The following is a 55648-nucleotide window of genomic DNA, read 5'->3' as shown; positions in this document are numbered from 1 at the left end:
AACGACTTCGAAGCCGGCTGCTTCGAACAGCGCGCGATGGTTTTCCCAGCTCGGATCGCTGATCGCGACCTTCACGTTCGGGTTCACGGTGCGCAGGAAATCGGCGCCGATCTTCAGCGCGCCCGTGCCGCCCAGTGCCTGGGCCGTGACCACGCGACCTGCCGCGATCAGCGGCGAGTCGTTGCCGAGCAGCAGTTTCTGCACGGCCGCATCGTAGGCAGCGATGCCGTCGATCGGCAGGTAGCCGCGGGGCAGGCCGGCCTCGACACGCACCTTCTCTGCTTCGCGAACCGCGCGCAGCAGCGGAATCTTGCCTTCTTCGTTCGTGTACACACCGACGCCGAGATTGACCTTGGTCGGACGCGTATCGGCGTTGAAGGCTTCGTTCAGGCCCAGGATCGGGTCGCGGGGAGCAAGCTGGACAGCGGAGAAGAGCGACATGATGATTCGGCAGTAGTGAAAAGAGGGTCAGGCTTTCAACGAGCGGGGCGGGCGCGGCGGACCGCGTGCGGGCAGGCACGACGCCGGAAAGCGCAGCAGCCTGACATTGTAGCGAATTCGTGCAGGCGGGGGCGACGAATCGGCGGCGAAATTCGGCGGCAAATCGAGATGCCGTGCGGCCACCGCTCGTCAGGAGCCGACAGCAGTTCGCGAGGCCGCGAAGCGCTAGAATGCTTTCTTTGCCCTCGCTCCGGCCGCATTCCATGTCCGAACATAAAGCCGAAACCGGCGACGCGCTCGACGAATCGAAATTCGTGACCTTCGAAGGGTCGCCGTTCCAGCTGTATCAACCGTATCCGCCCGCAGGCGATCAGCCGACCGCGATAGAGACGCTCGTCGAAGGGGTCGAGGATGGTCTCTCGTTCCAGACGCTCCTCGGTGTGACGGGCTCGGGCAAGACCTTCACGATGGCGAACACGATCGCGCGGCTCGGCCGCCCGGCGATCGTGTTCGCGCCGAACAAGACGCTTGCCGCGCAGCTCTATTCGGAATTTCGCGAGTTCTTCCCGCGCAATGCGGTCGAATATTTCGTGTCGTACTACGACTATTACCAGCCTGAAGCGTACGTGCCGCAGCGCGACCTGTTCATCGAAAAGGACTCGTCGATCAACGAGCACATCGAGCAGATGCGGCTGTCGGCGACGAAGAGCCTGATGGAGCGCCGCGACGTCGTGATCGTCGCGACGGTGTCGGCGATCTACGGTATCGGCAACCCGTCCGAATACCACCAGATGATCCTGACGCTGCGCGCCGGAGACAAGCTCGGCCAGCGTGACGTGATCGCGCGGCTGATCGCGATGCAGTACACGCGCAACGAGCAGGATTTCCAACGCGGCACGTTCCGCGTGCGCGGCGACACGATCGACATCTTCCCGGCCGAACACGCGGAGCTGGCCGTGCGCGTCGAACTGTTCGACGACGAGGTGGAGACGCTGCAGCTGTTCGACCCGCTGACGGGGCGCGTGCGGCAGAAGATCCCGCGCTTCACCGTGTATCCGTCGTCGCACTACGTGACGCCGCGTGACACCGTGATGCGCGCGGTCGAGACGATCAAGGACGAATTGCGCGAACGCCTCGAGTTCTTCCACCGCGACGGCAAGCTCGTCGAGGCGCAGCGCCTCGAGCAGCGTACGCGCTTCGACCTCGAGATGCTGCAGGAGCTCGGCTTCTGCAAGGGCATCGAGAACTACTCGCGGCATTTCTCGGGCGCGGCGCCTGGCGATCCGCCGCCGACCCTCGTCGACTACCTGCCGCCCGATGCGCTGATGCTGCTCGACGAATCGCACGTACTGATCGGCCAGTTGAACGGCATGTACAACGGCGATCGCGCGCGCAAGGAAAACCTCGTCAACTACGGGTTCCGGTTGCCGTCGGCGCTGGACAACCGGCCGCTCAAGTTTCCGGAGTTCGAACGCAAGATGCGCCAGGTCGTGTTCGTGTCGGCCACGCCGGCAGACTACGAGAAGCGCGTGACCGGGCAGATCGCCGAACAGGTCGTGCGGCCGACGGGCCTCGTCGATCCGGAAATCGAAGTGCGGCCGGCGAGCTCGCAGGTCGACGACGTGCTGGCCGAGATCAACGCGCGCGTGAAGGCCGAGGAGCGCGTGCTGATCACCGTGCTGACGAAGCGCATGGCCGAGCAGCTCACCGAGTTTCTCGCCGATCACGGGGTCAAGGTGCGTTACCTGCACAGCGACATCGACACGGTCGAGCGCGTCGAGATCATCCGCGACCTGCGGCTCGGCACGTTCGACGTGCTGGTCGGGATCAACCTGCTGCGGGAAGGGCTCGACATTCCCGAGGTGTCGCTCGTCGCGATCCTCGACGCGGACAAGGAAGGCTTCCTGCGCGCGGAGCGCTCGCTGATCCAGACGATCGGCCGCGCGGCGCGGAACGTGAACGGCAAGGCGATCCTCTACGCGGACAACATGACCGAGTCGATGAAGCGTGCGATCGGCGAGACCGAGCGGCGCCGTGCGAAGCAGATCGCGCACAACGAGAAGATGGGCATCACGCCGCGCGGTGTCGTGAAGCGCATCAAGGACATCATCGACGGCGTCTACAACGCGGACGAGGCACGCGCCGAGCTGAAAGAAGCGCAGCAGCGCGCGAAATTCGAGGACATGTCGGAAAAGCAGCTCGCCAAGGAAATCAAGCGCCTCGAGAAGCAGATGGCCGACTACGCGAAGAACCTCGAGTTCGAGAAGGCCGCCGCGACCCGCGACCAACTTGCGCTGCTGCGTGAGCGCGTGTTCGGTGCGAACGTCGGCGATCACGTCAACGGCGGCCGGTAAATCTTTCCAAGCGTCACCTAGCCCCTGCGGTAGGGAGCCTGTAAGCCTTGTCGGATCAGGGGTTTACACGGCTCGCCGTTTGTTCCGAAACAGGTTCGGTGCTAAACTTCGCAATTATTGAGAATTGTTCGCATTAACGTTCTTCGTCGCGTTAGTGTTTCAGTGGGCCGGCCTGGCGGTCGGTTCACATGGTTCCAGATCAAATAACAAGGAGTGTCCATGTTGGGTTCTTCGTTCATCCGCACGACGGTTGCGGTAGCGGCGGCGCTTGCCGCGATGTCGGCCTCGGCTGCCGAATATCCGATCGGCAAGCAGCAGATCCAGGGCGGCATGGAAATCGGCGCGGTGTACCTGCAGCCGATCACGATGGATCCGGAAGGGATGATGCGCAAGGCGTCGGATTCCGACATCCACCTCGAGGCCGACATCCATGCGGTCAAGAACAACCCGACGGGTTTCGCGGAAGGCGACTGGATGCCGTACCTGCAGGTCACGTACAAGCTGACGAAGCAGGGCGACACGAAGTGGAAGGCGGAAGGCGACCTGATGGGCATGGTCGCGAGCGACGGCCCGCACTACGGCGACAACGTGAAGCTGAACGGCCCGGGCAAGTACCACCTGACGATGGTCGTCAAGCCGCCGATGCAGACGGGCCATATGGCGTTCGGCCGTCACATCGACAAGGAAACGGGCGTGGGCGCATGGTTCAAGCCCATTACCCTCGAGTACGACTTCCCGTTCGCCGGTATCGGCAAGAAGGGCGGTTACTGATCGGTGGCATCACGGACGGCGTGCCGTCGGCGTAGAGAACCCAGAATGAAAATTCCCCAGAAAATCGTTGCCGCAGCTGCTGCGTTGTGGCTTGCCGGCGCAGCGTACGCTGCCGATCTGCCGACGTTCAAGCTCGAGATGGCGGACGGCAAGCTGAATCCCGCCCGCATCGAAGTGCCGGCCGGCCAGCGTTTCAAGATCGAGATCAAGAACACCGGCAAGGGCGCCGCCGAATTCGAGAGCGTGCAACTGCGCAAGGAGAAGGTGCTCGCGCCGGGCGCCGATTCGTTCGTGGTCGTCGCACCGTTGTCGCCGGGCGAATACAAGTTTTTCGACGATTTCCACCAGCAGGCGCAGGGCGTAATCGTCGCGAAGTAACGCGTTTTATCTGCGCGCGGGCACACCTGCCCGGTGTACCGCGCGTCAGGAGATATCGATGGGTCAGATCTTGTTCATCGTCTGGCGGGAGAGCGTCGAAGCGCTGCTCGTCGTCGGCATTCTCTATGCATGGCTGAAAAACGGTGACGACGATGCGCGCCGCGGCCTGCCTTTCCTCTGGACCGGCGTCGGTGTCGGCCTGTTGATGGCCGTCGGCCTCGGTGCCGCACTGGTCGGTTTCACCGAAGTGCTGTCCGGCGACGCGCAGGACTACTTCCAGACCGCCATGGTGCTGATCGCATGCGTGCTGATCGTGCAGATGGTGCTTTGGATGCGCCGGCACGGCCGCACGCTGAAGCGCGACATGGAGCAATCGCTGCAGCAGAGCACGCGCGATTCGAACTGGTGGGGCGTCGCGGTGCTGGTCGCGCTCGCGATCGCGCGCGAAGGCAGCGAGACGGTGATCTTCCTGTACGGTCTCGGTTTTGGCCAATCGGGCCACGTCGACGGCAGCCAGATGCTCGCGGTCGTGATCGGCCTCGGTCTTGCATTCTTCACGTTCTATCTGCTGCAGCTCGGCGGCAAGTACTTCTCGTGGCGGCATTTTTTCCGCGTCACCGAAGTGATGCTGCTGTTCCTCGGCGCGGGCCTGTTCCAGACCGGCGTCGACAAGTTGATCGACAAGGAAATCCTGCCGCTCGGCATTTCGCAGGTGTGGGACACGTCCGCGATCCTCGATGATTCGGGCACGTTCGGCTCGCTCGTCGCGACGCTGACCGGCTATCGTGCGCACCCGGCACTGACCAACCTGGTTGCCTATGCCGTGTACTGGGCGGTGGTCTGGCTGCTGATGAAGCGCGCGAGCCGTCGTCCGGCCGTCGCGGCAGGTCACGCGGCATGAGTGTTGTCGCCGCAGGCAAGCAGGGCTGGCTCGCGCAGGCCGGCCAGTGGATGCAGCGGCACGGCACGCTGATCCGCGGCATCCAGTGGGCCGTCGTCGCCGTCTATGCGTTCCTGATCATCGTGCCGGCGGTGTTGCCGCTGCCGGATGATTCCGCACACCTGTGGAGCAACCTCACGCTGATCGCGCAGTTCACGTTCTGGGGCATCTGGTGGCCGTTCGTGCTGCTGTCGATGGTGATGCTCGGCCGCGTCTGGTGCGGCGTGCTGTGCCCGGAAGGGGCGCTCACCGAATTCGCGAGCAAGTTCGGCCGCGGCGGCCCGATTCCGCGCTGGATACGGTGGGGCGGCTGGCCGTTTGTCGCGTTCGGGCTCACGACGATCTACGGGCAGATGGTGAGCGTGTACCAGTACCCGCTCGCGGTGCTGTTCGTGCTCGGCGGCTCGACTGTCGGCGCGATCGTGATCGGCGTGCTGTACGGCCGCGAGAAGCGCGTGTGGTGCAAGTACCTGTGCCCGGTCAACGGCGTGTTCGGGCTGCTCGCGCGGCTGGCGCCGATGCGCTACAAGGTCGACGAGGATGCATGGCGCCGTTCGTACAAGAACGGCGAGCATGGCCATCGCGTGATTCCAATCAACTGCGCGCCGCTCGTGCCGTTGCGTAACATGAAGGGCGCGGCGGACTGCCACATGTGCGGCCGCTGCAGCGGGCATCGCGATGCGATCTCGCTGTCGTTGCGCTCGCCGTCCGACGAAGTCGTGAACCTCGGCGCGCAGCAGGCGAACCCGTGGGACACCGCGCTGATCCTGTACGGCCTGCTCGGCGTCGCGATCGGTGCGTTCCACTGGACCGTCAGCCCGTGGTTCGTGCAGATCAAGCAATGGCTCGCGGGCTGGCTGATCGACCATGACATCACGTGGCCGCTCGAGACCAATGCGCCGTGGTTCCTGCTCACGCACTACCCGGATCGCAACGACGTGTTCTCCTGGCTCGACGGGGGGCTGGTCGTCAGCTACATCGTCGGCACGGGGCTCGTGTACGGCACGGCGCTGCTGATGCTGCTGGCTGGCGCCACGCTGATGCTCGGTCGCTTCGATCGCGTGCGGCTGCATCATCTTGCGCAGGCGTTGATCCCGATCGCGGGGGCGGGCGTATTTCTTGGCCTGTCGGCCACGACACTGTCGCTGCTGCGTGCCGAGCATGTGCCGCTCGGCTGGGCGACCGATGTGCGCATCGCGATCCTGGTCGGCGCCAACGCATGGAGTGCGTGGCTCGCGTGGAACGTGACAGGGCGCTATGCGGCCTGGCCGCGCCGGCTTGCGGCGTTCGCATGGTTCGCCGTCGGGCTTGCCGTCATCGACAGCGCATGGTGGTTGATGTTCTGGGGTTTCTAAGCGGATCGCGTGCCGCTGCGGCGGTCAGGCATCGTGCGGTAACGAAGCTGGGCGGCGTGCTTCACGCATTGGCTGCCCAAACAAAAAAGCGACACGTCGAAGGACGTGTCGCTTTTTTTCTTCCTTGTGCGAGAACCAAAAAAGTGGCTTGGCTTGCTGCAACGGCTGCTTGAGTGTGTTTGCACGAAGGGGTCTAGATCTCGCGTGCAAGCCGTTACGCTGGCTACTGCCCAACACCTCTCAGGGAGGTGGTCCCCACAATACTCTGTCGTTACTTCGTCAGGATCAGTTTGCCCAGCCGAGTGGCGCGCAACTGATAGGTCTCTCCGTTGTGCGCGATGCTGACGTGGCTTTGGCCTTGCAGCAGCGTATCGCTGCTGACGACCCGCGTGCCTGCATCGCGGTGGCCGGCGGGCTTCGCCGGCGTGGTGACCGCTGCCGTCTTCTGACGGCTGCTGCCTGCGTTGCCGGTCGTGCGGCGCAAAGTCAGCGTGGTCGGGCGCATGGTGTCGGTCATTCGGTTGATCGGTGACTGTCGATACGATGGAATGAATTCTAAATGATAACTATTCCCATTTACAAAAACTCTTTATCGATCGAGAGGGCGAATCTGATAGCTTGAATCAAAGAGGCGGCCTGCGGGCCGCCATCGGGTTCAGTGCAGCGGATCGGGGTCCTTGCGGCCCTGCGCGTATTCGCGGATCAGGCGGACCGTGTCGATATCCGACGTACGGTATGCCTCCTTGACGATCCCGTGTGTCTGACGAGCGTCTTCGCTGTCGTCCGTGACGACCAGCGTCGTGCGGTATTCGAAACGCAGGAACAGCTCGTGGTCGTCACGTTCCTCGATCGTCATCGTCAGCGAGCCGCCGATCTCGCCGTCGGCGGCGCGGATGTCGTAGCGGACCTGCTGGTTCGGTGTGAACGTGACGTGGTCGCGCACGGTCGCGTGACCGTAGTGCAGTTCACGTTCGAGCGTCGTGTCCGTCCGTTCGTGGACGACGCAGCTGTCGAGGCCGAGCACGAACAGTTGCGGCTGTTCTGCGCGCAGCACGAGACCTTCCCAGAGCTGTTCGCGGGTGAGGGGCGGCACGGCCGGATCGTCGGAATTGATCTGGATCAGATGTTCGAAGTTCAAGGGGACGGGTTCCTTCTGGTGGCAGGCGGCCACGTGGTTCGAGAAGTCAATTGTGACGCAAAACGGGCGGTTTCGCGGCACCTGCGCGCCCGTCCATGCGTCAGGCTTCGATGCGGCCCATGCGACCGGTCTGGTAGTCGACGACCGCTTGCCGAATCTCTTCCTCGGTATTCATCACGAAAGGGCCGTAGCGGACGATCGGCTCGTTGAGCGGGACGCCGCCGATCAGCAGCAGGTCGAGCGGCATGTCGCCGGCGGCGAACGTGACCGTGTCGCCGTCGTCGCGGTACACGACCATGTGTCGTGCGTCGACAGCCTGTCTGGCGGGCCCGTAGAGGCCCGTTCCGTCGATCGGATAGGCAAACACGCGATAGCCTGCGGGGACGGTCTGCGTGACCGTTGCACCGGGCTGCAGCGTGAAATGCTGGTAGAGGATCGGCGTGCGCGTTTCGATCGTGGCGCGTACGCCGAACGCTTCGCCGGCGATCACGCGTACGCGTGCACGGCCGTCCGGCGACGTCGCGCTCGGGATACGGTCGGCAGGGATCTCCTGGTAGCGCGGCGCGATCAGCTTGTCACGGCGCGGCAGGTTGACCCACAGCTGGAAGCCGTGGGAGCGGCCGCCCGCCTTCGCGAATTCAGGATCCGGCATCTCGCTGTGCACGACGCCGGCGCCCGCCGTCATCCATTGCACGTCGCCCGGGCCGAGCGCGCCGGCATGGCCGGACGAGTCGCGATGACGGAAGCGCCCGTCGAGTACGTAGGTCACGGTCTCGAAGCCGCGATGCGGATGGTCGGGGGCGCCCTTGGCTTCGCCGGGTGCGTAGTCGACGGGGCCCATTTCGTCGAGCAGCAGGAACGGGTCGAAATCCATCAGCAGCCGGGTCGGGAACGGGCGATGAACCACGAAGCCGCCGCCTTCGGTCGTGCGAAGCGCGGGGTAAGTGCGGTCAAGCGAGCGAGCGGTTGTCATGCGGATACCCTCGAAATGATCGGAATAGCGTTATTTTTGAAACACAGCGCTATTATATTGGGCGTTTTACCGGTCGATTCGCGACGGTTCGCAATAGATTGTTCTGAAAATGGAACGATGAGATGACTATCGATGCACATAACCTGAACGACCTCATGTACTTTTCGCAGGTCGTCGAACATGGTGGGTTCTCGGCTGCGGAGCGCGTGCTGGGCATCTCGAAATCGCGCCTGTCGCGGCGCCTGACCGAACTCGAGGCGGCGCTCGGCGTGCGCCTGCTGCAGCGCTCCACACGCAAGCTCGCGCTGACCGAGGCGGGGGAGCTGTTCTACCAGCATTGCCAGGCGATGCTGGCCGAAGCACAGGCGGCAATGAACGCTGTCCAGCAGTTGCGCTCGTCGCCGCGCGGTTCGGTGCGCGTCAGCGTGCCCGTGACGCTGTCGCAGACGATGCTGTCGCGCATCCTGCCCGAATTCCTGCGTCGCTATCCCGAGGTGAAGGTGCACGTCCGCGTGACGAATCGCGTGATCGACCTGTTCGAGGATTCGATCGACGTCGCGCTGCGCGTGCGCTCGGAGCCGCCGCAGAACGCGAATATCGTCGTGCGGCCGCTGTGGCGTACCGAGCAGATGCTGGTTGGCGCGCCGAGCCTGCTGAGCCAGAATGCGCCGCCGCTGGTACCGGACGACCTGAGCGGATTCGAGACACTCGATACGCCGAGCGTCGACGGGCGGCACGTGTTCAACCTGATCGCGCCGGACGGTACGCGCCACGTGCACGAGCACGACCCGCGGCTCGTGACGGCCGACCTGATGACGATCCGTGAAGCCGTGCTCGATGGCCTCGGCATCGCGGCGCTGCCGGAGATGATGTACGGCAACGCGCTGCGTGCGGGGCAGCTGTCGCCGGTGATGCCGGGCTGGACGCTGCCGGTGCCGCAACTGTATGCGGTGTTCGTGTCGCGGCAGGGGATGCCGCCCGCGGTGCGTGCGTTCGTCGACTATCTGGTCGAGAAGCTCGATCACGGCGCCTACAAGGAACCGGGGTGCCCGGAACGAGCGAAGAAGGAAGCGGCGGCCGATGTTTCGGCGACCTGAACACGACGCGCACGGCGAGGCAAATTTGTTTTGTCATTGAAGCGTCGCCTGCAATCGCAAGTTTCAATCGCCGGAACCTTGAATGCGCGTGCACACGGGCCTATATTGAAATCCCATTTCGTGAAGGAAGTTCTGAGCGAAATCAGGTGGCCGCATATATTGTGAGCCAGATAGGGCAGAACGCGCAGTCCGTGCAGACCACGGCAGAGTCGCATTTGCGTTGCTCGAGGCGCAACCGATACCGCCAAAGAGCCCGCCGCCCGAAGGCGCCCGCGTGCGCATGAAAAAAGGCCTTCATCTGGCGATGAAGGCCTTTTACTTTGTGTGCGGCCGGCGAGGTGCGGCCGGCGAGGTGCGGCCGGCGTGTCGGATAGCGCGTGCGTTACTTCGCTTTCGCGGTCGGCTCCGTCACGAAGCCGAGCTTCGTCAGGCCGCCTGCCTGTGCATCCGACATCACTTCCGCGACGTGTTCGTACGCGACCTTGCGGTCCGCGCGCAGGTGCAACTCCGGTTGCGGCGTGCGTTTTGCCGCTTCCGCGATGCGTTCCTGCAATTGTTCGCGCGTGACCGTGTGGTCGTCCCACAGGATCGTGCCGTCACCCTGGATCGCGACGTCGACCGTCTGCGGCTTTTCGTCGACGGGCTGGCTGCTGGCGTGCGGCAGGTTGATCTTCACCGCATGCTGCATCGCCGGGATCGTCACGAGGAAAATGATCAGGAGTACGAGCATGACGTCGACGAGCGGCGTCATGTTGATCTCGCTCATCACTGCATCGTCGTCATCGTCGCTGAAACCGGTGTTCATTGCCATGGTTCACCCCGCCTCAGCTGGCGCGCGTCGCGAGACGCAGGCCGTCGCGCGTCGACGACGAGGCAAGGCTCGCGCCCGTCACAAAATACGCGTGCAGGCCGTGCGCGAAGCGACGCAGCTTGCTGACGACACCCTTGTTCGCACGGGTGAGTGCGTTGTAGCCGAGCACGGCAGGGATCGCGACGAACAGGCCGAAGGCGGTCATGATCAGCGATTCGCCGACCGGGCCCGCGACCTGGTCGATCGACGTCTGGCCGGACGCGCCGATCGCGAGCAGTGCGTGGTAGATCCCCCAGACCGTACCGAACAGGCCGACGAACGGCGCCGTGCTACCGATCGACGCGAGGATCGCGAGACCACTCTGCATGCGCGAGATGCCTTCGTCCATCGTGTCCTTGAGGCAGCGCGTGACCCAGTCCGACACGTCCATGCGGTCGTGCAGGTGCGGTTGCGTCTGATGGTGGTGATCGGCGGCTTCCTTGCCCGACAGCGCGAGTGCGAGGAACGGGTTGTCGTTCGGCGTCGATGCGGCGAGCCCGAGCTTCCGGATCCCGTCGTCGAAGTCGTCCGAATGCCAGAATGCCTGTTCGGCATTCTTCGTCAGGCGGTTCAGGCGGATCACGTTCCAGCCCTTGATGACGATCACGATCCACGACAGGATCGACATCACGAGCAGCGTGATCGCGATGGCGCGCGTGACGAAATCACCTTGCGCCCAGACGTGCGCGATACCGTAGCTTTGCATTTTCTTGTTTCCTTTGAATCTACCGAATATGACGGGTTAGTCGTCAAGCGTGAAGTTGAAGGGCAGCGTATGGGCGGCGCGGATCGCCTGGCCGTTCTCGATATACGGCGGACAGGTACTGGCGCGCGTCGCATCGAGCGCGGCTTCGTCGAGACGCGGGTAGCCGCTGCTCTTCTGCAACTGGACGCTTTCGATCTTGCCCGTCACGCCGATGATGAAGTGAACATAGGCCGTGCCCGTTTCGCCGCGACGGCGCGACATCGACGGATAGGTCGGCTTCACGAAATTGCAGGTGAGCGCCGACACGTTCTTCGGCGCGCTGACCTGCATCGTCTCGCGTGCCGGGCCGGGTGCTGCAGCCGGTGCAGCAGGCGCAGGCGCCGCGGGAGCCGGTGTCGGATCGGCCACTGCCGGCGCGGGTGTCGGCGACGGAGCCTGCGAGACCGGCTGAGGCGTCGGGACCGCTTTCTGCACTGGCTTCGGCTCGACCTTCGGCTTCACGCGCGGCGTGGGCTTGGGCGGCGTAGGCTGTTGCGCGGCCGACTGGACCGCGACCGGCTGGGCAGGGGGCGCGGGCGGAATGAGCTGCGCGGTGATCGACTGAACCTCGATCTCCTTCGGCGGCGGCGGCGCGTTGCGATGGAGCCAGGCGGCCGTCAGCATGATCGCGTGTGCGGCAAGCACACCGACCGCGACGACGATCACTCGGGGGTTCATACGTGGTGCAGCCGGCACGGCGCCGGCAGGAGCGAGATGCGAAGCCTGCATGTTAGCTTGAAAGAACGATGTCGCACCCGGGGCGCGGCGGGTGAATCGGCATCACTTGCGGAAGATCAGCAGCGAGATGCAAACGGTGGTCACAAATCCGATCAGCAATTCCATGACAGGCTCCTTGGCAGGTAAGCCGCTGGCTCGCGCAGGCGGTGGCTTGCTGACGGTCAAAACAAAAAATGCGGCCTGGGCCGCATGCGCACACTCGGCGCCGGTCAGGCGGCCTTGCGTTCGTAGAACGTGACCGGGATCGGGTGAGCATGATGCTCGACACCGCACTGGCTCGCGCAGACGCCTTGTTCGGCCATGAGGTCGCGTACGGACTCCTCGCACTTGCCGCAGCACGTGGCCACGCCAAGCTCGAACTGGAGTTCATCGAAAGAGTTCACGCCCTCTGCGAGGGACGCGCGAATCTTGCGATCGGAAACAGACTTGCACACGCAGACGATCATGATGAGTTGCGATAGCTAACGGTAATGCGAATTATTATCATTAAATTTGCGGACGTTGACAAGCCTGGGGTGCGCTTTTTTTAAGGTCATCGGACCCTTGAAACGTCGGGGCGGTGGAACGGCACGCGAAAGAGGGCGTGCCGGCCCGTGTCAGGCAGTCGCGCAGGCGCGCGCGTTGGGCGAGGAAATGGTGACGGATTCGACCGGCGCAGCGAGGCCGAGCAGCGTCGATGCGAGGAGCTGCAGTTGGCGGCCGTCGCCGGTCGAGCAGAAGCGGGGTGGGGCCGCGCGTGTGCCGGCCGGTGCGCGCAGGTTGCGTTCGTCGAGCACCCGCATGAGCTGGCGCGCGATCGCGTCGCTGGTGTCGACGAGCGTCAGGCGGTCGCCCACAAGGTCACGAATCGTTTCCGTGAAGAACGGGTAGTGCGTGCAGCCGAGGACCAGCGTATCGGCGCCGTCGTCGAGCATCGGTTGCAGGTAGCTGTCGAGCAACGCGCGCAAGGCTGGCGAATTCGTGTCACCGCGCTCGATGGCTTCGACGAGCCCGTGGCCGGGCTGGCAAATGAATCGGCGACCGGCGCCATAGCGGTCGAGCAGCGCCTGGAAGCGCGGGCTGTTCAGCGTCGACTGCGTGGCGAGGACGCCCGCGACGCCGCTCGCGGACACGGCGGCGGCCGGCTTGATGCCCGGTTCGACGCCGACGAGTGGCATCGACAGGTGTTCGCGGGTCGCGGCGATCGCGCGAGCAGTCGCCGTGTTGCAGGCGATGACGAGTGCTTTCGCCCCTTCGCGGGCCAGCCACTCGCCGATTGCCAGCGTGCGCTCGGTAATGAACGCCTCATCGCGTGGACCATACGGCGCATGGTGCGAATCGGCGACGTAGATGAACGATTCGTCGGGCAACTGCGCGCGTACGGCGCGCAGCACCGACAGGCCACCCAGCCCGGAATCGAAGATGCCGATGGGGGCGACGGTCGTGGCCGTCGCAGGAGTAGCGGAAGGTGTCGACATGAACGGGCCGGGGGCGCTAACGGGAAGCGTGAAGCGAGCTTACTCCGGTGAACCCATCATCGTTTGCTGGTAGTTCTGCAGGCCGACCTTGCCGATCAGGTCGATCTGCGTTTCCAGCCAGTCGATGTGCTCTTCGGTGTCGTCGAGGATCTTTTCGAAGATCTCGCGCGACACGTAGTCACGAACCGATTCGCAGTAGGCGATCGCTTCCTTGCAGGTGGACTGCGAGATCTGCTCGAGCTTCAGGTCGCACTTCAGGATCTCTTCGGTTTCCTCGCCGACGAGCAGCTTGTGCAGGTCCTGCAGGTTCGGCAGGCCGTCGAGCATGAAGACGCGCTCGATCAGCCAGTCGGCGTGCTTCATTTCGCCGATCGACTCGTCGTACTCGTGCTTGCCGAGCTTCTCGAGGCCCCAGTGCTTGTACATGCGCGCATGCAGGAAGTACTGGTTGATCGCCGTGAGTTCATTCTTCAACTGGGCGTTCAGATATTCGATGACTTTCTTGTCGCCTTGCATGGCTTGTTCCTTGTTCAGTGGGGCTTCAGAACCCGAAAGATAATCGCTCGAACGAGAAAAGCCAAGCCTCGAAGCCTTGCCGGGCCTGCCTTTTGCGTGTAATGAGAATCAGCCTCGAATAACCGGCCACACACAATAATGAGAATGAGAAGTAAAAAGGCCGGACTTCCGTCCGGCCTCTCGTTCGATCGCGCTTATGCGGTTGCGACCGGGATCTTGCCGATCTTCGCCTGCCACTCCTTCGGACCGGTCTGGTGCACCGACGTGCCCGACGAATCGACGGCCACCGTCACCGGCATGTCCTGCACGTCGAACTCGTAGATCGCTTCCATGCCGAGGTCTTCGAATGCGAGCACCTTCGCGCCGCGGATCGCCTTCGACACGAGGTAAGCCGCACCGCCGACGGCCATCAGGTAGGCCGCCTTGTGCTTCTTGATCGCGTCGATCGCGACCGGGCCGCGCTCGGCCTTGCCGACCATCGAGATCAGGCCCGTTTGCGCGAGCATCGTCTCGGTGAACTTGTCCATGCGCGTGGCCGTCGTCGGGCCTGCCGGGCCGACCACTTCGTCGCGGACCGGATCGACCGGGCCGACGTAGTAGATCACGCGGTTGGTGAAGTCGACCGGCAGCTTCTCGCCCTTCGCGAGCATGTCGGCGATGCGCTTGTGCGCGGCGTCGCGGCCGGTGAGCATCTTGCCCGACAGCAGCAGCGTCTGGCCCGGCGTCCAGCTCGCGACTTCTTCCGGCGTCAGCGTGTTCAGGTCGACACGCTTGCTGGTTTCGGTATTCGGTTCCCAGTTGACCTTCGGCCATGCGTCGAGCGACGGCGCTTCAAGCTTGGCCGGGCCCGAGCCGTCGAGCACGAAGTGCGCATGGCGCGTAGCCGCGCAGTTCGGGATCAGCGCGACCGGCTTCGATGCCGCGTGCGTCGGTGCGGCCATGATCTTCACGTCGAGCACGGTCGCCAGGCCGCCGAGGCCCTGTGCGCCGATGCCGAGCGCGTTGACCTTTTCGTGCAGTTCGACGCGCAGTTCCTCGACCCAGTCCTTCGGGCCGCGCGCGATGATTTCCTGGATGTCGATCGGCTCCATCAGCGATTCCTTCGCCATCAGCATCGCCTTTTCAGCCGTGCCGCCGATGCCGATCCCGAGCATGCCGGGCGGGCACCAGCCCGCGCCCATCGTCGGGACCGTCTTCAGCACCCAGTCGACGATCGAGTCGGACGGGTTCAGCATCACGAACTTCGACTTGTTCTCCGAGCCGCCGCCCTTTGCCGCGACCTGCACGTCGACCTTGTCGCCCGGCACGATCTCGTAGTGGATCACGGCCGGCGTGTTGTCCTTCGTGTTCTTGCGGGCGCCTTCCGGCGGATTGACGATCGACGCGCGCAGCACGTTGTCGGGGTGCGTGTAACCGCGGCGCACGCCTTCGTTGATCATGTCGGTGAGGCCCATCGTCGCGCCGTCCCAGCGCACGTCCATGCCGACCTTCACGAAGATCGTGACGATGCCGGTGTCCTGGCAGATCGGGCGACGGCCTTCCGCGCACATGCGGCTGTTCGTGAGGATCTGCGCGATCGCATCCTTCGCGGCCGGGCTTTCTTCCAGCTCGTACGCGCGGCCGAGAGCCTGGATGTAGTCGAGCGGATGGTAGTAGCTGATGTACTGCAGCGAATCCGCGATGCTCTGGATCAGGTCTTCCTGTTTGATGACGGTCATGGCTGAGACTCTGTGAGGACTGTGGGGAATGCGTTTATGCGTTGACGGCTGCGTCGGCCGGCTTGCGGGGCTCGTTCGCTGCAGGCGCGTGCGCGTCGCGGGCGTGCGGCTCGTGGAAATGGGCCGGGTGCGTGTGCGTCGTCAGGCGGTCGACCCACGCCATCACGAGCGCCGACACCAGGAACGACACGTGGATGATCACCTGCCACATGATCGCGTGCATCGTGTGCTGGTCGGGGTTGATGAACGTCTTCAGCAGGTGGATCGACGAAATGCTGATCAGCGCCATCGACAGCTTGACCTTCAGCACGCCTGCATTCACGTGGTCGAGCCATTCGGGCTCGTCGGGGTGGCCCTCGATGCCGAGGCGCGACACGAACGTTTCGTAACCGCCGACGATCACCATGATCAGCAGGTTCGAGATCATCACCACGTCGATCAGGCCGAGCACCGCGAGCATCACGCTGATTTCGTCGAGGCTGGTCGCATGCGACAGCAGGTGCCAGACTTCCTTCAGGAACAGGAACACGTAGACGGCCTGCGCAACGATCAGGCCGAGGTAGAGCGGGACCTGGAGCCAGCGGCTCATGAAAATCAGCGCGGGAAGCGGGCGAAGCGGGCGACGCGCGGGGCGGCCGGGCGAATGCGGGGCAGACATGATGGAAAGTCGGGCGCGGTGCGCAGGTATCGGGGGTAATCTTGAAAAGGCGCGCTATTGTAACGCGTCGGCCAGCGCGCCTGCAGCGACGCGCCGGCTCTTCCAGGGACGGATCAGGAGGCGGCAGCCGGCACGCGTTTCACGCGCAGGCTCGCAAGCACGATGCCGGTGACGACACACGCGAGCGCGATGCCGTGGGCGAGCGTCGGGCGCTCGCCGAGGAACGCGATGCCATATGCGGCGGCCGCGACCGGCAGCACCGCGCTGAACACGCCGGCAAGGCTGCCCGGCACGTGCCGGATGCCTTTCATCCACAGCCAGAACGAGAAGATGCTGGCCGACAGGCCGTACCAGACGACGAGCGCCCAGGTGCCGGCCGGCACGCTCGCGTAATCGAAATGCCACATCGCCGTCGCGCCGAGCGGCAGCATCAGGCACAGGCCGAACAGGTGCGTGTACGCGCAGATGTCGATCGGCGCGAGCGTCTGCGTGAGGCGGCGCGACAGGATCACGTAGATCGATTCGCAGCACACCGCGCCGAGGATCAGCAGGTTGCCGGTCAGCGACGACGACGCGCCGTGCCCGGCCGTGCTGCCGTTCGCGAGGTTGATCGTCACGACGCCGGCGATCGCGAGTGCAATCGACACGAGTGCACGGCCGTTCGGTTTTTCACGCAGGATCAGCCACGCGAACAGTGCGACGATCGCGGGGATCGTGCTGGTGATCACGCCGGCGGCGACTGCGCTCGTGCGCTGCACGCCGTTCAGCATCAGCAGCGTGAACATGAAGGTGCCGAAGAACGCCTGCAGGAACAGGTTCAGCCATTCTCCGCGCTTGACCGTGCGCATCTTCACCGGGCTGAACAGCGGCCACAGCACGGCGATCGCGATCACGAAGCGCAGCGTGGCGAGGATGGCGACGGGGACGAAGACGACGATCGATTTGCCGATACCGACATTGCTGCCGACGAACAGCATCGACAGCACGAGAAAGAAAGCGTAGCGATTCAAGCTGGAATCCGGAAGGCGAGTTCAGTTAGGATTGTAGGGTCGCGCTCGTTACAGCGTAAAGCTACATGCGGCGCCGCCCGGCGGGCGAAACGGCCGTGCCGCGTAAGTGACGGGTAAGTTCGAACGCTTATCGTGGACACTGTCGGGTCGCCCGGTCGCCATCGCGCGACGTGGTGCGGCGCAGCATCGCGCAGCAGCCCTCGGGCCGTGCGCGGGTGGTGGGTAGGAGACAGCGGCGCGCTTGCGCCGGCCAAGACGCGCGGCGCGCACGATCGCGCCGCCATGCAGAGGATTCATGTTCACCAAGGGGTAGTCGATGTCTGCGATTGAATCGGTTCTTCACGAAACCCGTCAGTTTGCGCCGCCCGCGGCGCTCGAACAGGCGGCGACCATTTCCGGCATGCCGGCCTATCGTGCGCTCGTCGCCGAGGCCGAGAACGATTACGAAGGCTTCTGGGCGCGTCTCGCGCGCGAGGGTCTTGCGTGGCACAAGCCGTTCACGAAAGTGCTCGACGAGTCCAACGCGCCGTTCTACAAGTGGTTCGACGACGGCGAGCTGAACGCGTCGTACAACTGCCTCGACCGCCACGTCGAAGCCGGCAACGGCGAGCGCGTCGCGGTGATCTTCGAAGCCGACGACGGCACCGTCACGCGCGTCACGTATGCGGATCTCCTCGCGCGCGTATCGCGTTTCGCGAACGCCCTGAAGAAGCGCGGGATCGGCAAGGGCGACCGCGTCGTCATCTATATCCCGATGTCGATCGAAGGCATCGTCGCGATGCAGGCCTGCGCACGCATCGGCGCGACGCACTCGGTCGTGTTCGGCGGCTTCTCCGCGAAGTCGCTGAACGAGCGGCTCGTCGACGTCGGCGCGACGGCGCTCGTCACGGCCGACGAGCAGGCGCGCGGCGGCAAGACGCTGCCGCTGAAGAGCATCGCGGATGAAGCGATCGCGCTGGGCGGCTGCGAGGCCGTGAAGAGCGTGATCGTCTATCGCCGCACCGGCGGCAAGATCGACTGGCACGCCGAGCGCGATCTGTGGATGCACGAACTGACGGCCGGCGAATCCGACCAGTGCGAGCCGGAATGGGTCGGCGCCGAGCATCCGCTGTTCATCCTGTATACGTCGGGCTCGACCGGCAAGCCGAAGGGCGTGCAGCACAGCACGGGCGGCTACCTGCTGTGGGCCGCGCAGACGATGAAGTGGACCTTCGACTGGAAGCCCAGCGACGTGTTCTGGTGTACGGCCGACATCGGCTGGGTCACGGGCCACACGTACATCACGTACGGCCCGCTCGCCTGCGGCGGCACGCAGGTCGTGTTCGAAGGCGTGCCGACCTACCCGGACGCCGGCCGCTTCTGGAAGATGATCGGCGACCACAAGGTCACCGTGTTCTACACCGCGCCGACCGCGATCCGCTCGCTGATCAAGGCGGCCGAGGCCGATGACAAGGTGCATCCGAAAAGCTACGACCTGTCGAGCCTGCGCATCATCGGCACCGTCGGCGAGCCGATCAATCCGGAAGCGTGGATGTGGTATCACAAGCACGTCGGCCAGGAGCGCTGCCCGATCGTCGACACGTGGTGGCAGACCGAGACGGGCGGCCACATGATCACGCCGTTGCCGGGCGCGACGCCGACCGTGCCCGGTTCGTGCACGCTGCCGCTGCCGGGCATCATGGCCGCGGTGGTCGATGAAACCGGCCAGGACGTGCCGAACGGGCAAGGTGGCATCCTCGTCGTCAAGCGCCCGTGGCCCGCGATGATCCGCACGATCTGGGGCGACCCGGAGCGCTTCAAGAAGAGCTACTACCCCGAGGAACTCGGCGGGCGCCTGTATCTGGCCGGCGACGGCACCGTGCGTGACAAGGACACCGGCTACTTCACGATCATGGGCCGGATCGACGACGTGCTGAACGTGTCGGGCCACCGGCTCGGCACGATGGAAATCGAATCGGCGCTGGTGTCGCACGAACTCGTGGCCGAGGCGGCCGTGGTCGGCCGTCCGGACGATACGACGGGCGAGGCGGTGGTTGCGTTCGTCGTGCTGAAGCGTTCGCGTCCGGAAGGCGAGGAAGCCGCGGCGCTGGCGAAGACGCTGCGCGACTGGGTCGGCAAGCAGATCGGGCCGATCGCGAAGCCGAAGGACATCCGCTTCGGCGACAACCTGCCGAAGACGCGCTCGGGCAAGATCATGCGGCGCCTGCTGCGTTCGCTCGCGAAGGGCGAGGCGATCACGCAGGATACGTCCACGCTCGAGAATCCGGCCATCCTCGAGCAGCTCGCCGAAGTGCGCTGAGCGTACCGGTTGCGCATCACGCGCACGAGCCCCTGCGCGGCAATCCCGATTGCCCGCGCAGGGGCTTTTTGTTACATAACGGCATGACCGTTCCGACTCGTCCCGCGCCTGCCGCGCCACCGCCCGTTCCCGAGCCGCTCGCGCGTGCCCACGCACGCTACTGGCGCTTCAACGTCGCGCTGATCGCGGTGCTGATGGCGATCGGCTTTGCGGTGTCGTTCATCGTGCCGTTCTACGGGCCCGCGCTCGCCGAGGTTCGCTTCGCCGGGTTCAGCCTGCCGTTCTACGTCGGTGCGCAGGGCGCGATTCTCGTGTACCTCGTGCTGATCGTCGTCTACATCGGGCTGATGCAACGGGCGGACCGCACGCTGCGCCGTGCGTACGACGATCATGCGGCGCGCGTCGGCCACGCGAACGGCGGGCGCTGATTCATGCTGACGCATCGACTGATTCGCGCATACGCGCTCTACACGCTGGGCTTTCTCGGCTTCGTGCTGCTGATGTGGCGGATCGAGCGTGCCGCCGGCTCCGGCGTCTGGATCGGCTACGTGTTCCTGTTCGTGCCGATCGCCGTGTATGCGGTGATCGGGCTGCTGTCGCGCACGTCCGATCTCGTCGAGTACTACGTGGCCGGGCGGCGCGTGCCGTCCGCATTCAACGGAATGGCGACGGCGGCCGACTGGCTGTCGGCCGCGTCGTTCATCGGCCTGGCCGGCTCGCTCTATTCCACCGGCTACGACGCGCTGGCGTACGTGATGGGCTGGACGGGCGGGTTCTGCCTCGTCGCGTTCCTGCTCGCGCCTTATGTGCGCAAGCTCGCGCGCTACACGATTCCCGATTTTCTCGGCACGCGCTTCTCGAGCACGGCCGTGCGCGCGTTGGCGGCCGGCGCGGCGATCCTGTGTTCGTTCGTGTACCTGGTCGCGCAGATCCAGGGGATCGGCCTGATCGCGACGCGCTTCATCGGCGTCGATTTCGCGATCGGGATTTTCTGCGGGCTCGCGGGTATTCTCGTGTGCTCGTTTCTCGGCGGGATGCGCGCGGTCACGTGGACGCAGGTCGCGCAGTACATCATCCTGATCAGCGCGATCCTGATTCCGGTGTCGTTGATCGCGATGAAGAACGGGCTCGGCCCCGTGCCGCAGTTCAGCTACGGCAAGCTGATGGAGCGCGTCGCGGCGCGCGAGGCGCAGGTGCGCGATGCGTTCGACGAGCAGCAGGTGCGCGACGCGTATCGCCGGCAAGCCGCGGATATCCAGACGCGGCTCGACCGGCTGCCGGCATCCTATGCGGACGCACACCGTCATCTCGTCGACCAGCTTGCCGACCTGCGCCGCCACAACGGGCCGCTGCGCGAGATCAGCCAGCGCGAGCGCGAACTGGCCGACTTCCCGCGCGATCCGGCGGCGGCGCGCGTCGCGTGGACGCAGGCGCGCGACGATCTGCTGGCCCGGGCCGAGCCGCCCGTGCCGATGCACGAACCATTTCCCGCCGCGAGCGATGACGAACGCAAACCGCGCGAGCGGAATTTCCTTGCGCTGCTGCTGTGCCTGTCGCTCGGCACGGCGAGCCTGCCGCATATCCTGACGCGCTACAACACGACCACGTCGGTCGCGTCGGCGCGGCGCTCGGTCGGCTGGACCTTGTTCTTCATCGCGCTGTTCTATCTCAGCGTGCCGGTGCTCGCGGTGCTGATCAAGTACGAGATCCTCGCGAATCTCGTCGGGCGGCCGTTCGCCGAATTGCCCGCGTGGGTCACGCAATGGCATCACTTCGAACCCGACCTGATCAGCGTCGTCGAAGTGATTCGCGACGGCATCGTGCACTGGTCGGAAATCCAGATGCAGCCGGACATGGTCGTGCTGGCCGCGCCGGAGATCGCCGGGCTGCCGTATGTGGTGTCGGGATTGATTGCGGCCGGTGCGCTTGCCGCGGCGCTGTCGACCGCGGACGGGTTGCTGCTGACGATCGCGAACGCGCTGTCGCACGACGTCTACTACTGCATGGTCGCGCCCGACGCATCGAGCCAGCGGCGCGTGACGATCTCGAAGGTGCTGCTGCTTGGCGTCGCGCTGTTCGCGTCGTATGTCGCGTCGCTCAATACGGGGAAGATCCTGTTTCTCGTCGGCGCCGCGTTCTCGCTCGCGGCATCGAGCTTCTTCCCTGTGCTCGTGCTCGGCGTGTTCTGGAAGCGCACGACGACGCGCGGCGCGATCGCCGGGATGGTGACGGGGTTGGCGGTGTGCGTGTACTACATCGTGTCGACTTATCCGTTCTTCACGCAGCTGACGGGGTTCGCGGGGCGCACGTGGTTCGGGATCGAGCCGATCAGTTCGGGGGTGTTCGGGGTGCCGGCGGGGTTTGCGGTGGCGATCGTCGTGAGTCTGTTCGATCGAAAGCCGGATGAATATACGCGGGCGCTGGTGGATTACATCCGGCATCCGTGACACGGGGTGGCGTTCGGCATTGCTCAAGTGCCGCGATCCGCCCGTACTGGCGCGGTGACGGGCCGGTCAGAGCGCGGAAATGCCGAGCTCGGCTCCCTTGGTCGCCTGCACCCGGCTGAAATCGCAGCTGCCATCCGTCACGCCATTGGCGTTCGGGATGGCGACGCAGACATAGGCACGCATGCCATGTGGCAACGCCACGTGTCGAAACTCGCCAACCTTGATCGTCGCGACCCGTTCGACGGCAAATTGATCGTTGATCGGCGTCACGCCCGACGGGATCGACAGGGTCACTTCCGACGTGGCTTTCCCGGCTTGCGATTTCAGCGTCTGGCTGCTGCCGATCTCCCCGTCGACCGAGAAGCGTATCGCTGCCTGTCCTTCGGACACGCGCTGGACCGTGACCGTGAGCGTCGGCTTGGCGATTCCCGCCGCGCATTTGGCGGCGACGCATTCGCGAACGGAAAGAAGCGTGCGAAATTGAGATGCGGGCTGGCCGATGGCCGACAGGTCGGTCGACGATCCGCCGTCGCGCAACGATTTCTCGAGCGGCGGGGGAGACGTTACCGCGACGGTGGTGCTGATCGACGCCGGCGAAAATGCCGTTGCGCAAGCGGACAGCATCGTCGCAGCGACAGCCATCATGGCGAACCGTGGACTGAATCGCATGGATCTGACTCGCGGAGATGAAACCTCGGATATCGTCAGAAGAATACACATCTTTAACGTGCGGTGTTCGGGAGTTGCGGTACTCCCGAAGGAACGGGCGTGGACATATGGGGTGTCGCGAGCGCAGTTTCTCCGATTGGGGCAATGCTGCACGTGTACATCATTCGATCCGATGCGGCGCCGGCATGCGATCGTTATTCAACTTCGAATGACGGATTCAGTTGGACGCTTTCGGGCCGAGAAAAGCAATGGAGCGATTGAGGACAGGGCGCGTCGAATTGCATGGCCTGCGCCTGCGCGTAGCGCATGAGTGTGGAATCCATGCGAAGCCCGTGATGGCGGGCGGGTTCGGAGCGCGTGGCCTTGGAGACGGCGAATCAACGCATCAAGAGCGCTGTCCACTGAAGTTGCGTCAACGGATTGACGGGCGCTTTGGCGTGCAGAAATGAAAAACGGGCCGAGCGGCCCGTTTTTGCTGATGTCTTGGCGGAGAGAGGGGGATTCGAACCCCCGATAGGCGATTAACCTATACACGCTTTCCAGGCGTGCGACTTAAACCACTCATCCATCTCTCCGGAAGACCGAGAGTATAGCAAACTCTGGTGGCAGCCCGCCACTCCCTCCGGTGATCGTCAAAAATCCGTCGTCATCGGTAGCCACACCGAGCGCGGATCGTCCTGCGCCAGGTATCCGCCGGCCGTCGACGGCCGGCAAGAGTGCGTGACATCGCGTACGGTCGCGCGGAGCATCGTCTTCCGGCCGAACGGTTCCGCCGCGTAGTGCGCACCGAGGTCGTAGCGGTCCCGCGCCTGGATTGACATCGTGTTCGCGACGTCCACGTATTGCGGCCCCGTGTGGATCCAGCGTGCGGTTGGCGTGAGGCCGCGCGGCATCGGCACGTCGTATTCAGCGCCGGCGTTGAGCGGGAGCCACGGCACGCCGATCGTGAACAGCGCGCGGTCGCCGAGTAGGAAGCCGATCGTGTCGGTCACCGCGACGCTGCTCAGCCAGGTCTCGGTGACCGTGCCCGGCTCGCTCATGTCGCCGCCGCCGAGCCGATCGAGCGCTTCACGCTCGACATGCACGATGGTCCGTATGAAACCTGACCGTCGCGCACCCATGTGCTCGTGAACGGCGAGCATGTGCGCCGTCTGAAACCAGACAAAACGGGCGGTTTCATTTCTCTTTCGCATTGATCGGACATGTAAGTTTTGATGTGTCCGAATCCTTCACGACCAACATGCATGGCGGCAGAAACGGCGACGGTCGGGCATTGCGCTCACCCGGCACATTACAAAATGAATGGAAATTGAAAGAATTCCTTCCCTTGACGCAAGGCGCTCGAGCCATTTATTGTCCGTCTGCCGCCCGTGAGAGAGCACGGCGGCAATCGCGGATGCGCGCCTTGCGCGCATGACAACACGCAGCAAAAAGCAGAAAAGGAAACGTGGTAGCCACATGAAGCCGCTATTCGACGACAAGAACGCCAATGCGGTCAGCGATCGTCCTTCCACCCCGTCTTCGTCTCCCGTCGTCATGCCTGCCGCCGCTGTTGCCGTGCCGGCGGCACGCCCGGCGGAGAACGTCCGCCTGATCACCGTCGACGAGATCGACCAGCTCGGCGCGACGCAGGGCACGCGAATCGCCGCCTTCTCCCAGCAGATTCTCGCGAGCGTCCGCGCGTCGGATGCCGACCGGTTCGGCGACAAGCTCAACGAACTGATCGCGACCGCGAAGGGGCTCGATCCGCGCGGCGCCGACAAGGGCGGGCTGCTCACACAGGTCACGCGGCTGTTCCGTTCGACCAAGGAGAAGCTGCTGTCGCAATACGAGTCGGTGAGCAAGCGGATGGACACGCTCGTCGTCGAGCTCGAGAACCATGCGCAGCGCCAGAAGGCCGGCATCGACGAGCTCGAGCGGATGTACAACGACAACTACGCGTTGCACCAGGAGCTCGCACAGTCGAAAGCGCACGGCGAAGCGGCGCTCGCGACGCTGCGCGCGCATCTCGCGGCCGGCCAGCAGCCGGTGGACGACGCGTTTGCCGCGCAACGCCTGCTCGACGTGAAGCGCAAGGTCGACGCGCTCGAAAGCAAGCTCGACGACCTCGATCGCGCGATGCTGATGTCGAAGCAGCTCGCGCCGCAGATCCGGATGGAGCAGGACCAGAAACGCACGCTGACGTCGAAGTTCATGACGATCAAGACCGTGCTGATCCCCGCGTGGACCAACGCGTTCGCGCTCTACCTCGAGCAGCTCAGCACGAAGCGCGCGGCAGCGCTCGCGAACGCGACGTACGACGCGGCCGACGAGGCGATCCGCGCGCAGGCCGACCTGAACCGCCAGAACGCACAGGAAGTCGCGAAGCTCGGCCAGCGCCCGGTGATCTCGACCGACACGTTCGAATACGCGCAGCAGCAGCTGTTCGGCGCATTCGACGACATCACGCAGATCGTCGCCGACGGCAAGCGCCAGCGCGAGCAGGACGCGCCGCGCCTGCGCCAGCTCGAACAGGACCTGATCACCCGATTCGCTCCGAAGCACAACTGAAAGAACCGAGAGAACACCGCATGATTACGCTTGAGAAACGCGCGGCGAAGGTCGCGATCGTCCTCGAAAAACGCCAGATCCTGAAGCCGCCCGTCGTGCGCGTCGGCGCGGCGCTCGACATCTCCGGCTCCGCGAAGCCGCTGTACCAGTCGGGCGTGATCCAGGACACGCACGACCGGATCCTCGGCATCGCACTGAAGTTCGACGACAACGGCGAAGTCGACACGTGGACCTTCACCGAAGGCTACGACCGCCTGCCGACCGCGACGCCGGACAACTACGGCTCGTACATCTCCGATCACGTGCTCAACGCGCGGATCGACAAGTGGGGCGGCACGCAGTACGCGCCGGTGATGAACGACATCGTCGACTTCTTCTTCCGCGCGCCGGAGCCGTCGCCGAAACGCGAAGAGAAGCGCGGCTTCCTGAGCCGGCTGTTCGGCGGTGCGGACGAGACGCCCGCGCCGGCCGCTTCCGCGCCGGTGAACGGCCATCTGCCCGCGTGGGTGTTGTTCGTCACCGACGGCCAGAACCCGAAGAACGATCGCAAGCGCGTGCGCCAGCTGCTGGCCGAATCGCAGCACTACCCGCTGTACTGGTCGCTCGTCGGCGTCGGCGATCCGAGCGAATTCGGCTTCCTCGCGGAAGTCGCGGACGAGATGCCGAACGTCGGCTTCCTGCATCTCGAATCGCTCGACATCAGCGACGAACAGATCTACGAACAGCTGATCACGCAGGAATTCTGCGACTGGGTGCGCGCGAAGTAAGCGCGGCCCGCACGCCTTTTATCCAGAACTCGACTACCCCCTATCATGTTGAAAGACTTCAAGATCCCGTTGTCGCTTACGGTGCTCGCGCTCGTCGCGGCCTATCTCCTCGGCGGCGTGAAGGACATGCTGATCGTCGCGGTCCTGTCCGTGCTGGAAATCTCGCTGTCGCTCGACAACGCGGTCGTCAATGCATCGGTGCTCAAGAACTGGTCGGAGAAGTGGCGCAACCGCTTCATGGTGTTCGGCCTGCCGGTCGCCGTGTTCGGCATGCGGCTCGTGTTCCCGCTGCTGATCGTTGCCGTGATCGGCCACATCGGCATGTGGGACGCGCTGAAGCTCGCGATCGAGTCGCCGGAGCAGTACGCGGCGATCCTCACGTCCGCGCATCACCAGGTCTCCGCATTCGGCGGTGCGTTCCTGCTGATGGTGTTCTTCAAGTTCATGCTCGACACCGAGAAGGACGAGCACTGGATCGGCTTCCTGGAAGGCCCGATGAGCCACCTCGGCCGCATCACGGCGCTGGAAGTGGCGCTGACGCTCGCGATCATCATCATTGCGTCGCTCTACGTGCCGGCGGTCGAGCAGGTGGGCTTCCTGCTCGCGGGTGCGTTCGGCGTCATCAGCTTCGTGATCGCGCACGGCATCGGCGACCTCATCGGTGGCGAGGAGACGGGGACGCGCGTGGTGCGCGAAGGCGTCGCGGGTTTCATGTATCTCGAGGTGCTCGATTCGTCGTTCAGCTTCGACGGTGTGATCGGCGCGTTCGCGCTGTCGAACAACATCTTCCTGATCGCGCTGGGCCTCGGCGTCGGCGCGGCCTACATCCGGGAGATGACGCTCGTGCTGCTGAAGAAGGGCACGCTCGCGCAGTACCGCTTTCTCGAGCACGGTGCCTTCTGGGCGATCGGTGCGCTCGCAACGATCATGTTCCTCGGCGTGAAGTTCGAGGTGCCCGAGGTCGTTACCGGCCTGATCGGCGCGGCGATGATCGCTGCGGCCGTGTGGTCGTCGATCGTCGTGCAACGCAAGGAAAACCGGACGGCCGTGGCGGGCGAGTGATCACGCGCGACACGCGGGTCGAACACCATCAACGAGGGGCCGCGCAGGGCGGCCCGGCATTGCCGCCGGCGCAACGGCGGTTCCAGCAGAAGAGGTTCAAATGATCAATTTGTCGAAAGGCGGTCGCGTCAACCTGTCGAAGGAAGCGCCCGGCACGCAGAAGTTCCGCATCGGTCTCGGCTGGGACGCGAACGCGACGGACACGGGTACGGACTTCGATCTCGACGTGTCGGTGTTCCTGTGCAAGTACGACGCGCAGAGCAACCCGAAGCTGATCTCGGATCAGCACTTCGTGTTCTACAACAGCGAAGTGCGCACGATGGATCGCAAGGACACCTTCATCCAGCCGGGCGACGATTTCCCGAAGCGCGGGATGCCCGCGTCGAAGTGCCTGGGTGTCGTGCACAGCGGCGACAACCGCACGGGCAGCGGCGACGGCGACGACGAGGTGATCTTCATCGACGTGACGAAGCTCGCGGCCGACGTCGAGGAAGTCTCGGTGGTCGTGACGATCGACCAGGCCGAAGCGCGTCGCCAGAATTTCGGCCAGGTGCGCAACAGCTACATCCAGATCGCCGATGAAGTGTCGGGCGCGGTGATCGCGAAGTACGCACTCGAGGAAGACTTCTCGATGGAGACGTCGGTGCAGGTCGGCAGCTTCTATCGCCGCGACGGCCACTTCATGTTCAAGGCGGTTGGCGCCGGCTACAACCGCGGCCTGGGCGACTTCGTGCGCGCGTACGGCGGCGCGGTCTGACTGGCGGCAGCCCGGCTGGCGGGATACCGCCGCGCCGGGCAGGAAGCAGCGATGACGAATCCGTCAGACGAGCCGAAGCGGCTCGAGTTCGATACGACGCCCGAGCGCACGCCCGGGCGTCTTGCGTTCGACGCGCCGCCCGCGGCCGCGGCGCCGGTTGCGCGCGGGCCCGAGCGGCCGGCGCCGCAGGCGCTCGACTTCGGGCCCACGCCCGCGTCCGATAAAACCGTGCGCGCGGCGCTGGCCGAGGCGGTCGGCCGGGCGGTGTTCGGCGAATCGAACCATCCGCAGCTCGAAGCGTGCTTCCGCGCCGCGCAGGCCAGCTTTCCGAATCTCTATCCCGACTACGCGCCGCGCATCGAGCGGCACATCCGGCAACTGGTGCCGCTCAAGCTCGCGACGGTCGCGACGATCGGTGACGGCGCGCTGGAGACGGCCGGCAATCTCGTCGAAGCCGTCGCGGCAACGACGCGCGAATTCAACGAACTCGGCGCGGCCGACATGATGGCCGGCATGCTCGCGCAGGCGACACGCAAGGCGGGCATGTTCGAGCGCTGGTTCGGCGCGGCGACGGGCCATGTCGACTACCGTGCGGCGATCGGGGCGCTCAAGCAGTCGCTCGGCTTTTTCCCGCGCCGTACCGAGGAGCTTGCCGCGAAGGTTCGCCACGCGGAAGAAAACCTCGTTGTTGTGCTCGCGGCGCTGAGCGCGGTGTCGGATGTCGTGCGCGCGCCGGACGATGCGGGTGTCGAGCGCACGCTGTTCGACCGCCGCAACATCGTCGGCCAGGCGGTGCAGCAGATCCGCATGCAACCCGCGCAATTGCGCGGGCTCGACGAGCGCGTGACCGATCTGCTGTCGCGCGCCGATCACCTGATGAACGTCGTGCTGCCGGCGGCATTGGCGGCGCGACCGCAGCGCTGAGGGAGCGGCGCGAAGGGCACGAACGCGTGCGCCGTGACGGCGCGCGCGTTCGCTGCGCAGGCCACGCTGCGTCACGTCATTTCACGTGCACCGGCGCGAGTCTGCTATCTTCCCGGGCATCTCATCGCTTTCCCGCCGATTCTCCATGACTGACCGCATCGTTGCCGCATTCGATTTCGACGGCACCATCACGACGACCGACAGCTTTCGCCATTTCGTCCGCTATGCGGTCGGCACGCCGCGCTTCGCGTGGGCCGGATTGCGCGCACTGCCGTGGATCGTCGCGATGAAGGCCGGCCTGATGTCGCGCGGCGACGCGAAGGCGAGGTTCGCGTCGTTCGCGTTCGGGCCGGTGCGCGAGGACGCGCTCGATGCGCAGGCGCGCACCTTCGTCGACAGCTATCTGCCGAGCCTCGTGCGTCCGGAGATGCTCGAGCGCATCCACGAGCATCGGGCCCGCGGGCACGAAGTCGTGCTGGTGAGCGCGTCGCCGTCGCTGTATCTGGAGAAGTGGGCGAAGACGGCCGGCTTCGACGCAGTGCTCGCGACGCGGCTCGCGTTCGAGCGCGGCACCTTCACCGGGCGGCTCGACGGCGAAAACTGCTGGGGGCCGCAGAAGGTCGTGCGGCTGCGCGGGTGGTGGGGCAACCGGCCGCCGAAACAGTTGTTCGCGTATGGCGACAGCCGAGGCGACAAGGAAATGGCCGAGCTCGCGAACTGGTCGTGGATCCGCGGGCAAGGGCCGATGCCGCCGATCGGCGGTTGAGGCGGCGCGTTACGCGTCGGCCCGAGCCTGGCGCGTATCACGCGCCGGGCGATAACCGCCCCAGCGATTCGCCCGCGCGAACGTGCCGGTATCGTTGAAGCGCACGCCGACTTCACGCAGCGCCGCATGCGCGGTGCGCGCGGTCAACTGGCGGATGTAGAACGGGTCGCGCACCACGAAGTGATGGATCGCGTGCGTGCTGCCGAAGTTGAAGCAGAACAGCTGGAACGGCAGCATCCACCACGGGTTGAGCACCTGCGTCTGCTGAATCACGTTGCGCGAATCGATGTCGCCGAAGTAATGCATGTTCGAGCTGACGAAGTTGATGCAGAAGCTGCGCACGAAGTTCGGCCCGAGCCACACCACGGCCAGGAAATCGACGACGCGCATCACGCGCTCGACGATGGCCGGCACCGTCACCGGGTAGCCGAACGCATGCAGCGCGAACAGGCCGACGTGATAGACGATGAACGCATGCCACAGCACGTAATACACGTGACCGACCGGCATGTACGACGATACTTGCTCGACGCGCAACTGCAGGCGCTCGGACGGATCCTGCACCGACTGCGCGGCCACATACTGCTTCACCTTGCGGCGCATCGCGGCCGGCCGCAGCACGACGGCGAGCATGCCGTCCGCGATCATCAGCAGGCGCTTCACGCCCCAGCGCTCGCCGTTCGTGATGCCGAATTCCTCGAGATCCGATTCTCCGCCCGATACCTTGTGGTGATGCAGGTGCATGCGTCGCCGCGTCCACGGGTTGATCGTGCCGGGCCGCGTGAGCCAGCACAGCGCCATCATCAGGTGATAGGCCCACGGCGTCTTCTTGAAGTACATCAGGTGGATCAGGTCGTGCTCGAGCTCGTGGATCAGCGACGTGACGAACGCGGCGAGCGGCAGCGCGACGTACCATGCGATCGCGCCGCGCGCATACAGCCACGCGATCGCGAGCATCGCGGCGACCGAGACGGCCATCACGGTCGCGCCGACGAGGTTCTGGTTGTCGAGCAGCGGAATGCGTGCGCGGATCGCGTCGCTCGCGGCGTTGACCTCGCGGCGGACGTACGCGACCTTGTCCGCGTCGTTGCGAAAGGCGGTTCGTGCGGGTTGGCTCATCGACCGGGATTCCTGCGGAAAGAGTGGGGCGCAATGCCGATGTGACAAGCATAGGCGTGCACCGGACCACACGCGAGGGCCGCGGGTGCCAATGGTGGTGTCATTTCGGGCCACGATGGCCGGCCGGCGCCGCTAGAGTCTCGCCCCGGTGTCATTGCGGGCCAGCGACGCTACAATCCGCCGAAACCGCTCCGGAGTCTGCCGCATGGTCCTGTCCGTCCCGGATGCCGCGCGCCAGCTGAACAAGGCGACGGTGTCGTCCGCGTATGCGCTGTTCATGCTGATGCTGGCGGAGGAGCGCGGCATCGACGGCAGCCGCGTTCTTGCCGGCTCGGGCGTCGAGCGCGAGCGGCTCGCGCAGCCCGATGCGCGCATCACGCCGCTGCAGCAGGCGGCGATCGTGTTCAACCTGCTCGACGCGACGGACGACCCGTCGATCGCGATCGAGATCGGCCTGCGCAGCAGCCTGACGAAAGCGGGACTGATCGGCTTCGGGCTGATGAGCTGCGCGACGCTCGGCGAGGCGATCTCGCTCGGCATCCGCTATCTGCCGACGCGCGTGCCGTTCTTTTCGGTGCGGCTCACGCAGCTCGACGGGACCGTCGACATCGACGTGTTCGAAGCGTTTCCGCTCGGCCGTCTGCGGCAGTTCGCGGTCGAGAACTTCCTGGTCGAGACGGCGATCCTGTTCAACTCGCTGCTGTATCCGGTGCCGGGGCGCACGCTGCAGTCGCGTGCCGAGCTCCATTTCGAATGGCCCGAACCGCCGTGGTTCGAGCGTTATCGTGGGCGGCTGCCACGCTGCCATTTCGACGCAAGCGCGAACCGCATCCGCTGCGACGCCGCGCTGCTCGACGAACCGATCGGCACCGCGAATGCGCACACCGCGCAGATGATCGTGCAGCAGTGCGAGGCCGAACTCGCGCGGCTCGGCTATGCGGAAAGCATCGTCGAGCGCGTGCGCAACCTGCTGATCTGCGGCGAGGGCGGCTATCCATCGGTCGACGACGTCGCGCGCGAACTGCATGTATCTGCGCGTACGCTCAAGCGCAAGCTCGCCGAGTACGGCGTGACTTATTCTGCACTGCTCGACGAGATCCGGCTACGCGACGCGCTGCGGCTGCTCGAGGGCACGCGGCTGCCGGTCGACGAGATCGCCGCGCGCGTCGGCTATACGGATCGCGCTAACTTCACGCGTGCATTCAAGCGCTGGACGGGCGTCGCGCCGAGCGAGCGGCGCTGAATGCGGGCAAGCGCGCGCCTGCGTGGCGGGCCTGCCGAGTCATGCTCTGCGCGCCTCGGCGTCAGATGATCGCGACCCAGTTCGCACCGCGCCCGCCCGGCACGCGCGCGTGCGGCGACAGCGCACCGTCGTTTGGCGCGATCGCATGCACCGACACGTATTCCGACTGTTCTCCGCAGGCGACGAGCCAGCGCCCCGACGGATCGATCGCGAACCCGCGCGGCTGCGTCTCGGTGGTGGTCGCGTGCGCGGGCTCGAACGTGTTGGCGGCGGTGCGGCGATAGCAGAGCAGGCGGCTCGACGTGCGTTCGCTGACATACGCGAAACGCTCGTCGGGCGTCAGATGGAGATCGGCGGCCCACACGGACGGTTCGGCGGGCGCGGGCGGCCGCGCATGACCTTGCGCGAGTTCGGCGACGGCCGGATGGCGTGCGCTCACGTGTGCATCGCCCAGCCGGCCGGTGTCGGGGTCGCGCGCGAACGTCGCGAGCGTGGCCTGGAATTCGCTGACGACGACGAGCGCGCGGCCGTCGCGCGCGAAGCGCAGGTGACGCGGGCCGAAGCCGGCCGGCACGCGCGTTTCGCCGTGTTCGAGCGCGCGCAGGCCGGCCGCGTTCTCGACGAGTTCGAAGCTGAACACGCGGTCCGAGCCGAGCGAACTGACGTACGCGAAACGGTTATCCGGCGACACGATCACCGCGTGCGCGTTCGCGATGCCGCCGGCCACCTGCAGCGGTGCGCCGTCGCCGTCGCGCACGCGCGCGGCGTCATAGAGGCTCAGCGAATTCCCGCCGTACGACGCGCCGAGCAGCCAGCGGCCGCTGCGGTCGAGCGACAGGTATGCGTGGCTCGCGTCGATCGCGGTCGTGCCGATGCGCGCGAGCGCGCCCGTGGCCGGGACGACCCGGAACGCGACGATCGTCGGCTGTTCGCCGCGCGTCGCGACGTAAAGCCGCGCGCGGTCGGCCTGCACGGCGATCGGCATTGCAACGTCGGCCGCCGGGTAGCGGGCGAGCGGCGCGAGCGTGCCGTCGGTCGTGAGGGAGAACGTGGCGAGGTCGCCGTCGGCGGCATTCGAGACGACGACGGTCAGGCGGTCAGTGTTCGGCATGGCGGAGCATCGAAGCGTTCGTGAAGGACTCGTCGGCCGGCAGGCCGCGCGGTGGATCGTTGCGCCGGTGCGTGCGCGCGAACAGCGCGGCGACCGCGGCGACGAGCGAAGCGATCGCGAGCGCATACAGTCCGCCCGTGATCGAACCCGTATGTTGCTTCAGATAGCCGAAGGCCGTCGGCGCGACGAAGCCGCCGAGGTTGCCGACCGAGTTGATCAGCGCGATTACGGCCGCGGCCACGCGTGTGTCGAGATAACCCTGCGGGATCGGCCAGAACAGCGACGACGCGGCCTTGAAGCCGAGCGCGGCGAAGCAGATCGACGCGAACGACCACACGGGATCGTGCGACGTCGACGCGAACAGCCCGCACGCGGCGAGCACGAGCGCGAACGCGAGCCAGCGCTGCGGATGCTTCCACTTCGACGACAGCACCGCGAAGCCGTACATCGCGCCGATCGCGATCATCCATGGAATCGTGTTGTAGAGGCCGACCTGGAAATCGGTGAGGCCGCCCATCTTGCGGATGATCGTCGGCAGCCAGAACGTGGCTGCGTAGATCGTCAGCTGGATCGAGAAATACAGGAAGCAGAACAGCATGATCTGCGGATCGCGCAGCAGTGCGGTGGCGCGCACGGGCACGTTCGAGCGGACGTCGCGCGCCGCGCGCTCCTCGTCGAGCGCGTGTTCGAGCGCCGCGCGTTCTTCGGCCGTGAGCCACGTTGCGTCACGAATGTGCGATTTCAGCAGCAGCCAGCTCGCGCCGCACAGCGCGACGGAGAACAGCCCCTCGATCAGGAACATCCACTGCCAGCCTTCGAGGCCGAAGCCGCGGATCGACAGCAGTGCGCCCGTGACGGGCCCGGACAGCACCGAAGCGAACGCGGAACCGCCGAGGAAGATCGCCATCGCCTTGCCGCGCTCCTGCGGCGGCAGCCATTGCGACAGGTACAGCACGACGCCGGGGAAGAAGCCGGCCTCGGCCGCGCCGAGCAGGAAGCGCAACGCGTAGAACGACGTGTCGTTCCACACGAACGCCATCGCGGCCGCGACGATGCCCCACGTCGCCATGATCCGCGCGAGCCACACGCGTGCGCCGTAGCGCTGCATCAGCAGGTTCGACGGCACTTCGAACAGCGCGTAGCCGACGAAGAACAGCCCGGCGCCGAGCCCGTACGCGGCCGCGCCGATGCCGATCGACGCCTCGAGGTGGCGATCGACGAAGCCGACGTTTACGCGGTCGATGTAGTTCGCGATGAACATGATCAGCACGAGCGGCAGCACGTGCCACTTCACTTTCGAGACGGCGGACGCGAGCGGGTCGGGTCCGGGCAAAGCGGGCGAGGGCGGGTTCAAGCGTGTCTCCGGTCGGGCGGCGGCGGACGGGGCGGTTGCTCGCGTCAGCGTCCGGGTGGCGGTCTATGTAGTATGTCGTCGTATAACATGGTACGCCTGAGCGTAGAGGAAGGCGTCGCGGGTTTACCCGGTAATTTCCCGGATATAAGGGAAATTATTGAGACTCGGCAGTTGTTTATTCATGTCTGATGACGTATGACATGAAATGAGTGTGCGTCAGTCACGGGATAGCCGACCGCTACCCGTGCGCCGGGGTACCGACCGCGCGGCCCGTCCGGCGATTGCCGTCGCGGCCGCTACGCCATCGACTCGACGCTGTCGAGCAGCGACTTCACGAGCACGGCCTGCCGCGTCGCGCCCGTTTTCGCGAAGAGGCCGCGCAGATGCGCGCGGGCCGTGTTCTTCGTGATGCCGGTCGCGGCGGCCGCCTCGTCGAGCGTCAGCCCGTCGACGCGCCGCAGCGCGATTTCGGTTTCCGTCGGCGTGCGCCGGAACAACCGGTGCAGCCTGTCACGCGACGTCTGGGGCGACGCCGCCGGATCGCGGACGAGCACCGCGACGGCCGGCCGGTGCTAGCGGTCCTCCGCGCCGCGGTAGGGCGCGAGCGGGCGCAACAGCACGTTCAACGGGATCGCGCCGCCGGGGCGCGACAGCGTGGTGGCTTCGACGCGAGCGCGCCCGCGCGGAAATGCTCGAGCGCGGCCCGCAACGCTTTCTGCAGCCGGCGCTCGTCGAGCGGGCACGACGCATGAAGCCGCTCCTGGCGCACGCACAGCCCGTCGTGCCGCCCGATCAGTCGCTCGGCGATGCGGTTGCGCTTGATCGCGCGGCCGTCCTCGTCGACGATCGAGGTTGCGGCAAAATACCCGGCGCGCGAACTCGGCGTGCACGGCAATCGCGCGAACAGCATCCACGTGGGGCGGATGTGGGGCGTGCCGACCCAGAAGTATGACCGGCAGGCGGCCGCCGGGTACGGCATGACGGAGGAGCAGATCATCGCGCCGATCGCGTCGAACCTCGCGCTCGCGAAGCTGCCGACCGACGACGATTGCGCGCGGGCCGCGCCGTTCCTTGTGTCGGACCACGCGAATGCGGGGACGGGTGCGACGCGCGACACGAATGGCGGCAATTTCATGCGTTGACGATGGAGCAATGGATCATGCAGGACAATCAACACGCGCGGCATTTCTTCGCGTTCAATGGCGATGCGGACGGCCTGTGCGCGCTTCAGCAACTGCGGCTCGCGGAGGGCGAGCACGGCACGCTCGTGACCGGCGTGAAGCGCGACATCAAACTGCTCGAGCGGATCGACGCGCGCGCGGGCGACATCGTCACCGTGCTCGACGTGTCGCACGACCAGAATCGCGACGCTTGCGCGCGGCTGCTGCGCGATGGCGTGACGGTCCGCTATTTCGACCATCACTTCGCGGGCGAGCTGCCCGACGATGCGCGCTTCGACGCGCATATCGATACGGCGGCCGACATTTGCACGAGCGCGATCGTGAACCGTTATCTCGGCGGCCGGCACGCGCGCTGGGCGATCGTCGCGGCGTTCGGCGACGAGTTGCCGGCGCTCGGCAATGTGCTCGCGCGCGAGCACGGGCTGGGCGACGCCGAGCGCGACACGCTCGCCGAACTCGGGCTCTACCTGAACTACAACGCGTACGGCGAATGCGTCGGCGATCTGCATTTCGACCCGGCCGCGCTCGCGGACGCGATGCTGCCTTGCATCGACCCGCTCGATTTCGTGCGCGAGACGGCCGTGTTCGCCGCGCTGCGCGACGGCTACCGCGACGACATGGCGCGCGCGTGCGCACTCGCGCCGTTGCGCGAAGTGCCTGGCGCGACACTGGTCCGGATGCCTGATCATCCATGGGCGCGGCGCGCGACCGGCATGCTCGCGAACGAGCGGATGCGCAACGCGCCGCATGCGGCGCTCGCGGTGCTGTCTCCGCGCGCGGACGGCGGGCTCGTCGTGAGCGTGCGCGTGCCGGACGGTCGGCCGCTCGGTGCCGACGAGTTCTGTCGCGGCTTTCCGACCGGTGGTGGGCGCAAGCGCGCGGGCGGCATCAACCATCTGCCGGAAGCCGAGTTCGACGCGTTCGCCGAGCGATTCGAGGCGGCGTTCCGGCTCGATTGACGCAGCGGCCGGCTGCGATGACGCTCACGCCGTGCAGCCATCGCGCGGCGTGCGCATCGTGGCCGGATCAATCGGTCGCGCCCGCGAGCGCGGCCGGCATGTTGTGACAGCAGCAGCGCGCCTTGACGCGCTCGGCGATGCGCCAACCCCGTGCGGTGCGCACGAACTGGTCCGCGTACCACGGCCCGAGAACCATCACCTGCGTGCCGCCGTCCGGCAGCGCGACCTCCATCGGCTTGAAGCAGATCGTGCGGCCGCGCGCGGGTATGGCCGTCGAGTCGGATCGACAGGTTGCCGACCATGTGCCGGTATTGCGGAAACGGCGGCAGCACGGTGCGCAGCCACGCCGTCCCCCCGGATAGCGGCCGGCGATGCCGCCCATCGCGCGATAGTCGATCGCGGCATCAGGTGTGAACACCGCGTCGAGCGCGTCGAACATCGACACCGCGCAGCGCAGCCGCGACAATACGCGTCTCTTTCCGCTTTCGTCATCGAGGTGCCCGTGCCCGCCAAGTCGTCCATTGCTCCCGCGATCGTCTGGTTCCGCGACGATCTGCGCGTGACCGACCAGCCCGCGCTGACGCGCGCGGTGGCGTCGGGCCGGCCGCTCGTGTGCGTATTCGTCGACGACACGGGCGCCGGCGCCGGGCGGGCGCTCGGCGGCGCGGCGCGCTGGTGGCTGCACGGGTCGCTGGCCGGGCTCGACGCGGCGCTGGTGCGTCATGGCGGACGCCTGCTGCTGTTGCGCGGCGACGCGCCGCGCGAGATCGAACGCATCGTGCACGACACGGGCGCGCAAGCCGTGTACTGGAACCGCCGCTATGCGCAGCCGCAGCGCGACGCCGACGCGGCGCTGAAGGCGTCGCTCAAGGCGCGCGGCGTCGCGGTCGAGAGCAGCAACGGCAGCCTGCTGAACGAGCCGTGGGAGGTGCTGACGGGCAGCGGCGGGCCGTACCAGGTGTTCACCGCGTACTGGCGCGCGGCGCGCCGCGACCGCACGGTCGCCGCGCCGTTGCCGGAGCCCGAGCGGATCGCGTTTCATCCGTGGCCGAAAGCCGTGCGTGACTGCGCGCTGGCGCTGGACGCGCTGGCTTTGCGTCCGCCGGTGCCGGATTGGGCCGGCGGCCTGCGTGATGCGTGGCCCGCGCCCGACGAAGCCGGGGCGCACGCCCGGCTCGACGCGTTCCTGACGACATCGCTCGCCGGTTATGCGGATGCGCGCGACCTTCCCGACCGTCCCGCGACGAGCCGGCTTTCGCCGTTCCTGCGCTTTGGCAACGTGTCGCCGCGACAGGTGTGGCACGCGGTGCAGGGCGCTGCGAGTGCAGGCGGCGCGGCGGTCGCCGCGGACGCCGACAAATTCCTGAGCGAGCTCGGCTGGCGCGAGTTCAGCTACACGCTCCTGTACCACTTCCCGGCGCTCGCGACCGACAATTTCCGCGCGCAGTTCGACGCGATGCCGTGGCGCGACGATTCCACCGCGCTGCACGCATGGCAGCGCGGGCTGACCGGCTATCCGCTCGTCGATGCGGGCCTGCGCGAACTGTGGACGACCGGCTGGATGCACAACCGCGTGCGGATGGTCGTCGCGTCGTTCCTGATCAAGCATCTGCTGATCGACTGGCGCGCGGGCGAAGCGTGGTTCTGGGACACGCTGGTCGACGCCGATCCCGCGAACAACGCGGCGAGCTGGCAGTGGGTGGCCGGTTGCGGCGCCGACGCCGCGCCGTATTTCCGCATCTTCAATCCGGTCGCGCAGGGGCAGAAGTTCGATCCCGACGGCGCGTACGTACGGCGCTGGGTGCCCGAACTCGCCGGCCTCGACAACGCATCGATCCATGCGCCGTGGGAAGCCTCGCCGCTGGAACTCGACGCGGCTGGCGTGCGGCTCGGCGTCGACTATCCGGAACCGCTCGTCGAGCATGCGGCCGCGCGTGCCCGTGCGCTCGATGCGCTGGCAGCGTTGCCGAAGCGCCGCTGACCTTCTGCTGCGGGTTGCTGCATCAATTGCAGAACGCGACGTGTTCGAGCAGCGCGTACGCGACGCCAGAACCGAAATAGGCCGCGCCGCACCACGCGACGAATGCGAGCGTGACGGCAGCCAGCGCCGCGCGGATCATGCCCATGCCGCGTTGCCCGATGCCGGACGCGCGATGCGCGCGTCGTCGATCGGCAGGTGCAGCAACGCCGCGAGCACGCCGAGCGCGATCGAGCCGATCCACAGCGGCATGTACGAGTGTGTCGCGTCGTACACGAGCGCACCCAGCCAGACGCCGAAGAAACTGCCGAGCTGGTGCCCGAAGAACACGAAGCCGAACAGCGTCGCGATGTAGCGCACGCCGAACACCTGCGAGATCACGCCGTTCGTCAGCGGCACGGTGCCGAGCCACGTGAGCCCCATGACGGCTGCGAACACATAGACGCTCGCGGGCGACAGCGGCGCGGCGACGAATACCGCCATCGTGAGCGCACGCACGAGGTACAGCACCGACAGCACGTACTTGCGCCGCAGCAGCCCGCCGAGATGGCCGCACGCATAGGTGCCGGCCACGTTGGTCAGCGCGATCAGCGCGAGCGCGACGCTCGCGTGGCGTGCCGCCAGGCCGTGGTCGAGCAGGTAGGCGGGAAGATGCGTCGCGATGAACGCGAGCTGAAAGCCGCACGCGAAGAAGCCCGCGTTCAGCAGCCAGAAGCCGCGATGCGCGAACGCCTCGCGCACGGCTTCGCCGATCGACTGGTCGGGGCCGGCGGTGGCGCCGGCAGCCTGCGCGGGCCGGTCGCGCAGCAGCACGGCGAGCGGCGCGAGCAGCACCGCGACGAGCGCCAGTGCGATGAACGCATGCCGCCAGCCGATGCCGCCGATCAGCTCCTGCGCGACGGGCACCATGCAGAACTGGCCGAGCCCGCCGATCGCGCCGGCGACGCCAAGCGCCCAGCCGCGCCGGTCGGGCGGAAACAGGCGGCTCAGCGCGCCATAGATCGACGCGAACGCCGAGCCCGACAGTGCGATGCCGATCACGAGCCCCGCGCCGATCGTGAACATGCCGGTCGATGCCGCATGGGCCATCGTGACGAGCCCGGCCGCGTAAAGCAGCATCCCGGCGACGATCACGCGCAGCGAGCCGAAGCGATCGGCGACCATCCCCGTGAACGGCTGCGCAATGCCCCAGATCAGGTTCTGCAGCGCCAGGGCGAGTCCGAACGCTTCGCGCGACCAGCCGTGGTCGAGCGACACCGGTGCGAGGAACAGGCCCTGCACGTGGCGGATGCCGAGCGCGGCGCCCATGATCAGGCCGCCAGCCAGGACGGGCAGCCAGCGGCGGCGAACTTCCTGTTCGATCGGGGTCATGCGTGTCTCCGGATGAAGGCGCGCGGCAAAACGGCCGCTCTCGATCCGATTAGACGATCGGGCCCGTCGTCGCTCAAGCGATCATTCGGTCAGGTTGGCATGCGTGCTGGGAATGCGACGCGGGGCGTGCGGGGTGCGGCGGGAGCGCTCGGAAACGGCCAGGCTTGTTTGCAAAGACCGCGCCCGCTTACGCCGACGCCATGTCGTGCGCACGCATCGCGGCATCGCATTCGGCCGCTTCGGCGAGCATCCAGTCGCGGACGTCGGCTACTTCGCGGCGCGGGGCCGGATCGTGCTGGAACAGCCAGTAGCCGTACGCATCCGACAGTGCCTGGGTGTGCGGCCCGAGCACCGCGAGCCGCCCGTCCGCGAGCATCGGCGCGACGAGCGCGAGCCGGCCGAGCGCGACGCCCTGGCCCGCGATCGCGGCCTGGATCACCTGGTCGTACTGGTTGAAGCGCAGCACGCCTTTCGGGCGCGCGTCGCCGAGCCCGGCCGCGTGCAGGTGCGCGCGCCACTGCAATTGCGGCTGCGGCGGCCCGTCGAATTCGAGCAGCACGTGATCGGCGATCGCGGCTGCGTTCGTGACGGGCCGCGCGGCGAGCGCCGGATGCGCGACCGGCACGACGATCTCGTCGAACAGGCGCAGTGCGCCGGCCGGCGCGCGGTCGCGCGGACAATAGCGGATCCCGAGGTCGATGCCCTCGGTGCGCAAATCGAGTACCTTGTCGTTCGCGGCGACGCGCAGGTCGATCTCGGGCAGGCGCGCCTGCAGCCGCCCGAGCCGCGGCAGCAGCCACAGTGCGGTGACGCCGATGCTCGCGGTGATCGTGACGGGCTGGCGCTCGCGTGCGGCGGCGAGCGACGCGACGGTGTCCTGCAGGCCGTGCAGTGCCGCATCCGCGACGCGAAACAGCCGCTCGCCTTCCGGCGTGAATGCGATCTTCCGGTAGCCGCGCTGCAGCAGCGCGACGCCGAGATGCGCTTCGAGCGCGTGCACCTGGCGGCTGACCGCCGATTGCGTGACGCAGAGGTCCTGCGCGGCGAGCGTGATGCTCATGCGGCGACCGACGGCGACGAAACCGCGGACGAGGTCGAGCGATGGGAGACGGACGAGCGGCGTTGACATGCGCGTGACTCATGCGAACGGAGCAGCAAGATTGGTTGAGAACGCGGGCCGCGTCAAGTTCAATGGAGGCGGGCGTGGGGGATGGGGCCGGTGTTGGTCGGTTGACGCCCCGGCTGGGCTGTGAAGCATGGGCGTGAGTTGGCTTGAGGCGCTGACCTGGATGGATTGCGGGGCGTGGGGGCAGGGTAAGCGCTGACTTCGATCGACCGCCGTGGGTGGAGTAAGCGCTGAAGCGCTAACCGCGATCGACCGCCGTGGGGGTGGAGTAAGCGCTGAAGCGCTAACTCCACCCAGCCACGCCATGGGACCGCAGTAAGCGCTGAAGCGCTAACTGCAGTCGACCGCCGTGGGGGTGGAGTAAGCGCTGAAGCGCTAACTCCACCCAACCACGCCATGGGACCGCAGTAAGCGCTGAAGCGCTAACCGCGATCGACCGCCGTGGGGGTGGAGTAAGCGCTGAAGCGCTAACTCCACCCAACCACGCCATGGGACCGCAGTAAGCGCTGAAGCGCTAACTGCGGTCGACAGGAGACAAGATGACAATTTCGAACGAAGGCAGCGAGATGACACAGGACACCCGCGCGGCGGACGCATTGCCACCCGAGCCGGTGACGTTGCACGCGGCCGACGGCTATGCATTGCGCGGCCATGTGTGGCGCCATCGCGGCGGCAGCGTCGCGCGGCCCGTGACGGTCATCAATTGCGCGACTTCGGTGCGTTGCGACTACTACTTTCGTTTTGCAGCCTGGCTTTTCGCACAGGGGCGCGACGTGCTCGTCTATGACTATCGCGGCATCGGCGGGTCGCGCCCGGCGCAGCTCGCGAAGCTGCGCGCGAACTGGCTCGACTGGGGGCGGCTCGATTGCGAAGCCGCGCTGCAATACGCGCGTGACGCGTTTGCGGGCCAGCCGATCGACGTCGTCGCGCACAGCATCGGCGGGTTCGCGCTCGGGCTCGCCGCATCGAACGCTCACGTGCGACATGCGGTAACGGTCGGCGCGCAGTATGCGTACTGGCGCGATTACTTGCCGGCCGAACGGCGGCGTATGTGGTGGAAGTGGCATGTCGCGATGCCGGCGCTCGCGGCCGTGTTCGGCTATGTGCCCGCGAAGCGGCTCGGCTGGATGGAGGACACGCCGCGCGGCATCGCGTTGTCGTGGGTGCGCTCGCAGGCGCGCTTCGAGGAGGGCTATACGAGCGGCCCGCTCGCCGAACCCGCCGCGAGTCGCGCCGCGTTGCCCGCCCGCTTCGCGGGACTGTCGGCACCGATGCTCGCGATCGGCCTCGACGACGACGGGTTCGGCACGGTCGAGGCGATCGAGCGGCTGGTCGGCTATTACACGGGCAGCGACGTCACGCATCTGCGGATCGCGCCGGCCGACATCGGCGCCGAAGCGATCGGCCATTTCGCGTTTTTCCACAGCCGCTTCACCGACACGCTGTGGCCGCTGGCGCTCTACTGGCTGCAACACGGCGTGCTGCCGGCGGATGCCCCGGGCAATGTGCATGCGATTCACCCGGCATCGCGCGGGCGTGGGCACGGCAGCGGTGTGCCGGGTGTTGCCGCGAACGGGTGACAGAGGGCGGCCGCCTAACGCGGGCGCGTGCCGAGAGGGCAAGCGTCAGCGCGGCGCACGGTGCCGGCAGCATTGACGCCGGCGGGTCGCAACGGCTCGCCGCACCGCGTGATCGATTAACATCGGACGTTTCGTTCCACAGGCCGCCGCATGTCGATGCCAGCCCCGCCCGATTTCGCTTCCCCGTCCGAAACGCCGCGCGCCTGGAGCGTGCACGAACTTGATGTGCCGCCTGCGGCGGCGCGCGCCGGCGTGCGGCTCGCACGTGTCGATTTCGACTGGCGCGTGCCGCTTGCATCGCCCGCGTATGCGGCACTCAGCGATGACGAGCGGGCGCGGGCCGCGCGCTTCATGCGGCATGAAGATGCGGTGCGCAGCGCCACGACCCGCGCCGCGCTGCGCGACGTGCTCGGCACGGCCCTCGGCATCGCGCCGCAGGCGGTGGCGATCGCCATCGATGCATCGGGGCGGCCGTCGCTGGACAGCGCGCATCGCGCATCGCTCGACTTCAACGTGTCGCATGCGGGCGACCATGCGTTGCTTGCGTGGGCACCCGCGGGCCGCGTCGGCGTCGATATCGAGAGCTGCAATCGCGCGGCCGACTGGCGCGCGCTGACGCGCGAAGTCTGCGCGCCGGCCGAGGCCGCCTATCTCGACAGCCTGCCGGCCGCCGCGCGCGCCGGCGAATTCATGCGCGTCTGGAGTGCGAAAGAGGCGCTGCTCAAGGCGCTCGGCACGGGCATCGTCGGCGGGCTGAGCGCGTTCGCGGTCGTGCCGCCGCGCGATGTCGCGACTCCGGCGACGACGATCGTCGACCCGGCCGCGCCTGCCGCCGGTGTCGCGGCGTTTGAGGCGGCATGGCTCGACGCGGCGCCCGGCTACGCGGCGTGCGTCGCGTGGACGCGTGCGTGAGCCGGGATCAGCGCGCGGCGCTCATTCGAGCGGCGCGTCGTTCGGCGCCGCGTCGCGCGCCTTGATCACGTCGTTCATCGCGCAGTCGAACGACAGCTCCTTCGGCGGCGCCGGCTTCGTGAACCACGTGTCGTACAGCGCGTCGATCTCGCCTTCATCAACTGCGTAAGCACGCCGTCGACGAGCGCCTTGAACGGCGGATCGTCCTTGCGCCGCATGAACCCGCAGGCTTGCGACGATTTCAGCGTGCCGACGATCTGCCAGTCGGCCGGCTCCACGGCGAGCGGGCGCACGCCCGCGGGCAGCACGTCGTCCGTCATGTACGCGGCCGCGCGGCCGGATTCGAGCGTGAGGCGTCCTTTGCGCTGATGATCCGCATGTTCATCTTCTTTTCCTCGTTCATCTTGCGCAGCAGGCGCCCGGACGTCGTGCGCTGATCGGTTACGACCGTCTTGCCGTCGAGATCGGGAAAGTCGCGGATGCCCGAGCGCATGAGCGTGAGCAAGCGCGTCGTCGCAACGAAGCCGGCAGTCGAGAACGCGACCTGCGCGTGACGTGCGGCGAGGTTCGTGGTGACACCGCATTCGAGCTCGACGGTGCCGTTCCGCACGAGCTGGATGCGGTTCTGCGACGTGACGGGGATGAAGCGCACCTGCAGGTCGGGCTTGCTGGTGCGCGCCTTAACCGCGGCGATCACGCGGTCACACAGGTCCTGCGAGAAGCGACGACCTTGCCGTTCGCGTCGGCGCAGGAGAACGGCATTGACGTTTCGCGGTGGCCGATCGAGATCAGGTTGCGCTGCCGGATCTTATCGAGCGTACCCGGGAGCGGCTCCGCGGCGAGCGACGCGCCGCATGCGAGTGTGCACGCGATGAAGAGCAGGGGGCGGCCGAACCGGGTGGCGAATCGTCACGGGAATGACATGACGGTCTGCGTGGCGAATGGCGATCCATCTGTTGAAAGATGCGAAACAAGTGAAGCAAATGTTAAGGGCCGGATCACACGGACCGATGTGGCGGGGCGCGCCGGACATCAGGGAAACTCCCAAGTCGAAATCGATGAAAAACGGGTTGTCTAGACAAGTTGGCGTGGCTACACTTCAATCCATTCCGAACTTGTCTAGACAGGATTGCTCACATGATTACGTTGACCCCCGGCCGCCTGACCCTCCCGCAACTGCGCCAGATCGCGCGCGAATCCGTGCAGCTGACGCTCGATCCGGCCAGCTTCGCGAAGATCGACGCCGGCGCGAAGGCCGTCGCCGACATCGCCGCGAAGGGCGAGCCGGCCTACGGCATCAACACGGGCTTCGGCCGTCTGGCCAGCACGCACATCCCGCACGACCAGCTCGAACTGCTGCAGAAGAACCTCGTGCTGTCGCACGCGGTCGGCGTCGGCGAGCCGATGGCGCGCTCGTCTGTGCGTCTGCTGATGGCGCTGAAGCTGTCGAGCCTCGGCCGCGGCCACTCGGGCATCCGTCGGGAAGTGATGGACGCGCTGATCAAGCTGTTCAACGCGGACGTGCTGCCGTTGATCCCGGTGAAGGGCTCGGTCGGCGCATCGGGCGACCTCGCGCCGCTCGCGCACATGTCGGCCGTGCTGCTGGGCGTCGGCGAAGTGTTCATCCGCGGCGAGCGTGCGAGCGCGCTCGACGGTCTGCGCGTCGCGGGCCTCGCGCCGCTGACGCTGCAGGCGAAGGAAGGCCTCGCGCTGCTGAACGGCACGCAGGCCTCGACCGCGCTGGCGCTCGACAACATGTTCGCGATCGAAGACCTGTACCGCACCGCGCTCGTCGCGGGGGCGCTGTCGGTCGACGCGGCTGCCGGCTCGGTGAAGCCGTTCGACGCCCGCATTCATGAACTGCGCGGCCATCAAGGCCAGATCGACGCCGCCGCGTCGTATCGCGAGCTGCTCGACGGCTCGCCGATCAACCAGTCGCACCGCGACTGCGACAAGGTGCAGGATCCGTATAGCCTGCGCTGCCAGCCGCAGGTGATGGGCGCGTGCCTGGACCAGATGCGTCACGCGGCCGACGTGCTGCTGATCGAAGCGAACGCCGTGTCGGATAACCCGCTGATCTTCCCGGATACCGGCGAAGTGCTGTCGGGCGGCAACTTCCACGCGGAACCCGTCGCATTCGCGGCCGACAACCTCGCGCTCGCCGCCGCGGAAATCGGCGCGCTGGCCGAACGCCGCATCGCATTGCTGATCGACGCGACGCTGTCGGGCCTGCCCCCGTTCCTCGTGAGGGACGGCGGCGTGAACTCGGGCTTCATGATCGCCCACGTGACGGCGGCCGCGCTCGCATCGGAAAACAAGACGCTCGCGCACCCGGCATCGGTCGACTCGCTGCCGACCTCGGCAAACCAGGAAGACCACGTGTCGATGGCGACGTTCGCCGCGCGCAAGCTCGCCGACATCGCGGACAACACGAAGCACATCCTCGCCATCGAACTGCTGGCCGCCGCACAAGGCGTCGACCTGCGTGCGCCGTACCACACGAGCCCGAAGCTGGCGCCGGTGATGGAGACGATCCGCAGCAAGGTGGCGCACTACGAACTCGACCACTACTTCGCACCAGACATCGCAGCGGTCGCGAAGCTCGTCGGCGAGCGCGCGTTCGCGAAGGTCGCACCGTTCTCGTTCGCATCGGAACAGTAAGCCAATGAGCGCGCCGGTCTACCAGGAGATCAAGGATTTCATCCTGGCCCGCATCCACGCCGGCGAGTGGGAGGAGGGCGACCAGGTGCCGTCCGAGAACGAGCTGGCGCGCGAATTCAAGGTGGCGCGCATGACCGTCAACCGCGCGCTGCGCGAGTTGACGGCCGAGCAGGTGCTCACGCGCATGAAGGGGGCGGGCACCTACGTCGCGCGGCCGAAGTACGAGTCGACGCTGGTGGCGATCCGCAGCATCTCGGAGGAAGTCGGTGCACGCGGGCATGCGTATCACGCCAGCGTGCTCGGCCTCGACACGATCCGCGCCGACGAGGCGCTCGCCGACGAGATGCAGGTGGCCGTGCGCACGAAGCTGTTTCATTCGCAGGTGCTGCACTTCGAGAATGACGAACCCGTGCAGCTCGAAGAACGATGGGTGAATCCGGCGGTCGCGCCGGATTACGCCGAGCAGGATTTCACGAACACGACGCCGAACCTGTACCTGATGCGCGCGGCTCCGCTGCAGCGTGTCGAGTACCGGATCGAAGCGGCGGCCCCGGCGCCGGAGCGGCGCGAGCAGCTGCGGATGGACGACGTCGAGCCGTGTCTGGTTTTACATCGACGCACCTGGTCGCAGGGCGTCGTCGCCTCGGTGGCGAATCTGTGGCATCCCGGCAGCCGTTATCGCTTCACCGGGCATTTCTGATTTCTATTTGATATTCATTTTCCTTCGGGAGCAGTCGTCATGAACCATCCGAAACACATCGATCCCCGTCTCGATCCCACGCGCACGATCCGCGCGCCGCGCGGCAGCGAGAAAGTCTGCAAGACCTGGCTGGCCGAAGCGGCGTACCGGATGATCCAGAACAACCTCGATCCGGAAGTCGCCGAGCATCCGCATGCGCTCGTCGTGTATGGCGGCATCGGCCGCGCGGCGCGCAACTGGGAATGCTACGACCAGATCCTCGCATCGCTGAAGGATCTCGAAGAGAACGAGACGCTGCTGATCCAGTCGGGCAAGCCGGTCGGTGTGTTCCGCACGCACAAGGATGCGCCGCGTGTGCTGCTCGCGAACTCGAACCTCGTGCCGCACTGGGCGAACTGGGATCACTTCCACGAGCTCGATCGCAAGGGCCTGATGATGTACGGCCAGATGACGGCCGGAAGCTGGATCTACATCGGCAGCCAGGGCATCGTTCAGGGTACCTATGAAACGTTCTTCTCGGTCGCGAACCAGCACTTCAACGGCGATCCGTCGGGCCGCTGGATCCTGACGGGCGGCCTGGGCGGCATGGGCGGCGCGCAGCCGCTGGCCGCGACGATGGCCGGGTTCTCGATGATCGCGGTCGAATGCGACGAAACCCGCATCGACTTCCGCCTGAAGACGCGCTACGTCGACAAGAAGGCGACCACGCTCGACGAGGCGCTCGGCATGATCGAGGAAGCGAAGCGCACCGGCAAGCCGGTGTCGGTTGGCCTGCTCGGCAACGCGGCCGACGTGTTCGCGGAACTCGTCACGCGCGGCATCACGCCGGACTGCGTGACCGACCAGACGAGCGCGCACGACCCGATCAACGGCTACCTGCCGCAAGGCTGGAGCGTCGCGCAATGGCGCGAAGCGCAGAAGGTCGATCCGCAGAGCATCGTGAAGGTCGCGAAGCAGTCGATGGCCGTCCAGGTGCGCGCGATGCTGGCGCTGCAGGAACGCGGCGCGGCGACGCTCGACTACGGCAACAACATCCGCCAGATGGCCCTGGAAATGGGTGTCGAGAACGCATTCGACTTCCCGGGCTTCGTGCCGGCCTACATCCGCCCGCTGTTCTGCGAAGGCAAGGGCCCGTTCCGCTGGGTCGCGCTGTCGGGCGATCCGGAAGACATCTACAAGACCGACCAGAAGGTGAAGGAACTGATCCCCGACGATCCGCATCTGCACAACTGGCTCGACATGGCGCGTGAGCGCATTGCGTTCCAGGGCCTGCCGGCACGGATCTGCTGGGTCGGCGTGAAGGATCGCTATCGCCTCGGCCAGGCGTTCAACGAGATGGTCAAGAACGGCGAACTGAAGGCGCCGATCGTGATCGGCCGCGACCACCTCGATACGGGTTCGGTCGCCAGCCCGAACCGCGAGACGGAATCGATGAAGGACGGTTCGGACGCAGTCAGCGACTGGCCGCTCCTGAACGCACTGCTGAACACCGCGGGCGGCGCATCGTGGGTGTCGCTGCACCACGGCGGCGGCGTCGGGATGGGCTTCTCGCAGCACTCGGGCGTCGTGATCGTCGCCGACGGTACCGCCGAAGCGCACGAGCGTCTTGGCCGCGTGCTGCTGAACGATCCGGCGACGGGCGTGATGCGCCATGCGGATGCCGGCTACGAACTCGCGCAGCAGACGGCCCGCGAAGCCGGCCTGAAGCTGCCGATGCTCGGCCGCTGAGCATGACGGCGCTCCACCAGGCGCCGGTGAACGCGATGCTGATCCGCGCCGCGGATCTCGTCGCGTCGCCATGGAAGAACGGCGGTGGCGTGACGCGCGAAATCGGCGCGTTCCCGCCGGGCGCCGCGCTCGACACGTTCGCGTGGCGCGTGAGCGTCGCCGACGTCGGCACGGCCGGGCCGTTCTCGCGTTTCGACGGGATCGACCGCACGCTGGTGCTGCTGTCCGGCGCGGGCATGACGCTCGCCGAGGAAGGCGGCGCCCGCCACGTGCTCGACGCACCGCTGACCCGCGCGGATTTTGCGGGCGAGGCGGAGATCGACGCGACGCTGCACGACGGCGCGACGCGCGACTTCAACCTGATGACGCGCCGGTCGGCCGCGCGCGGCGCGCTCGACGTGTGGCGCGCAGGCGCGCACCGCATCGAGCATGCCGATACCGTGCTGCTGTTTTGCGCGGCCGGCGAGGCTGCCGTTGAAATCGACGGCGCACGCTACACACTGGAAGAAATGGACACGTTGCGGCTCGACGGGCCGCGGCGTGCGTTTGACGTCGTCGTGAGCGGCAGCGGCGCGTTGCTCGCCGTGTCGCTCGCCATCGGCGAACGAGACTGAACGCATGAAACCGACTGTCTGGCATCACCTGAGGCTGTGTCCGCACGGCCATCCTGACGAGACGATCGACGACGCGGCGATCGCCGTCGACGAAACCGGCACGATCGTCTGGCTCGGCGCACTGTCCGCGCTGCCGCACGGTTATGCCCACTGGCAGCGCGAGGATCTGCACGGCGCGTGGGTGACGCCGGGCCTCGTCGACTGCCATACGCACCTCGTATACGGCGGCACGCGCGCCGACGAATTCGCGCAGCGTCTCGCGGGCGTGAGCTACGAGGAAATCGCGCGGCAGGGCGGCGGGATCGTGTCGACGGTGCGCGCGACGCGCGCGGCCGACGAGACGACGCTGTTCGTGCAGGCCGCCGCACGCCTGCAGCCGTTGCTCGCCGAAGGCGTGAGCGCGATCGAGATCAAGTCGGGCTACGGGCTCGACCTCGCGAGCGAACGCAAGATGCTGCGCGTCGCACGCCAGCTCGGCGAACGCTTTCCGGTCACCGTCTACACGACCTTCCTCGGCGCGCACGCGCTGCCGCCCGAATATGCGGGCCGCGCGGACGCGTACATCGACGAAGTGTGCGACCGGATGCTGCCGGCGCTGGCCGACGAAGGCCTCGTCGACGCGGTCGACGTGTTCTGTGAACGCATCGGCTTTTCGCTCGCGCAGACCGAGCGCGTGTTCGAGGCCGCGACGCGGCGCGGGCTGCCCGTGAAGCTGCATGCGGAGCAACTGTCGAACGCGGGCGGCACGGCGCTTGCCGCGCGTTATCGCGCACTGTCCGCCGATCACCTCGAATTTCTGGACGAAGCCGGCATCGAGGCGATGAAGGCGGCCGGTACGGTTGCCGTGCTGCTGCCCGGCGCGTATTACTTCATCCGCGAGACGCAACTGCCGCCGATCGAGCTGCTGCGCAAGCACGGCGTGCCGATCGCGCTCGCGACCGATCACAATCCCGGCACGTCGCCGCTCGAATCGCTGCTGCTGACGTTGAACATGGGCTGCACGCTGTTCCGCATGACGGTGCCCGAGGTGCTGCAGGGCGTCACGCGCCATGCGGCCGCGGCGCTCGGCCGCGCGGATCGCCATGGCGCGCTCGAGGTCGGTCGCCAGGCCGACTTCGCCGCTTGGTCGGTCGGCTCGCTGGCGGAGCTCGCCTACTGGATCGGCCGGCCGCTGTGCGAGCAGGTCGTACGCGGCGGCACGACCGTGTTTCGCCGGATGAATGGATAGCCTCATGACCGACACCACGTTGTTTGCTGACCATGCGTACCTGCCCGATGGCTGGCGCCGTAACGTGCTGCTGCGCTGGGACGCGGCCGGCACGCTGACCGAAGTGACGCCCGACACCGACCCGCCGGCGGGCGTCGCGCGCGCGGCCGGGCCGGTGCTGCCGGGCATGCCGAACCTGCATTCGCACGCGTTCCAGCGCGCGATGGCGGGGCTCACCGAATACCGCGCGAATCCGGCCGACAGCTTCTGGAGTTGGCGCGACCTGATGTACCGCTTCGCGCTGAAGATCACGCCCGACGCGCTCGCTGCGATCGCGCGCTGGCTGTATGTCGAGATGCTCAAGTGCGGCTACACGTCGGTGTGCGAATTCCACTACGTGCATCACACGCAGGACGGCTCGCGTTATCCGCAGATCGCGGAACTCGGCACGCGCGTGATCGACGCCGCGCGCGCGGCCGGCATCGGCATCACGATGCTGCCCGTGTCGTACCAGTTCGCCGGCTTCGGCGACAGGCCGCCGCGCGACGACCAGCGCCGCTTCATCAACACGCCCGACGGCCTGCTCGAGCTGCTCGACGCGATGCGTCGCGTGGCCCCGGAGCACGGCGGGCTGCGCTACGGCGTTGCACCGCACTCGCTGCGCGCAGTATCCGAGAACGGGTTGCGCGTGCTGCTGAATGGGCTGCCCGACGATGCGCCCGTGCACATCCATATCGCCGAGCAGACGGCCGAAGTCGACGACTGCGTGCGCGCCTACGGTGCGCGCCCCGTGCAATGGCTGCTCGATCGCTTCGACGTCGATGCGCGCTGGTGTCTCGTGCACGCGACGCACGTCGACGCCGCCGAAACGGCCGCGCTCGCGAAGCGTCGCGCGGTCGCGGGCCTGTGCCTGACGACCGAAGCGAATCTCGGCGACGGCGTGTTCCCGGCCGTCGACTATCTCGCGCAGGGCGGCGTGATCGGCGTTGGTTCGGACAGCCACGCGTCGGTCGACTGGCGCTCGGAATTGCGCCTGCTCGAATACGGGCAACGGCTCGTGCATTGCGCGCGCAACGTGCTGGCGAGCGATACGCAGGCGCATGTCGCCGATCGCCTGTTCGACGCTTCGCTTGCGGGCGGCGCGCAGGCCAGCGGGCGGCGCGTCGGTGCGCTGCGCGAAGGGTGCCGTGCCGACTGGCTCGTGCTCGATCCCGATCATCCGGCGATCGCCGAACACGACAGCACGTCGTGGTTGTCGGGTATCGTGTTCGCGGAACACGGCGAGACGCCGGTGCTCGACGTCTACACGGGCGGCGAGCGCGTCGTGAGCGGCCGCCGTCATCGCGACGAAGCGCTCGCGTATGCCGATTACCGCGCCGCGCTGGCGCAACTGCTGCGCTGACGCGCGCAACCGGCGCACGCCGCAAGCGTGCGCCGGCAGACCTCCAACGGTGATGCGACATGACTGAACAACCGGCTGTATTCACGCTGAAGCAGGGCACGCTGCCGCTGCTGATCTCGATTCCGCACGCAGGCACGCACATCCCCGCCGACATCGCCGCGACGATGACGGCCGACGCGCGTTTCGTCGACGATTGCGACTGGCATCTCGAACGGCTGTACGGATTCGCGGCCGACCTCGGCGCATCGATCCTCGTACCGTCGCACGCGCGTTACGTCGTCGACCTGAATCGTCCGCCCGACAACGAGAACCTGTACCCGGGGCAGGACACGACGGGGCTCGTGCCGGTCGATACGTTCGACAAGGTGCCGCTGTATCCGGCGAACGCGCTGCCCGGCAACGACGAGATCATGCGTCGCCGCGACCGCTACTGGCTGCCGTATCACGAGGCGCTGCAAAGCGAGGTGGCGCGCCTGAAGCGCGAGCATGGCCGCGTGCTCGTGTGGGAAGCGCATTCGATCCGCTCGCACGTGCCGCGCTTCTTCGACGGCCGCCTGCCGGACTTCAACTTCGGCACGTCGAGCGGCGCGAGTGCCGCACCGGGCCTGGCAGAGGCGCTGGCCGCACGCGTGCTCGAACATGGCGGCTATACGGCCGTCGCGAACGGGCGCTTCAAAGGCGGTTACATCACGCGTCACTATGGCGTGCCCGATACCGGCGTCGAGGCCGTGCAGCTCGAGCTCTCGCAGATCACCTACATGGAAGAGACGCGTCCTTACACGTATGACGAAACGCGTGCGGCGCGGATTGTGCCGCTATTGCAGACGCTCGTCGAGACCGCGCTCGCCTATCGTTGAACACGGGCCGCTCGGATGCGGCAGCGCGGTGGCGCAGGCGCGCCGCAGCCTGCCGGCAAGCAGCCTGCCGCACCGATGCAATGCACCACACGGCATCGATCCACGGGATCGATGCCGTTTTTTTCGTGTGGCTTTCGTCTGACCGATGTCGTCATCGGCACCTGAAAATTTGACGCAATTTTTAGGTGATATAAGCTGAATGTCAGGAAATCGTCACGCGCACTTGCGGCGGGGCCATCGATCGTGGCCGCACCGCGCCGGAATGCGCTGCGAGACACCTCGCCGACGTGTCGCCGCGCGGCTTTGCCGCTTGCGCTTCATCGCGACACGTGTCCTGCATTCATCAGTCAGTCGAGTACGATCGTGAAAGCCGCCAGCCCTTCGATACGCCGGACGCGAAGTCCGTCGGCGGGCGCGCCGCCTCAGGCCGGGCCGATCCGGCATGCTGATCGCGGCACGCGTGCCGCCCCTTTGCGCAAGCCTCGTTGCTTCGCCATTTCCCATCGCGGCTTGCGCCGCTTCAATCTCGTGACCGCGCACGTCTTCAGCGCGGTGCAGTGCGACGGCAGCGCATCGTTGTTGCCCTAGCGTCGTTTTCCGCTTCCGTTCCGAGTCGCACCGCCTGATGCCGCTTCGTCCGCGCGGCAGGATCGCGCATGGGCATGCGCCGCGTCGTGGTGCGCGCGTGCGGCGCCGGCGCGACCCATCATCGTCCCGCGTACGGCCGTGTCGCGCGCGATTACCGGAGAGACACCCATGCGTACGCGCCCGATCGTAGCCGTCACCGCCGACCGCATCCTGCGCGGTGCGCATCCGAACCACACGGCGGGGGAGAAGTATCTGGCCGCACTCGTCGACGGCGCCGGCGCGCTCGCCTTCGTGCTGCCCGCACTCGGCGCGCGCCAGCCGGCCGACGCGATCGTCGCGGCGATCGACGGGTTGCTGTTGACTGGCAGCTATTCGAACGTCGAACCGCATCACTACGGCGGCGCCGCGAGCGCGCCCGACACGCTGCACGATCCCGCGCGCGACGCGACCGCGTTGCCGCTGATCCGTGTGGCGATCGATGCGGGCGTGCCCGTCCTCGCGATCTGTCGCGGCATGCAGGAGCTGAACGTCGCCTACGGCGGCACGCTGCACCAGCGGCTGCACGCGACGACCGGCTTCGACGATCACCGCGAGCGGCCCGCCGATCCGCTCGAACGGCAGTACGGTCCCGCGCATGTCGTGCGGTTCGCGCCGGGCGGCCTGCTGCAGCGGGTCGCGCACGGCGCGCAGGAGGCGACGGTCAATTCGCTGCACGACCAGGGCATCGCGCAGCTCGGCGCGGGGCTCGTCGTCGAAGCCAGCGCACCCGACGGGCTGGTCGAGGCCGTCAGCGTGCGCGGCGCACGCGCGTTCGCGCTCGGCGTGCAGTGGCATCCCGAATGGCGCTACGCGGAACAGCCGCTGTCGCGCGACATCTTCGCGGCATTCGGCGCGGCGTGCCGCGCGCGCATGACGCATCGCATTCATGCAGCCGGTGGCGCGATTTCGTCGCCGGCCGCATCCGACGTCGACTGATAGAGGCCGATCATGCAACCCGAACTGAGCGAATTCCTGCGACAGCACCGCATCACCGAGGTCGAGGCGATCATTCCCGACATGGCCGGCATTGCGCGCGGCAAGATCATTCCGCGCAACAAGTTCGAATCCGGCGAATCGATGCGCCTGCCGCAGGCCGTGATGGTGCAGACCGTCACCGGCGACTATCCGGAAGACGGCACGCTGACCGGCGTGACCGATCCCGACATGGTGTGCGTGCCCGATCCGTCGACGATCTGCCTGATTCCGTGGGCCGTCGATCCGACCGCGCAGGTGATCCACGACTGTGTTCACTTCGACGGCTCGCCGGTCGAAATCTCGCCACGCTACGTGCTGCGACGCGTGCTCGACCTGTACAAGGCGAAAGGCTGGCAGCCGGTCGTTGCGCCCGAGCTCGAGTTCTATCTCGTCGACATGAATGCCGATCCCGACCTGCCGCTGCGTCCGCCCGTCGGCCGCACCGGGCGTGCGGAGACCGGCCGGCAGTCGTATTCGATCGAGGCCGTCAACGAGTTCGATCCGCTGTTCGAGGACATCTACGAATACTGCGAGATGCAGGGGCTCGACATCGACACGCTGATCCACGAGGTCGGCGCCGCGCAGATGGAGATCAACTTCATGCACGGCGATGCGCTGTCGCTGGCCGACCAGGTGTTCCTGTTCAAGCGCACCGTGCGCGAGGCGGCGCTGCGCCACAACATGTACGCGACCTTCATGGCGAAGCCGATGCAGGACGAGCCGGGCTCGGCGATGCATATCCACCAGAGCCTGGCCGACGCGCGCACCGGGCGCAACCTGTTCTCCAACGAGGACGGCGCCGTGTCGCCGATGTTCCACAGCTATCTCGCGGGGCTGCAGAAGTACACGCCCGCGTTGATGCCGATCTTCGCGCCGTACATCAACTCGTATCGCCGCCTGTCGCGCTTCATGGCCGCACCGATCAACGTGCAATGGGGCTACGACAACCGTACGGTCGGCTTCCGCATCCCGCAGTCGGATTCGTCGGCGCGCCGTATCGAGAACCGTATCCCGGGCGTCGACTGCAACCCGTACCTTGCGTTCGCCGCGACGCTCGCGGCCGGCTATCTCGGCTTGATCCAGCAGCTCGCACCGACCGAGCCGATCGCGTCGGACGGCTACAACCTGCCGTACCAGCTGCCGCGCAATCTCGAGGAGGGCATCTCGCTGATGGCGGCCTGCGCACCGCTGGCCGGCATTCTCGGCGACAAGTTCGTGACGGCCTACCTGGCGCTGAAGGAAACCGAATACGAAGCGTTCTTCCGCGTGATCAGCTCCTGGGAACGCCGCCATCTGCTGCTGCACGTGTGAGCGTGCGCACAACCGAATACGGAATCACGGAGGAAACATGACTTACCGCAACGAATCTGCCTGGATCCAGCCGGCCGCGCCGAGCGCCACGGCCGCAGCGCCCCGCACGACGCAGGCACGCACGACCGCCGAATACCGCGCGCTCGATGCCGCGCACCACATTCACCCGTTCTCCGACATGGGCGCGCTGAACCGCGCGGGCAGCCGCGTGATCGTGAAGGCCGACGGCGTCTACCTGTGGGACTCGGACGG

At 66.6% G+C, this 55648-nt stretch carries 53 protein-coding genes, 1 tRNA gene and 3 pseudogenes (1 of these 57 cut by a window edge); 31 read left to right on the top strand and 26 right to left on the bottom strand.

The window, feature by feature from the left end; genetic code table 11:
• Positions 1-441: the 5' portion of an amino acid aminotransferase gene (locus HWX39_RS34915; RefSeq protein ID WP_175972048.1), read on the bottom strand. The gene continues 759 nt to the left of window position 1, outside the view; the window shows 441 of its 1200 coding nt (coding positions 1-441); the start codon lies at positions 439-441; its stop codon lies off the left edge, out of view.
• 263 nt (positions 442-704) lie between these two features.
• On the opposite strand from HWX39_RS34915, the gene uvrB reads away from it, so the two are divergent.
• From uvrB to HWX39_RS34890, 5 genes are all read left to right on the top strand, one after another.
• Positions 705-2795 (top strand): excinuclease ABC subunit UvrB, encoded by a 2091-nt coding sequence (gene uvrB / locus HWX39_RS34910; RefSeq protein WP_089495226.1) that lies wholly within the window; start codon positions 705-707, stop codon positions 2793-2795.
• Between the two features lie 219 nt (positions 2796-3014).
• Entirely contained in the window at positions 3015-3566 is a 552-nt protein-coding gene (locus HWX39_RS34905) for an iron transporter (protein ID WP_021163417.1), read from the top strand.
• Between the two features lie 45 nt (positions 3567-3611).
• Positions 3612-3944: a cupredoxin domain-containing protein gene (locus tag HWX39_RS34900; protein WP_047898577.1), complete on the top strand. Its 333-nt coding sequence runs from the start codon at positions 3612-3614 to the stop codon at positions 3942-3944.
• 58 nt (positions 3945-4002) lie between these two features.
• Positions 4003-4845, top strand: coding sequence for an FTR1 family protein (locus tag HWX39_RS34895; protein ID WP_175972047.1), 843 nt, complete (start codon positions 4003-4005; stop codon positions 4843-4845).
• A complete protein-coding gene (locus HWX39_RS34890) occupies positions 4842-6239 on the top strand; it encodes a 4Fe-4S binding protein (protein WP_175972046.1) in 1398 nt (465 codons plus the stop codon). The genes HWX39_RS34895 and HWX39_RS34890 overlap by 4 nt, the downstream gene beginning before the upstream one ends.
• Positions 6240-6510: 271 nt before the next feature.
• Here HWX39_RS34890 and HWX39_RS34885 read toward each other — a convergent pair whose 3' ends face one another.
• The 3 genes from HWX39_RS34885 to HWX39_RS34875 all read right to left on the bottom strand — a co-directional run bounded on the left by HWX39_RS34885 (position 6511) and on the right by HWX39_RS34875 (position 8350).
• Positions 6511-6756 (bottom strand): hemin uptake protein HemP, encoded by a 246-nt coding sequence (locus tag HWX39_RS34885; protein WP_175972045.1) that lies wholly within the window; start codon positions 6754-6756, stop codon positions 6511-6513.
• 138 nt (positions 6757-6894) lie between these two features.
• Positions 6895-7377 carry an SRPBCC family protein gene (locus HWX39_RS34880; protein ID WP_175953675.1) on the bottom strand — a complete coding sequence of 161 codons (483 nt, stop codon included), beginning with the start codon at positions 7375-7377 and terminating at the stop codon, positions 6895-6897.
• Between the two features lie 100 nt (positions 7378-7477).
• Positions 7478-8350: a pirin family protein gene (locus HWX39_RS34875; RefSeq protein ID WP_175972044.1), complete on the bottom strand. Its 873-nt coding sequence runs from the start codon at positions 8348-8350 to the stop codon at positions 7478-7480.
• Positions 8351-8472: 122 nt separating this feature from the next.
• Here HWX39_RS34875 and HWX39_RS34870 point away from each other — a divergent pair, with 122 nt between their 5' ends.
• Positions 8473-9447, top strand: a complete 975-nt coding sequence (locus HWX39_RS34870; protein WP_175972043.1) for a LysR family transcriptional regulator — start codon at positions 8473-8475, stop codon at positions 9445-9447.
• 382 nt (positions 9448-9829) lie between these two features.
• Here HWX39_RS34870 and HWX39_RS34865 read toward each other — a convergent pair whose 3' ends face one another.
• The 9 genes from HWX39_RS34865 to HWX39_RS34825 all read right to left on the bottom strand — a co-directional run bounded on the left by HWX39_RS34865 (position 9830) and on the right by HWX39_RS34825 (position 17139).
• Entirely contained in the window at positions 9830-10258 is a 429-nt protein-coding gene (locus HWX39_RS34865; RefSeq protein ID WP_175972042.1) for a biopolymer transporter ExbD, read from the bottom strand.
• A gap of 13 nt (positions 10259-10271) precedes the next feature.
• A complete protein-coding gene (locus HWX39_RS34860; RefSeq protein WP_175972041.1) occupies positions 10272-11003 on the bottom strand; it encodes a MotA/TolQ/ExbB proton channel family protein in 732 nt (243 codons plus the stop codon).
• A 36-nt stretch (positions 11004-11039) separates the two neighbouring features.
• Positions 11040-11771, bottom strand: coding sequence for an energy transducer TonB (locus HWX39_RS34855; protein ID WP_089473199.1), 732 nt, complete (start codon positions 11769-11771; stop codon positions 11040-11042).
• Positions 11772-11989: 218 nt separating this feature from the next.
• Positions 11990-12226: a (2Fe-2S)-binding protein gene (locus HWX39_RS34850; protein WP_011352654.1), complete on the bottom strand. Its 237-nt coding sequence runs from the start codon at positions 12224-12226 to the stop codon at positions 11990-11992.
• A 150-nt stretch (positions 12227-12376) separates the two neighbouring features.
• Positions 12377-13237, bottom strand: a complete 861-nt coding sequence (gene murI, locus HWX39_RS34845; protein ID WP_175972040.1) for a glutamate racemase — start codon at positions 13235-13237, stop codon at positions 12377-12379.
• A 39-nt stretch (positions 13238-13276) separates the two neighbouring features.
• Positions 13277-13753: a bacterioferritin gene (gene bfr, locus HWX39_RS34840; protein WP_011352652.1), complete on the bottom strand. Its 477-nt coding sequence runs from the start codon at positions 13751-13753 to the stop codon at positions 13277-13279.
• Positions 13754-13947: 194 nt separating this feature from the next.
• A complete protein-coding gene (locus tag HWX39_RS34835) occupies positions 13948-15471 on the bottom strand; it encodes a fumarate hydratase (protein WP_089440623.1) in 1524 nt (507 codons plus the stop codon).
• Positions 15472-15505: 34 nt separating this feature from the next.
• Positions 15506-16129, bottom strand: a complete 624-nt coding sequence (locus HWX39_RS34830; protein ID WP_175953659.1) for a TIGR00645 family protein — start codon at positions 16127-16129, stop codon at positions 15506-15508.
• Between the two features lie 113 nt (positions 16130-16242).
• Complete coding sequence (locus HWX39_RS34825; RefSeq protein ID WP_175972039.1) at positions 16243-17139, bottom strand: DMT family transporter; 897 nt, start codon at positions 17137-17139, stop codon at positions 16243-16245.
• Between the two features lie 316 nt (positions 17140-17455).
• Here HWX39_RS34825 and acs point away from each other — a divergent pair, with 316 nt between their 5' ends.
• The 3 genes from acs (at position 17456) to HWX39_RS34810 (ending at position 21885) form a co-directional block, all read left to right on the top strand.
• Positions 17456-19438 carry an acetate--CoA ligase gene (gene acs, locus HWX39_RS34820; RefSeq protein WP_175972038.1) on the top strand — a complete coding sequence of 661 codons (1983 nt, stop codon included), beginning with the start codon at positions 17456-17458 and terminating at the stop codon, positions 19436-19438.
• A gap of 83 nt (positions 19439-19521) precedes the next feature.
• On the top strand, positions 19522-19866 hold the full coding sequence (locus tag HWX39_RS34815) for a DUF4212 domain-containing protein (RefSeq protein WP_175972037.1): 345 nt from the start codon (positions 19522-19524) through the stop codon (positions 19864-19866).
• A 3-nt stretch (positions 19867-19869) separates the two neighbouring features.
• Positions 19870-21885 (top strand): sodium:solute symporter family protein, encoded by a 2016-nt coding sequence (locus tag HWX39_RS34810; RefSeq protein WP_175972036.1) that lies wholly within the window; start codon positions 19870-19872, stop codon positions 21883-21885.
• Between the two features lie 66 nt (positions 21886-21951).
• Here the strand turns inward: HWX39_RS34810 and HWX39_RS34805 are convergent, their stop codons facing one another.
• The 3 genes and pseudogenes from HWX39_RS34805 to HWX39_RS36875 form a co-directional block, all read right to left on the bottom strand.
• On the bottom strand, positions 21952-22554 hold the full coding sequence (locus HWX39_RS34805; protein ID WP_175972035.1) for a hypothetical protein: 603 nt from the start codon (positions 22552-22554) through the stop codon (positions 21952-21954).
• Positions 22555-23038: 484 nt separating this feature from the next.
• Positions 23039-23129 (bottom strand) — tRNA-Ser (locus HWX39_RS34800).
• Positions 23130-23186: 57 nt separating this feature from the next.
• Positions 23187-23498, bottom strand: a pseudogene (locus HWX39_RS36875) (TonB-dependent siderophore receptor); the annotation flags it as partial.
• Positions 23499-24012: 514 nt separating this feature from the next.
• On the opposite strand from HWX39_RS36875, the gene HWX39_RS34790 reads away from it, so the two are divergent.
• The 6 genes from HWX39_RS34790 to HWX39_RS34765 all read left to right on the top strand — a co-directional run bounded on the left by HWX39_RS34790 (position 24013) and on the right by HWX39_RS34765 (position 29380).
• On the top strand, positions 24013-25104 hold the full coding sequence (locus HWX39_RS34790; protein ID WP_175972034.1) for a toxic anion resistance protein: 1092 nt from the start codon (positions 24013-24015) through the stop codon (positions 25102-25104).
• A 20-nt stretch (positions 25105-25124) separates the two neighbouring features.
• Positions 25125-25871, top strand: a complete 747-nt coding sequence (locus tag HWX39_RS34785) for a VWA domain-containing protein (protein WP_175953648.1) — start codon at positions 25125-25127, stop codon at positions 25869-25871.
• 45 nt (positions 25872-25916) lie between these two features.
• Positions 25917-26933 (top strand): DUF475 domain-containing protein, encoded by a 1017-nt coding sequence (locus HWX39_RS34780; RefSeq protein WP_175972033.1) that lies wholly within the window; start codon positions 25917-25919, stop codon positions 26931-26933.
• 100 nt (positions 26934-27033) lie between these two features.
• Positions 27034-27690 carry a TerD family protein gene (locus HWX39_RS34775; protein ID WP_175972032.1) on the top strand — a complete coding sequence of 219 codons (657 nt, stop codon included), beginning with the start codon at positions 27034-27036 and terminating at the stop codon, positions 27688-27690.
• Positions 27691-27741: 51 nt separating this feature from the next.
• The gene (locus HWX39_RS34770) at positions 27742-28614 is read left to right on the top strand and encodes a hypothetical protein (protein WP_175972031.1); all 873 of its coding nucleotides are present in this window, start codon (positions 27742-27744) and stop codon (positions 28612-28614) included.
• A gap of 145 nt (positions 28615-28759) precedes the next feature.
• Positions 28760-29380 carry an HAD family hydrolase gene (locus HWX39_RS34765; protein ID WP_175972030.1) on the top strand — a complete coding sequence of 207 codons (621 nt, stop codon included), beginning with the start codon at positions 28760-28762 and terminating at the stop codon, positions 29378-29380.
• Positions 29381-29389: 9 nt separating this feature from the next.
• On the opposite strand, the gene HWX39_RS34760 is transcribed toward HWX39_RS34765, so the two are convergent.
• Entirely contained in the window at positions 29390-30499 is a 1110-nt protein-coding gene (locus HWX39_RS34760; protein ID WP_175972029.1) for a fatty acid desaturase, read from the bottom strand.
• 205 nt (positions 30500-30704) lie between these two features.
• Between HWX39_RS34760 and HWX39_RS34755 the strand changes: the two genes are divergently transcribed.
• Positions 30705-31742 (top strand): AraC family transcriptional regulator, encoded by a 1038-nt coding sequence (locus tag HWX39_RS34755; RefSeq protein ID WP_175972028.1) that lies wholly within the window; start codon positions 30705-30707, stop codon positions 31740-31742.
• Positions 31743-31803: 61 nt separating this feature from the next.
• On the opposite strand, the gene HWX39_RS34750 is transcribed toward HWX39_RS34755, so the two are convergent.
• From HWX39_RS34750 to HWX39_RS36535, 4 genes are all read right to left on the bottom strand, one after another.
• Entirely contained in the window at positions 31804-32853 is a 1050-nt protein-coding gene (locus HWX39_RS34750; RefSeq protein ID WP_175972027.1) for a beta-propeller fold lactonase family protein, read from the bottom strand.
• Positions 32840-34207, bottom strand: coding sequence for an MFS transporter (locus tag HWX39_RS34745; RefSeq protein WP_175972026.1), 1368 nt, complete (start codon positions 34205-34207; stop codon positions 32840-32842). Before HWX39_RS34745 ends, HWX39_RS34750 begins: the two co-directional genes overlap by 14 nt.
• A gap of 296 nt (positions 34208-34503) precedes the next feature.
• Positions 34504-34761, bottom strand: a complete 258-nt coding sequence (locus HWX39_RS36540; protein ID WP_244135160.1) for a helix-turn-helix transcriptional regulator — start codon at positions 34759-34761, stop codon at positions 34504-34506.
• A 68-nt stretch (positions 34762-34829) separates the two neighbouring features.
• Positions 34830-35117: a hypothetical protein gene (locus HWX39_RS36535; protein WP_244135162.1), complete on the bottom strand. Its 288-nt coding sequence runs from the start codon at positions 35115-35117 to the stop codon at positions 34830-34832.
• Between HWX39_RS36535 and HWX39_RS34735 the strand changes: the two genes are divergently transcribed.
• Together HWX39_RS34735 and HWX39_RS34730 are read left to right on the top strand one after the other, a co-directional pair.
• Positions 35014-35349 (top strand): SDR family oxidoreductase, encoded by a 336-nt coding sequence (locus tag HWX39_RS34735; RefSeq protein WP_244135159.1) that lies wholly within the window; start codon positions 35014-35016, stop codon positions 35347-35349. The two genes, HWX39_RS36535 and HWX39_RS34735, sit on opposite strands and share 104 nt — an antisense overlap.
• Before the next feature lie 17 nt (positions 35350-35366).
• Positions 35367-36347 (top strand): acetyltransferase, encoded by a 981-nt coding sequence (locus HWX39_RS34730; protein ID WP_175972025.1) that lies wholly within the window; start codon positions 35367-35369, stop codon positions 36345-36347.
• Between the two features lie 67 nt (positions 36348-36414).
• On the opposite strand, the gene HWX39_RS34725 is transcribed toward HWX39_RS34730, so the two are convergent.
• The gene (locus HWX39_RS34725; RefSeq protein WP_175972024.1) at positions 36415-36813 is read right to left on the bottom strand and encodes a nuclear transport factor 2 family protein; all 399 of its coding nucleotides are present in this window, start codon (positions 36811-36813) and stop codon (positions 36415-36417) included.
• Between the two features lie 36 nt (positions 36814-36849).
• Between HWX39_RS34725 and HWX39_RS34720 the strand changes: the two genes are divergently transcribed.
• The gene (locus HWX39_RS34720) at positions 36850-38328 is read left to right on the top strand and encodes a deoxyribodipyrimidine photo-lyase (RefSeq protein WP_175972023.1); all 1479 of its coding nucleotides are present in this window, start codon (positions 36850-36852) and stop codon (positions 38326-38328) included.
• A gap of 22 nt (positions 38329-38350) precedes the next feature.
• Here the strand turns inward: HWX39_RS34720 and HWX39_RS36715 are convergent, their stop codons facing one another.
• The 3 genes from HWX39_RS36715 to HWX39_RS34710 all read right to left on the bottom strand — a co-directional run bounded on the left by HWX39_RS36715 (position 38351) and on the right by HWX39_RS34710 (position 40825).
• Complete coding sequence (locus HWX39_RS36715) at positions 38351-38473, bottom strand: hypothetical protein (RefSeq protein WP_279613124.1); 123 nt, start codon at positions 38471-38473, stop codon at positions 38351-38353.
• A complete protein-coding gene (locus HWX39_RS34715; protein WP_175972022.1) occupies positions 38464-39696 on the bottom strand; it encodes an MFS transporter in 1233 nt (410 codons plus the stop codon). Before HWX39_RS34715 ends, HWX39_RS36715 begins: the two co-directional genes overlap by 10 nt.
• Before the next feature lie 187 nt (positions 39697-39883).
• On the bottom strand, positions 39884-40825 hold the full coding sequence (locus HWX39_RS34710; protein ID WP_175972021.1) for a LysR substrate-binding domain-containing protein: 942 nt from the start codon (positions 40823-40825) through the stop codon (positions 39884-39886).
• 536 nt (positions 40826-41361) lie between these two features.
• Here HWX39_RS34710 and HWX39_RS34705 point away from each other — a divergent pair.
• Both HWX39_RS34705 and HWX39_RS34700 read left to right on the top strand, forming a co-directional pair.
• Positions 41362-42402, top strand: a complete 1041-nt coding sequence (locus HWX39_RS34705) for an alpha/beta fold hydrolase (RefSeq protein ID WP_175972020.1) — start codon at positions 41362-41364, stop codon at positions 42400-42402.
• A 156-nt stretch (positions 42403-42558) separates the two neighbouring features.
• Positions 42559-43314, top strand: a complete 756-nt coding sequence (locus HWX39_RS34700) for a 4'-phosphopantetheinyl transferase superfamily protein (RefSeq protein WP_175972049.1) — start codon at positions 42559-42561, stop codon at positions 43312-43314.
• 21 nt (positions 43315-43335) lie between these two features.
• Here HWX39_RS34700 and HWX39_RS34695 read toward each other — a convergent pair.
• Positions 43336-44187: pseudogene (locus HWX39_RS34695) on the bottom strand (transporter substrate-binding domain-containing protein).
• Between the two features lie 264 nt (positions 44188-44451).
• Between HWX39_RS34695 and hutH the strand changes: the two are divergent.
• From hutH to HWX39_RS34645, 10 genes and pseudogenes are all read left to right on the top strand, one after another.
• Positions 44452-45975 (top strand): histidine ammonia-lyase, encoded by a 1524-nt coding sequence (hutH, locus tag HWX39_RS34690; RefSeq protein WP_175972019.1) that lies wholly within the window; start codon positions 44452-44454, stop codon positions 45973-45975.
• Positions 45976-45979: 4 nt separating this feature from the next.
• The gene (gene hutC / locus HWX39_RS34685) at positions 45980-46675 is read left to right on the top strand and encodes a histidine utilization repressor (protein ID WP_039369341.1); all 696 of its coding nucleotides are present in this window, start codon (positions 45980-45982) and stop codon (positions 46673-46675) included.
• 39 nt (positions 46676-46714) lie between these two features.
• Entirely contained in the window at positions 46715-48403 is a 1689-nt protein-coding gene (gene hutU / locus HWX39_RS34680; RefSeq protein ID WP_175972018.1) for a urocanate hydratase, read from the top strand.
• A 2-nt stretch (positions 48404-48405) separates the two neighbouring features.
• A complete protein-coding gene (locus HWX39_RS34675; RefSeq protein WP_175972017.1) occupies positions 48406-49017 on the top strand; it encodes a HutD family protein in 612 nt (203 codons plus the stop codon).
• Positions 49018-49021: 4 nt separating this feature from the next.
• Positions 49022-50245: an imidazolonepropionase gene (gene hutI, locus HWX39_RS34670; protein ID WP_175972016.1), complete on the top strand. Its 1224-nt coding sequence runs from the start codon at positions 49022-49024 to the stop codon at positions 50243-50245.
• Between the two features lie 4 nt (positions 50246-50249).
• Entirely contained in the window at positions 50250-51626 is a 1377-nt protein-coding gene (locus HWX39_RS34665; RefSeq protein ID WP_175972015.1) for a formimidoylglutamate deiminase, read from the top strand.
• Between the two features lie 59 nt (positions 51627-51685).
• Positions 51686-52483 carry an N-formylglutamate deformylase gene (gene hutG, locus HWX39_RS34660; protein ID WP_175972014.1) on the top strand — a complete coding sequence of 266 codons (798 nt, stop codon included), beginning with the start codon at positions 51686-51688 and terminating at the stop codon, positions 52481-52483.
• 756 nt (positions 52484-53239) lie between these two features.
• The gene (locus tag HWX39_RS34655; protein WP_175972013.1) at positions 53240-54046 is read left to right on the top strand and encodes a gamma-glutamyl-gamma-aminobutyrate hydrolase family protein; all 807 of its coding nucleotides are present in this window, start codon (positions 53240-53242) and stop codon (positions 54044-54046) included.
• A gap of 12 nt (positions 54047-54058) precedes the next feature.
• On the top strand, positions 54059-55396 hold the full coding sequence (locus HWX39_RS34650) for a glutamine synthetase family protein (RefSeq protein WP_175972012.1): 1338 nt from the start codon (positions 54059-54061) through the stop codon (positions 55394-55396).
• Between the two features lie 37 nt (positions 55397-55433).
• Positions 55434-55648 (top strand): annotated as a pseudogene (locus HWX39_RS34645) (aspartate aminotransferase family protein); the annotation flags it as partial.

The organism is Burkholderia sp. BCC0322 (genome assembly GCF_902833045.1).
GTDB lineage: Bacteria > Pseudomonadota > Gammaproteobacteria > Burkholderiales > Burkholderiaceae > Burkholderia.
The sequence above is the reverse complement of the archived record's forward strand: the minus strand, read 5'-3'. Positions and strand labels throughout refer to the sequence as shown.

Excerpts from the sequence above, each read along its gene's own strand:
- HWX39_RS34870 (WP_175972043.1), top strand. The coding sequence starts at position 8,473 with ATGACTATCGATGCACATAACCTGAACGACCTCATGTACTTTTCGCAG.
- HWX39_RS36715 (WP_279613124.1), bottom strand. The coding sequence starts at position 38,473 with ATGGGCATGATCCGCGCGGCGCTGGCTGCCGTCACGCTCGCATTCGTC.
- HWX39_RS34750 (WP_175972027.1), bottom strand. The coding sequence starts at position 32,853 with ATGCCGAACACTGACCGCCTGACCGTCGTCGTCTCGAATGCCGCCGAC.
- HWX39_RS34785 (WP_175953648.1), top strand. The coding sequence starts at position 25,125 with ATGATTACGCTTGAGAAACGCGCGGCGAAGGTCGCGATCGTCCTCGAA.
- HWX39_RS34890 (WP_175972046.1), top strand. The coding sequence starts at position 4,842 with ATGAGTGTTGTCGCCGCAGGCAAGCAGGGCTGGCTCGCGCAGGCCGGC.
- HWX39_RS34805 (WP_175972035.1), bottom strand. The coding sequence starts at position 22,554 with ATGCGATTCAGTCCACGGTTCGCCATGATGGCTGTCGCTGCGACGATG.
- HWX39_RS34810 (WP_175972036.1), top strand. The coding sequence starts at position 19,870 with ATGCTGACGCATCGACTGATTCGCGCATACGCGCTCTACACGCTGGGC.
- hutH (WP_175972019.1), top strand. The coding sequence starts at position 44,452 with ATGATTACGTTGACCCCCGGCCGCCTGACCCTCCCGCAACTGCGCCAG.
- HWX39_RS34700 (WP_175972049.1), top strand. The coding sequence starts at position 42,559 with ATGCCAGCCCCGCCCGATTTCGCTTCCCCGTCCGAAACGCCGCGCGCC.
- HWX39_RS34655 (WP_175972013.1), top strand. The coding sequence starts at position 53,240 with ATGCGTACGCGCCCGATCGTAGCCGTCACCGCCGACCGCATCCTGCGC.
- HWX39_RS34850 (WP_011352654.1), bottom strand. The coding sequence starts at position 12,226 with ATGATCGTCTGCGTGTGCAAGTCTGTTTCCGATCGCAAGATTCGCGCG.
- hutU (WP_175972018.1), top strand. The coding sequence starts at position 46,715 with ATGAACCATCCGAAACACATCGATCCCCGTCTCGATCCCACGCGCACG.
- HWX39_RS34855 (WP_089473199.1), bottom strand. The coding sequence starts at position 11,771 with ATGCAGGCTTCGCATCTCGCTCCTGCCGGCGCCGTGCCGGCTGCACCA.
- bfr (WP_011352652.1), bottom strand. The coding sequence starts at position 13,753 with ATGCAAGGCGACAAGAAAGTCATCGAATATCTGAACGCCCAGTTGAAG.
- HWX39_RS34715 (WP_175972022.1), bottom strand. The coding sequence starts at position 39,696 with ATGACCCCGATCGAACAGGAAGTTCGCCGCCGCTGGCTGCCCGTCCTG.
- hutC (WP_039369341.1), top strand. The coding sequence starts at position 45,980 with ATGAGCGCGCCGGTCTACCAGGAGATCAAGGATTTCATCCTGGCCCGC.
- HWX39_RS34710 (WP_175972021.1), bottom strand. The coding sequence starts at position 40,825 with ATGTCAACGCCGCTCGTCCGTCTCCCATCGCTCGACCTCGTCCGCGGT.
- hutG (WP_175972014.1), top strand. The coding sequence starts at position 51,686 with ATGACTGAACAACCGGCTGTATTCACGCTGAAGCAGGGCACGCTGCCG.
- hutI (WP_175972016.1), top strand. The coding sequence starts at position 49,022 with ATGAAACCGACTGTCTGGCATCACCTGAGGCTGTGTCCGCACGGCCAT.
- HWX39_RS34900 (WP_047898577.1), top strand. The coding sequence starts at position 3,612 with ATGAAAATTCCCCAGAAAATCGTTGCCGCAGCTGCTGCGTTGTGGCTT.
- HWX39_RS34755 (WP_175972028.1), top strand. The coding sequence starts at position 30,705 with ATGGTCCTGTCCGTCCCGGATGCCGCGCGCCAGCTGAACAAGGCGACG.
- HWX39_RS34790 (WP_175972034.1), top strand. The coding sequence starts at position 24,013 with ATGAAGCCGCTATTCGACGACAAGAACGCCAATGCGGTCAGCGATCGT.
- HWX39_RS36535 (WP_244135162.1), bottom strand. The coding sequence starts at position 35,117 with ATGCTGTTCGCGCGATTGCCGTGCACGCCGAGTTCGCGCGCCGGGTAT.
- HWX39_RS34760 (WP_175972029.1), bottom strand. The coding sequence starts at position 30,499 with ATGAGCCAACCCGCACGAACCGCCTTTCGCAACGACGCGGACAAGGTC.
- HWX39_RS34830 (WP_175953659.1), bottom strand. The coding sequence starts at position 16,129 with ATGTCTGCCCCGCATTCGCCCGGCCGCCCCGCGCGTCGCCCGCTTCGC.
- HWX39_RS34885 (WP_175972045.1), bottom strand. The coding sequence starts at position 6,756 with ATGACCGACACCATGCGCCCGACCACGCTGACTTTGCGCCGCACGACC.
- HWX39_RS34765 (WP_175972030.1), top strand. The coding sequence starts at position 28,760 with ATGACTGACCGCATCGTTGCCGCATTCGATTTCGACGGCACCATCACG.
- HWX39_RS34675 (WP_175972017.1), top strand. The coding sequence starts at position 48,406 with ATGACGGCGCTCCACCAGGCGCCGGTGAACGCGATGCTGATCCGCGCC.
- HWX39_RS34815 (WP_175972037.1), top strand. The coding sequence starts at position 19,522 with ATGACCGTTCCGACTCGTCCCGCGCCTGCCGCGCCACCGCCCGTTCCC.
- murI (WP_175972040.1), bottom strand. The coding sequence starts at position 13,237 with ATGTCGACACCTTCCGCTACTCCTGCGACGGCCACGACCGTCGCCCCC.
- HWX39_RS34735 (WP_244135159.1), top strand. The coding sequence starts at position 35,014 with ATGCGGTTGCGCTTGATCGCGCGGCCGTCCTCGTCGACGATCGAGGTT.
- HWX39_RS34835 (WP_089440623.1), bottom strand. The coding sequence starts at position 15,471 with ATGACCGTCATCAAACAGGAAGACCTGATCCAGAGCATCGCGGATTCG.
- HWX39_RS34865 (WP_175972042.1), bottom strand. The coding sequence starts at position 10,258 with ATGGCAATGAACACCGGTTTCAGCGACGATGACGACGATGCAGTGATG.
- uvrB (WP_089495226.1), top strand. The coding sequence starts at position 705 with ATGTCCGAACATAAAGCCGAAACCGGCGACGCGCTCGACGAATCGAAA.
- HWX39_RS34705 (WP_175972020.1), top strand. The coding sequence starts at position 41,362 with ATGACAATTTCGAACGAAGGCAGCGAGATGACACAGGACACCCGCGCG.
- HWX39_RS34650 (WP_175972012.1), top strand. The coding sequence starts at position 54,059 with ATGCAACCCGAACTGAGCGAATTCCTGCGACAGCACCGCATCACCGAG.
- HWX39_RS34860 (WP_175972041.1), bottom strand. The coding sequence starts at position 11,003 with ATGCAAAGCTACGGTATCGCGCACGTCTGGGCGCAAGGTGATTTCGTC.
- HWX39_RS34905 (WP_021163417.1), top strand. The coding sequence starts at position 3,015 with ATGTTGGGTTCTTCGTTCATCCGCACGACGGTTGCGGTAGCGGCGGCG.
- HWX39_RS34665 (WP_175972015.1), top strand. The coding sequence starts at position 50,250 with ATGACCGACACCACGTTGTTTGCTGACCATGCGTACCTGCCCGATGGC.
- HWX39_RS34775 (WP_175972032.1), top strand. The coding sequence starts at position 27,034 with ATGATCAATTTGTCGAAAGGCGGTCGCGTCAACCTGTCGAAGGAAGCG.
- HWX39_RS34730 (WP_175972025.1), top strand. The coding sequence starts at position 35,367 with ATGCAGGACAATCAACACGCGCGGCATTTCTTCGCGTTCAATGGCGAT.
- HWX39_RS34770 (WP_175972031.1), top strand. The coding sequence starts at position 27,742 with ATGACGAATCCGTCAGACGAGCCGAAGCGGCTCGAGTTCGATACGACG.
- HWX39_RS34875 (WP_175972044.1), bottom strand. The coding sequence starts at position 8,350 with ATGACAACCGCTCGCTCGCTTGACCGCACTTACCCCGCGCTTCGCACG.
- HWX39_RS34780 (WP_175972033.1), top strand. The coding sequence starts at position 25,917 with ATGTTGAAAGACTTCAAGATCCCGTTGTCGCTTACGGTGCTCGCGCTC.
- acs (WP_175972038.1), top strand. The coding sequence starts at position 17,456 with ATGTCTGCGATTGAATCGGTTCTTCACGAAACCCGTCAGTTTGCGCCG.
- HWX39_RS34895 (WP_175972047.1), top strand. The coding sequence starts at position 4,003 with ATGGGTCAGATCTTGTTCATCGTCTGGCGGGAGAGCGTCGAAGCGCTG.